Genomic DNA, 57,671 nt, shown 5'->3' with positions numbered 1-57,671 from the left:
TTCTGTGGTGAGTGAAGAAGTTGCCCTCGCCATGGCCCAAAATGTCAGGCAACTCTTAAATGCGGATTTTGGTGTGGCCACTACAGGAAACGCCGGGCCAACAAAAGGAGATTCGGATGCACCCGTTGGAACGGTGTATATTGCTATAGCCGGCCCCAAAAAGGTTTGTGCTCAGAAGTTTATAATGGGAAATCACCGAACAAGAATTGTGCAAAAATCGGTAAATAAGGCTTTTGAAATGCTTCAAAAAGAAATTTTAAATTTCTAGCAAAGAATTTTGCACTTCTCTTAAAATGACATAAATTTGCAGCCTGTTTAAAATCAAGTAAAAAGTAGCGCGATGTCAAAAGTTTGTGAACTTACAGGAAAGAGAGCAATGTTTGGAAATAACGTATCTTTTTCTATCAATAAGACAAGAAGAAGATTTGATGTGAATCTTTCTAAAAAACGTTTTTATATTCCTGAAGAAGACCGTTGGGTAACTTTGAAAGTTTCAACTAGGGCGCTCAAGAGCATTAACAAGAAGGGTATTTCTGCCGTTCTTAAGGAGGCCAGAGCAAAAGGCTTAATAAAATAGTCCGAAATAGATCAGTATAGTACGATGGCAAAAAAAGGAAATAGAGTACAGGTGATATTAGAATGCACAGAGCATAAGGATTCTGGTATGCCAGGTACTTCCAGGTATATTACGACCAAGAATAAAAAGAATACTCCGGATAGGTTAGAGGTGAAAAAATTTAATCCTATTCTGAAGAAAATGACTGTTCATAAAGAGATAAAATAAAACATTATGGCAAAGAAGACGGTAGCAACCCTACAATCCAGTTCTAAAAGGCTTACCAAGGCCATAAAAATGGTAAAATCTCCTAAAAGTGGAGCATATACATTTCAAGAAGCTGTTATGCCACCTGAAGCGGTGAACGAATGGCTTTCTAAAAAGTAACCGACTAACCAGTATATAATTAAAGCCGCTTTCCTGTGAAAGCGGCTTTTTTGTTTCATATATATAGCCGCTTCAGGATCTTTGGTTCTAATAGACAAAGTTGGGAGAATGCTATTTTGTAAACCTCCATTTCCTATCTTTGATAAATGATTTCGTTAAGGTATGAGTTTATTTAAAAAAATATTTTCTTCTCAGAAAAAAGAGACTTTAGACAAGGGTCTGGAGAAGACGAAGACCAGCTTTCTGACAAAACTGGGCAAGGCCGTGGCGGGCAAATCCAAAGTTGATGATGATGTCCTGGATAACCTGGAAGAAGTTCTGGTGACTTCAGATGTCGGGGTAAATACTACCCTGAAGATCATAGAAAGAATAGAGGAGCGGGTAGCTAAGGACAAATATGTTGGTACCGAAGAATTAAATGGTATTCTAAGGGAAGAAATTGCCGGGTTACTATCTGAAACACACCTGGGAGAAGCTGAAGATTTTGAATTGCCAAAGGAAAAGCGGCCATATGTAATTATGGTAGTAGGTGTAAATGGGGTGGGTAAAACTACAACCATTGGTAAACTGGCGCATCAATTTAAAAATAAAGGATTTAAGGTGGTGCTTGGCGCCGCAGATACTTTTAGGGCCGCAGCCATAGACCAGTTAGAGGTATGGGCAGAACGTGTAGACGTTCCATTGGTGAAGCAGAAAATGGGGAGTGATCCTGCTTCTGTGGCTTTTGACACGCTGAGTTCTGCAGTAACCCAACAGGCCGATATAGTACTTATTGATACTGCTGGTCGCCTGCACAATAAAGTAAACCTGATGAATGAATTGGGAAAAGTAAAACGGGTGATGCAAAAGGTAGTACCCGATGCGCCCCATGAAGTATTGTTGGTGCTAGATGGTTCAACAGGGCAAAACGCCTTTGAACAAGCAAAGCAATTTACGAAAGCCACCGAGGTAAACGCTCTGGCGGTTACTAAGTTAGATGGAACTGCTAAAGGTGGGGTGGTAATTGGTATTTCGGATCAATTTCAGATCCCGGTTAAATATATTGGAGTAGGAGAGGGTCTGGAAGACCTTCAGGTATTTAATAAGTACGAGTTTGTAGATTCTTTTTTTAATATTGGCCAGTGAAGTTCTTATTATTATTTGGACTGATTTTTTTAACGTCGTTACTCCCGGCACAAATTACACATCCTAAAGCCAGTCCGTATTCTGAAATTACTCAGCATGTCGGACTGACATCAATTACAATAAAATATTCAAGACCGGGGACCAAAGGACGCAAGGTTTTTGGAAATTTAGTTCCCTATGGACGTATTTGGAGGGTAGGTGCCAATGCCTCTACCAAATTTACAGTGGATACAGACATTATAATTCAAGGTAAAATGTTGCCTACAGGAACCTATGCACTTTATGCCTTTCCTGAAGAAGATAAATGGGAGATTGTCTTTCACAATAATACCACACATTGGGGAGATGGGCGGACCGCTTATAATCCTGAAGAAGACGAGTTGAGGATAAAAGTGGAGCCCGATACCATACCTTACACCCAGGAAAATTTCTTAATCAGTTTTGATTCCCTTGATCATAATTCGGCCTCAATGCAATTGATCTGGGAAAAGACCAGGGTCAGTATCCCTATAAGCGTGCCAACAGACGATCTTATGATGGGGCAAATTAATAAACAGATCAGTGGCTCCCCAACTGCCCAAACCTATTATGAAGCTGCCAGGTATTTGCAAGAACAAGGGAAAGAACACCAGACTGCCTTGAACTATCTGGAAAAGGCAATTTCAATTGGAGGGGACACCTACTATTATTATCGTGTAAAATCTCTGGTACAGGCAAAATTAGGAGATTACAAGGCGGCCATCTTATCGGCACAGCGCTCTTTAGATTTGGCAAAAAAGGAAGGAAAAGACGAATTTGTGCGTATGAATGAAAAGAACATTATTGCCTGGAAACAACTACTGGAAAACAAATAGCTATGAAGAACATATATCTAATTTTAATCTTTTTGCTCATCTGTTGTGTTGGATGTAAAAACAAAGTCAGCCCCGAAATAACCGATGAAATCCCGAATCGGAAAGAGGCATCAGTAAAGGACAAATTATGGGAACCCTATAATGACTCTACCGAAGTTGCCGCAAACAAGGACCATGAGAAGGGGAGAATGAGGTATAAGCTCATTCAGTCTAAAGTATTAGACAAGAATGAAGTGTTTAATCCTTTATATAAGGAGGTTGCCAAAATGTCAGAGGAAAAGTATAATGCCCTGCTACCGCTGATTTTAGAACAAGATATTCCCAGTTTGCAGGAACATATAAATGAAGGAAAATTAAACTATGAAGAGCTGGTCCTTTTTTATTTGTACAGAATTTATAAATATGAACTGAACAATGAAACGACGCTCAATACGGTAATTGCTCTTAATGAAAATGTAGTAGATGAAGCCAGAAAGTTAGATGAGCTTAGGAACGAATCAAAGACGGCATCACATCATCCCATTTATGGAATGCCGGTATTGTTAAAAGACAATATAAACACTGAAGGCATGGCCACTACTGCCGGGTCTATAGCCTTGTTGGGAAACGATGTGGCTGATGCCTTTATCGTTCAGCGCTTAAAAGAGCATGGAGCACTGATTTTGGGGAAGGTTAATTTAAGTGAATGGGCATATTTTATGTGCAGCGGCTGCCCTGTGGGTTATAGCGCTGTTGGGGGTCAAACCCTAAACCCCTATGGAAGGAGAGTCTTTGAAACTGGCGGTAGCAGCTCTGGTAGCGGGACATCTATGGCTGCCAATTTTGCCGTTGCTGCAGTTGGCACTGAAACCTCGGGCTCTATTTTGTCCCCTTCGAGTCAGAATTCAGTAGTGGGGCTAAAGCCTACGGTCGGATTACTGAGCAGATCTGGCATAGTCCCCATATCCAGTACCCTGGATACACCCGGGCCTATGACAAGAAATGTGGTCGACAACGGCATCCTTTTAGATGCCATGAGGGGATTTGACGAAACTGATGATGCCTCTGTCCAGACAGATTGGGAAATGGAGTGGTACAAAGCTGCTGAAGACTACACTGGCCTTAAGGGCAAAAGATTTGGAGTGTTTGAAGATTTATTGGAAAGCGATTCAATTTATAACAGTACAGTAGAAGCGCTTAGGAATGCTGGCGCCACTATTTTTCCATTTACACCTCCCGAAGCTAAAATGGACGGTTTTATCAGCATCCTTAATATTGATATGAAGAATGATCTCCCGAATTATTTGGCGACCTATGCAAAAAACAAGGGGATAGAGATTAAGGATATCCCCAGCCTGGTTGCTTTTAACAACAAGGATTCATTGATAAGAATTCCTTATGGACACGCCCTCTTTGAAGGGATACTGGCAGATACTACCACCGCAGAAGAACTGAACACCATCAAAAAGAACCTGGAGAAAAACGGACGTATATTTTTCAATGAAGCAATGAATAAACATCGCCTTGATGCCATTTTATCTATCAATAATTACCATGCCGGATATGCTGCGGTTGCTAAATATCCCGCATTAACTGTACCTATGGGATATAAGCCAAGCGGAGAACCTATTAGCCTGACATTTATTGGCAAACAGTATCAGGAAGCTAAGCTGCTACATCTGGGGAAGGCGTATGAAGACGCTTTTCCTGTTCGTAAAATCCCAGCTGATTATAAATAGCCAGTGATAGCTGCCGGAGTTTTATGTTATAATTGCTCAGATCGGATGAAAAGCTTTATGGCACCGGAGAACCATTCCCAAGGAAAGTAACTGGCCATTAAAGGTTAGTTTGGTTGTCTTTTATAACAGTAGCTGGCACGTTTGAGCTAATCGTTTATTAAAGCTTAATCACATTGGAATAAAGAATTACAGATAATCAAGATTAGTTGAGATACCAAGTTGTATTTTTGCACCTCATTTGCGAACTATGCGAACAAAATCGATAAAAAAAAACAGAATTAATGTAGTAACCCTGGGTTGCTCTAAGAATATTTACGATTCTGAAATACTCATGGGGCAATTGGAAGCCAATGACAAGGAGGTGGTTCATGAAGAAGAGGGTAATATAGTTGTCATTAATACTTGTGGCTTTATTGCAAATGCCAAAGAGGAGAGTATTAACACAATTCTGGGGTATGTCCAGAAGAAAGAGGCTGGAGAGGTAGATAAGGTTTTTGTAACCGGATGCTTAAGCGAACGATATAAACCGGATTTGGAGGAGGAAATTCCTGATGTAGACGCCTATTTTGGGACCAGTGAATTACCAAATCTTTTAAAAGCACTTGAGGCGGATTACAAGCATGAATTAATTGGGGAACGAATTACAACAACCCCTAAAAACTATGCATATTTAAAGATTGCTGAGGGTTGTGACCGCCCTTGTTCTTTTTGCGCCATCCCAATTATGCGTGGCAAGCACAAAAGTAAGACCATAGAGTCTTTGGTTGCCGAATCTGAAAAACTTGCTGCTAAGGGGGTAAAAGAACTTGTACTGATAGCCCAGGACCTTACCTATTATGGACTAGACCTTTATAAAAAACGCAATCTGGCCCAATTACTCAGAGAACTGGTAAAGGTAGAGGGGATAGAATGGATACGTTTGCATTATGCTTTTCCAACCGGATTTCCAATGGATGTTTTAGAAGTAATGCGTGAAGAGGACAAAATTTGCAATTATATCGATATTCCATTACAGCATATTTCAGATACTGTATTAAAAAGTATGCGTCGGGGAACCACCAAAGCAAAAACTACCAAACTCCTGGAAGATTTCAGGTTGGCGGTACCGGAAATGAGCATACGGACAACTTTAATTGTAGGCTATCCGGGAGAAACCGAAGAAGATTTTAATACCCTTAAGGATTGGGTGGCTGAAATGCGTTTCGAGCGTCTGGGTTGTTTTACCTATAGTCATGAAGAGAATACCCATGCGTATTCCCTGGTCGATGATGTTCCTGAAATTACCAAACAAGAACGCGCCAATGAAATAATGGCATTACAATCTCAGATTTCCTGGGAGCTAAATCAGGAAAAGATTGGTACTACTTATAAATGTATTATCGATAGGAAAGAAGGTAACTATTTCGTGGGCAGAACGGAATATGATTCCCCAGACGTGGATAACGAGGTATTAATTGATGCCAGGGAGCATTATTTAAAACAAGGAGAATTTGTTGATATAACAATTACAGATGCAGCAGATTTTGACCTGTATGGGAAACCTGTAAAATTATAAAACTACGCTAGAGATGAGCCGTTCTACCGTTGGATGCTCGCTACCCCCTAGAGGTTCAATAGTGATATTTATAGAAGCTGCATCATCGATATATTTAAGGGCGACAAGCATATTATTTTTGGGTATAATTCCCATGTTAATCATTTCTCCATCAACATCGGCCCACATCTGGTAATCATGGTCCTGATCTAATGGGGACAATCCCTGGGGATTAAGTATAACTTCTTTCTCTGCATGATTTACAAAAGCAATAGCCTTTGATTGGGGCGAAATTTCATTCCCTTTTAATAATAGTGGTATGACGTTTGGGTTGTTTATTTTACGGAAACTATTTTCTGATTCCTCTACACTGCTCTCAAGAATCACCACCCTCTCCTGAAGTGAAGTAGTTTGTTGCTGAACAAGTTTCAGACTTGCTTCGGCTTGCTGCCATCTGCTATATAACCAGAAAGAGCTTACTGCCAGAAGTGCTGCAAGGCTTGCCGCCACCAGGAAATTCTTTGAGTAGTTCTTGGAGGTAACCATACTCCTGATTTTTGGGTCCCCTTGCTGCTCACCCTTGCTCATCCGATTAATCTGTTCTTTTAAAGATGTTTTGACATCTGAAGGCGGTGGAATGGCGTTGTCCATAGCAAGTTGTTCAAAATCTGATTCCATCTGGGAATACATTTCCTTTAGTGATGAATCATTTTGGAGTAATTGCTCTAATTCGCTACATAGGTTTTCTGGCAACTCACCCAGCAGGTAGCGCTCCAACAGTCCGTCTTCTATGATCTTTTTTCTATCCATACTGCAGCATAAAGATTAGTAGCAATACAACATCTGGCCCATACCCTTCTCTTATCTTCTTTAAGGCCTGTTTAATATAGGATTTGAAGGTTCCTAAGGGAACTGCCATTTCTAGATGGGCTTCTTTATGAGTTAAACCCTGAAAATATACCAGGTCAATAGCCTTTTGATGGTGGGGCTCCAAATTTTTTATCGCCCCGTTTAATTGGGTGTAATCCGGCTTGGGTTCCTCTATGCTTTTATTATCATATACACTTAAATCCTCATTTTGGATGAGGTTACGCGATTTTCTTAGCGCATTTAGGGTAGTATTCTTTGTTATTCGATAAGACCAGGTATAGAATTTGCCTTTGTCAGCATCGTAGGATGCAATTTTTTGCCAAATCTTAATAAAACTTTCCTGCAAGAGGTCCTTTGCCAAAGCTTCATCTCTGCACATCCGAATGATAACCCCATAAAGAGCCCCACTGTATCTGTCATACAGCTGGTAAAGCGCACTTTTATCGCCATTGCGCAGCGCATCTATTAATTGAATGTCGGTAAGAGCTGTGGCCATTTTGAATGTTAAAGATATGATAAAATTCTTTTTAGCTCATCCATAAGAATATTCCCTGTGTATCTCTAATTGTAAAGCGCGCAGCAAATTAAATAGTTTATTAATTAATCTAAAATACAAATCATGAAAAAAGCAATTTTTATTATCAGCTCATTAATCTTATTCGCATTTACTCAGAATGCCAATGCTCAGAACAAAGGAAAAGATATTGTAGATATAGCCGTGTCGGTTGACGATTTTTCTACTCTAGTTACGGCCTTAAAAGCAGCAGACCTGGTGCCTGCTCTTCAGGGTGACGGACCGTTTACTGTATTTGCTCCAGTAAATTCTGGCTTTGCTAAGATCGACGCCAATGCATTAAATTCCTTATTGCAACCAGAAAATAAAGAGAAATTAAGTTCCATTTTAACCTATCATGTTGTATCGGGAAAGATTGGTGCTTCAGATGTAGTAAAGGCGCTTGAAAGTGGAAACGGTATGGCATCATTGACTACACTAAACGGTGCATCTGTAACTGCGGTAAAGAAAAATGGAGGGATTTATCTTAAAGATGGTAATGGCAATTATAGCAAGATTACAAAAACGGACGTTATGGCTTCCAATGGAGTAATTCATATCATTGAAGACGTTGTTATGCCCAAATAAATGAGGGATGATTGATGTGAAAAGAGCGCCGCGAAAGTGGTGCTTTTTTTTGCTCAAATAAGTACAACTACCTCGTACAAGGGTAAATTTAATCACATATTTACAAAGATATGACCCGCGAGGGGTTCTTTGCGAAGGTCAAATTCTGTCTCATTTAGTTGAATACCATGTTCCAGGTAAGCTTTGAGGTTGGCCAACCAAAATGTCCAGCCATTACTGCAACCTGTATAGATGTTTATTTTACTCTCTTCGTCAACCGGGATATCAGACTGGACAAGTGTCACCAGAACAGCCTTTCCCATATCTCTTAAGTTAACGGTCACTTTACAAACGTCGGCAAAACTAAATGAGATAGTAGATTGGCCATTTGCCTCTAAAACGGTTCCTTTTTCCTGACCGTCCCAATTGTGCCATTCCCAGGTGTATACATCGCCAATGGCTACAAAATCATCGGGATTTCGAAGTTCTCCATTTTTAGTCGTATAGTCGGCTTTCCTTAAAAACCAGGAGCAGATACCTGCTGTAGTGGCCCAGCTCCAGTATAATTTTTCTATTGGTGCTTTTATATAGATCTTTTTGGTGAAGCTGTCGAAACTCAATTGGTCCATGTTTATAAATTTATCGGATGATCAATGAATAGTAACCCACATCTTGGGGGCTGGTATATTGGTTTTAAATGTCATTTGTTTTTTCTATTCAATTCAAGTGCATACAGTTGCCTTCCCAGTTCTGCAAGAAAAGGGATGCCTATTTCATTGTATTCATAATTGTCATCATTAAATATCTGGTCGCTGTTTACCAAAATGGTGGCAGTAAGTAAAAATTCTATATCATTTGCACTATCCTCGATATACGCACAATCTGTAAGAGTGCCATAAGCAAAACCCACCTTGTTATAAATTTTTATGGTATCAGGAATGCGTTCCTGGCTATCGCCATACATGAAAAACTTACAATATCCATCGTAATATTCTTCAGTATCATATCCCAATTGCCGGGGTAGTGTATGCATAGCGTTCAATAGGAATTCTCTTTGAGATGGGGCTAATTTAAATCGCTCTTTTTCCTGAAAGAGTTCTGGAAATATAACCCTTTTGAGTACCGCATGTTGGGCAGAAACGGGATAATAATTCTTTAAACTAAAATCAAATGGTTCAAGCATCAGGGAATCATTAGCATAATACCCCCTGCCTTTTTTTATTTTTATTAATTCAAGTGGTCTCGGTTCCCTGTTAATTATGGGTTGGGTCACCGTAGTTGTGCTATCATTGAGATATATCACCAGAGGTTTTGTTGTAACATCATCTGTGTGGTAACCCAGCCTGTGAGAAATTCTGACCGGTTTAATACCCTTTTCCCCGAGCCCGTCATTGATAGCGTCCTGGCCTAAAAACTCGAGCAGGCGATTGTTTGCATGGTTGTCACTTACAGCAAAAATTTTTGAAATATCCTGGGCGAAGGAATTCTCCAAACTGTCTCCTTCAAGATAGAAGATGTTTTCACGGCTAAGTGTGTCTATCCTATTTAATTTTTCAAGGGCAAGTACGGCTATAGGGAATTTTACAGTACTGGCGGGGTAGAAATAATTACTATCGTCAGATTGAAAGTGATAATCCGTTAAAATGATACTGTCATTTCTCCTGTCTATCTGAGTGTATTGTATTTGCACATCAAATAGTTCCACACTGTCTATTACCCTTTTTATATTAGGTTGGTCTGAGGACAACACTATTGCCAAAGGATCCTGAAGATTTTTTTCGACAGCACATCCTAGTAATAGAACGCCAAAACCCAGAATTGCAAAATAATACTTCTTCAAAATTCAATTGGTTTATAATTTATTGCTCACCACTATAAAGTTCTCCCCTATGGGGGCGCAGATCATCCCTAACCTGAATCATTCTACTTTCATCTACCACCATATAGGCAATACTATGATTGCCACTGAATTGCTGATGCCCGGTAATGTTTTTATCCAGGGCTTCCAATGCAACATACTGACTTAAATGTTTGGCGTGGTGCTCTGCAATGGCATTGGCATCAGGACCTCTGAAATCCCATATTAGTTTAATTCTTTTAGTCAATTTAAATAATTTTATAGTTTAAGCTTTGGCAACAGAGATACCTTCTTCCGCAAATGCCTTAAAATCTTGCAGGTATTCCATTGATTGTTTCTTAAAGGCCCCAGGCATTATAAAACCCATAATTTTCATCATAATGCCACTGAATTGAAATTCGGATTCCGAAATCCACTTAGTACTATGTGCGTCTATTGCTTTAAAAGTGTTTTTCTGAATATTATGCACTCCTTTAGCATCATATGTGGCATGAAACTCATATGGGAAGTTATTTTTTATAATGGTTTCTACCAGCACCAGCTGTCTTCTCCCCATCTTGTATTGCAACTCCATCTTGGCACCTTCCGAACCTTGTTTCCCGGAGAGCGATTTGTAACCCACCAGACCTTTTTGCCAATATTTCATGTTTTCCGGATTGTCTAATTTTGTTATAAACTCATCCAGAGGAACATCTACGATAATTTCGGTGGTATATTTCATCTTTGCTAGGTTGGTAATGTCTTACTAATGTAACAATATATAAAATCTGGCGTAATAAAAATGTGTTAATCAATTGTAGTATGCCTTGCCTAACATCTTGTATTTCTTATTTTTGCGCAATGAATTTTTTAAAGAGACAGTTAAAAAGCGCCAGCTGCTGTTTAGCCCTGATAGTCTTATTTTTCTCTTTGTCCTCTTGTGATTCGCTTTTGAAACAAGATACGGGCAAAGCACCCTTGGCCAGGGTTGGCGACACCTATTTATATAAAGAAGATGTCTCTCAACTACTGGGAGATAATATATCTGAGCAGGATAGTGCCTCCTTTGTTACCAATTACATTAACAATTGGGCGACAAAACAATTACTGCTCGAAAAAGCGAAAATAAATTTACCAGAGGAAAAGCTCGCTAATTTTGAACAGCTTGTGGCCGATTACAGAACAGATCTGTATACCAGGGCGTATAAAGAAGCACTTGTGCAGCAAGCCGAGGATACTACTATAAGTTCTGAAGAACTAGAAGGTTTTTATGAGAAGGAGAAAGAGAATTTCAAGTTAAAGGAAAAACTGGTTAAGTTGAGGTTTATCCAATTACCCACTCAGTTCATGAATAAAACTGATGTAATAGACAGATTGAAGCGTTTTAATGAGGAAGACAGGAGCTATTTGGATTCTATTGGGGTTCAGTTTAAGAAGTTAAATTTTAATGATTCACTTTGGGTTCCGGCATCTCGTGTAATAGAAGAAATTCCACCGATGAACTATGATAATGAGGACAGATACTTAAAAAAATCACAATTTTTTGAATTGGAGGATGCAATGGGGGTATATTTGGCAAAGGTGTTAGGCGTATTACAGGTTAATGATATTGCACCACTGAACTATATAGAACCTACCATAAGACAGGTTTTACTAAACAGAAGGAAGTTAGACTATATACGGAAACTGGAAACTGAAATAATTGATGAAGCGACAAAAGAAAATGAATTTGAGGTGTATGAAAATCAGAACTAGAATTTTAATTTGCTTATCTTTTTTATTAATTTCTTCAGGCATTTTAGCCCAGGAAAGGGACTCTATACCGGATACCCAGATAGAACCACCCCAGGAATTGGTTGAGGCAGATACTTCAATTTCAAAAGATACTACCAATACAACAAGAATTAAGTTGGACGGCATCTCGGCGGTAGTTGGAGATTATGTAATATTGGATTCGGATGTTGAAAAAACACTCATCGATCTAAAAAGTCAGGGTGCAGCCACAGAAGATATTACGCATTGCAGCCTTTTAGGGAAGCTTATGGAAGACAGACTTTATGCTCACCAGGCCGTTCAGGATAGTATTTTGGTCTCGGACGATGAAGTCAACGCCACCAGTGACAGGCAAATCCAACAGTTGATACAGCAGGTAGGTTCCATGGAGAAGGTCTTGCAATTTTACAAGAAAGAGAATGCTGAAGACTTTAGAGAAGAACTTTACAATATCAATAAGTTGCGCATGTTGTCAGAAAAGATGCAGCAAAGTATAGTGAGTGAAATTGAAGTTACCCCCGAGGAAGTACGACAGTTCTTTTTTAAAATTCCTGAGGACGAACGCCCAGTATTCGGGGCAGAATTAGAAATATCACAAATTGTTAAGGAACCCGAAGTACCTGAGGAAGAGAAGCAAAAGATCATTGATAAATTAAATGAAATAAAAGCTGATGTTGAAGACAATGACGCTAGTTTTAGTGTAAAGGCCATATTGTATTCTAAAGACCCGGGATCAAAATCCCAGGGAGGCAAAATAGGTAGTGTAACCAGGCAGTCTGGTTACGTAAAGGAGTTTAAGGACGCGGCTTTTAGCTTGCAGGAAGGCGAAATCTCTGAACCTTTTGAAACCATCTTTGGCTATCATATTCTGTATGTAGAGAAAATAAGGGGACAGGAAAGGGATGTACGCCATATTGTTCTTATACCTGAAATTCCGGAATCGGCTATGCAAGCTGCCAAACAAGAGTTAGATACCATCCGCAAACACATTGAAGAAGGTAAATATACTTTTGCTGAAGCTGCTTTAAACTTCTCAGATGAGAAGGAAACGAAGTTCGATGGAGGTCTTTTGAGAAACCCAATCAATTTTGATTCCAGATTTGAGCTTACAAAGATGGACCCAACCCTTTATAATCAGGTGAGGAACCTAAAAGACAATGAAATTTCTTACCCAATTTTGGAGAACGACCAAAGAGGCGGACCACCAAAATATAAGATTCTAAATGTGACCAATCGCTATGATGAACACGTAGCAGATTTTGCTCAGGATTATCTGAAAATCCAGGAACTTGCATTAACAGAAAAACGGTTCAATGCAATTAGGAAATGGATGAATGAGCACATTGAAGATACCTATATCAGTGTCAATGGTGAGAGTAGAGAATGCGATTTTGCAAACAATTGGGTAAAAGAGTAATTGGATGTCAGACGTTGCTGCGATCAAGAAGTTAGTAGAAAAACATGCTGCACTAAAACAGGAAATCGCAAAAGTGATTGTTGGGCAGGACGAGGTAATTGAACAAATATTACTTTCTATTTATACCGGCGGACATTCATTGCTAATAGGAGTGCCTGGTCTTGCAAAAACTTTGATGGTTAATACTATCGCCCAGACATTGGGATTGAATTTTAAGCGTATCCAGTTTACTCCAGACCTTATGCCCAGCGATATTCTCGGGAGCGAAGTATTAGATCAAAACAGGAATTTTAAATTCATTAAAGGTCCTGTATTTGCCAATATTATTCTTGCTGATGAAATTAATAGAACCCCGCCAAAAACTCAGGCAGCACTGCTTGAAGCGATGCAAGAGCGTGCTGTGACCATAACGGGGAAACAATATAAATTAGAACTACCTTATTTTGTGCTCGCAACACAGAATCCAATAGAACAGGAAGGTACCTACCCCTTACCAGAAGCTCAGCTAGATCGTTTTATGTTTGCGATAGAATTGAAATACCCTTCGATAGAAGAGGAAGTGCAGGTTGTAAAAACTACAACTAATGATGAAAGCCCGGAAATAAATAGTCTGTTCAATGCAGAGGAGATCCTTACTGTTCAGCATTTAGTCAGAAGGATTCCGGTTCCTGATAATGTGGTGGAATATGCAGTTAAACTTGTAAATAGTACCCGGCCTACTCTGGAGGCTTCACCAGATTTTGTTAAGCAATATCTGGATTGGGGTGCAGGGCCAAGGGCATCGCAAAACCTAATAATGGGAGCCAAGGCACATGCGGCTATCAATTCCAAATATTCACCGGATATTGAAGATGTAAAGGCCGTGGCAATGGGGATACTCAGACATAGGATCATAAAGAACTACAAAGCCGAAGCCGAAGGTATTTCTGAAGAAGACATCATTACCAAATTGCTGTAGTTTGATAAGCTTAGCTTATGAAAAAGGCTTTAGATATATTCTCCAAACAAGCAAATACTTATAAAAAGTTCAGGCCTACTTACCCCAAAGAGCTCTACGATGAAATCCTTCAATTTGTAACAGACAAATCAACTTGCTGGGACTGTGCTACGGGAAACGGACAAGTAGCAGCAGTGCTTTCAAAATATTTTAATGAAGTTTATGCAACAGACATAAGTAAGGAGCAACTTTCAGAAGCCACAAAAGCAGAGAACATTTATTACAAGGTTGAGCGCGCTGAAAAAACGAGTTTTACCGAGAGCAAGTTTGATCTTATTACCGTCGCCCAGGCCATGCACTGGTTTGATATGGAAGCTTTTAATAATGAGGTAAAGAGGGTGGCCAAGAATGGTGCAATTATTGCCATATGGGGATATGGGTTACTGCGCATAAATAAGGAAATTGACACGTATTTGGATGCCTTTTGTAACACTACATTAGGACCGTACTGGAATCCTGAAAGAAAACATGTAGACAAGGCCTATAGTAGTGTGATCTTTAACTACAAACAGATTAATGAAGAGAAGCCCATGCACATTACCGCCAAATGGTCTTTAGAAGAATTAGAAGGTTACCTTAATTCATGGTCCAGTGTTCAACACTTTATTTCTCAACATCCCAGTATGCATCCTGTTCCCAACTTAATAAGCAGTATTAAATCTGCCTGGGGAAAGGGGAAGAACAGAGAGGTCAACTTTCCTTTATACCTAAAAGTAGGCAGAGTTATCAAATAGCCATTCCAGTATCATTTCTATTATTTAATCCTGAGACAAAAAATTTCGTTTGCCCCCCGGATTTTCTTAATTTTGACGAATTGCAACAATCCAAAATAAATTCACTAATGGCATTTGACATAGATATGATTAAAGGCGTTTACGCCAATATTGCAAAACGGGTAGATTTAGCACGAGAAATCGTAGGAAGACCCCTTACACTTTCGGAGAAGATTTTATATTCCCATCTCTGGGAAGGAAATCCAACTAAGGCATTTAACAGAGGCAAAGATTATGTTGATTTTGCCCCAGACCGTATAGCATTACAGGATGCTACTGCTCAAATGGCATTGTTGCAATTTATGCAGGCCGGAAAAGCTAAAGTTGCAGTTCCTACAACAACGCATTGCGATCATTTAATACAGGCCAAGAGCGGTGCTGCAACAGATTTACCAAGAGCCAATACCACAAGTGCAGAAGTATTTGATTTCTTAGAATCCGTATCTAACAAATATGGCCTTGGTTTCTGGAAGCCGGGAGCCGGGATTATTCATCAGGTAGTTTTGGAAAATTATGCTTTCCCTGGAGGAATGATGATTGGAACGGATAGCCATACAGTAAATGCCGGAGGTTTAGGAATGCTTGCGATTGGAGTAGGAGGGGCAGATGCTGTTGATGTAATGGCCGGGATGGCCTGGGAACTTAAATTTCCCAAATTGATCGGGGTTAAACTTACGGGAAAAATCTCTGGGTGGACTTCAGCCAAAGACGTTATTCTAAAAGTTGCTGGTATTCTTACTGTAAAAGGAGGTACAGGTGCAATAGTAGAATATTTTGGAGATGGGGCAAAAAATCTGTCGTGCACAGGGAAAGGTACCATCTGCAATATGGGGGCGGAGATAGGAGCGACAACCTCTACCTTTGGTTATGACGATTCAATGGAACGTTATCTTAGGGCGACAGATAGGAATGGTGTTGCGGACGCAGCTAATGAAGTTGCTCCCCATCTTACAGCTGATCCTGAGGTATACGCCAATCCCGAAAAATATTTTGATCAGCTTATTGAAATAGATCTCGACACTTTGAGACCACATTTAAATGGCCCCTTTACCCCAGACCTTGCTACCCCTGTTGGTGAGTTAGGACCTAAGGCAAAATCCAATGATTGGCCCATCAATGTGGACTGGGGATTAATAGGTTCCTGTACCAATTCTTCATACGAAGATTTAACCAGAGCCGCTTCCATAGCCCAACAGGCAGTGGACAAAAAAATTAAGCCAAAATCAGATTTTGGTATCAATCCCGGATCAGAACAAATAAGGTTTACTGCAGAGCGTGACGGACTTCTAAAAACATTTGAGGATTTGGGAGCCACTATTTTCACCAATGCATGCGGACCTTGTATTGGCCAGTGGGACAGGAGTGATCTCAAAGGAGACGAGAAGAACACTATAGTTCATTCATTTAACAGGAATTTTTCGAAAAGAGCCGACGGTAATCCAAATACACATGCATTTGTGGGATCTCCTGAAATGGTAGCCGCAATTGCCCTCTCGGGAAGATTAGATTTCGACCCTATGAACGATGTACTAATTAATGAAGACGGGCAGGAAGTAAAACTAGATGAACCTATGGGAATAGAACTACCCCCTAAAGGTTTTGAAGTTGAGGATGCCGGTTTTCTGGCGCCTACCGAAGATGGAAGAAGTGTTGAAGTAAAAGTTGCTCCGGATTCTGAAAGACTTCAATTGCTAGAGCCATTTGTGCCAATACATCCGGAAAGTTTACAAGGCATGAAATTATTAATAAAGGCTTTTGGAAAATGTACAACAGATCATATTTCCATGGCCGGGCCCTGGCTGAGATATCGCGGGCATTTAGATAATATAGCTAACAACACTTTAATTGGGGCAGTCAATGCCTATAATAAAAAGACCAATTTTGTTAAAAACCAATTGACCGGTGAATACGGGGGAGTTCCAGATACGCAAAGAGCCTATAAAGCTGAAGGCGTAAAAACTTTAGTAGTAGGGGATCACAATTATGGGGAAGGATCTTCCAGGGAACATGCAGCCATGCAGCCCAGACATTTAGGGGTTGCAGCTGTTCTGGTTAAATCATTTGCTCGTATTCATGAAACCAACCTCAAGAAACAAGGCATGTTGGGCCTCACCTTTGCCAATGAATCGGATTATGATTTAATCCAGGAAGATGACACCTTCAACTTTACAGATATTAATGATTTTGCTCCGGCTAAGCCTTTAACCATAGAAGCGGTTCATGCGGATGGATCCAAAGACATTATAATGGCCAATCATACTTATAATCAATCTCAGATAGAATGGTTTCAAAAAGGTTCAGCTCTCAATGTCATTAAAGAAGAAAACGTTATCTGATAGCTGTGAACAATTTAAGATATAAAACTCTCGAAAATCATCGGGAGTTTTATAGTTTTGAAGAAATACCTCTAAATGAAAGTCAGTAGAAAGACTGTTCTCAATGTACTCCTGATTATTTTTGTCCTTTCCTTTTTTGTAACCCCTATAGGGGAATACAGTAAGGAGATGTTAAATGAAGTCTTCGCTACTACCCCTACAGTAATTAGTCCCGAGAATAGGGGTAAAATATCAGATTACAATTGGAGACTCAAGAATGCAGAATGGGATTTTTTTAGTTTTGAGGAAGCCAGTGGAGAGGTAGTTTTTATCAACTTTTGGGCTTCATGGCACCTGCCATCAAGGGCTCAATTGAAAGGGATTCAAAAGCTCTATGACCGGTATAAGGGCAAAGTCAGGTTTTATATAATTACGGATCAGGAAAGAGAACTCCCAGAGGAATTAATGTCCAGGAAAGGCTATACATTTCCTTTGACCTATTTGGTTGTGGGAGATCCCAGTCCAATAGAAATCTTAGAGCCTCCGGGAACTTATATCCTTGATAAAAACGGTTTTATTGCTGTTCACCAAACTGCTATTTCCGATTGGAATAATGATACGGTTTATTCCCTTTTAGACCAACTGATTGCCGGGGATTAGAATTATCTTTTGAAGTACTTGAAAGGGACAAACAGCATTCCAAAACATTCACCATCCCTTTTTCCCAGATGCTTATGATGAATTTTATGCGCCCTGCGGACACCTTTGGCATACCAATTATTAGCATTTCTGAATAGTTTGAAACGCTGATGAATAAAGATGTCATGAACCATAAAATAAGCTATTCCATAGGCTAGTATTCCAAGTCCTAGTGGCCATCCATACCAAAAGCTGGTATTGGCGCCGAGGTAAAAGCAACATATGCTTACCACTGCATAGAAAATAAAAAAAGCATCGTTGCGCTCAAACCAGGAATCGTGATCTTTTTTATGATGATCCCTGTGCAGGCTCCATAAAAATCCGTGCATAATATATTTATGGGTAAACCATGCCATAAATTCCATAAAGCAAAATGTAGCCAAGAAGATCAATATTCCAATTGCTAACTGCATCTTATACCAATTTGAGTTTATAATTTACATATGATTTTGCCAATAATCCAAATTTTTGATAGTTAGAAACTCTTATCCTGGCATTTTTAATTTCCTGAGAGGGGGTCTTCTGTAGTTTCTGCAGTAATTTATAATAGTACTTGTACGCTGTGTATACGCCAAATTTAGCCTCATTTGGTAAAAGTACTATACCCTCATAGCCCTTACTGAAATCGCTTTTGATCTCCTCAACTATCCTGTTTTTAGCGGCTTCATCCAGCTCCAGGAGATTTGTATTCGGGAAATATGAGCGGTTTAACCCTTCGTAATCGGCTTTAAGGTCTCTTAGAAAATTTACCTTCTGAAAAGCAGAGCCCAGTGCCATCGCAGATGATTTTAATTCTTCATATTGATGTTGATCGCCATTTACAAATACTTTAAGACACATAAGGCCTACAACATCGGCAGATCCGTAAATGTACTCTCTGAATTCCTGTTCTGAACCATAAACTTTTTTATTGAGGTCCATTCGCATACTCTTCATAAAAGCACTTACAAGGTCATGAGGTATGTTGTAATTATGGTAGGTATGTTGAAAGGAATTTAAAATAGGATTAAGGCTAATTTTCTGATCTAAAGCAGTTTCCAAATCGTTTTCAAACCTATTTAAAAGGTCCTCTTTAGCATAATCATGAAAAGAATCTACTATCTCATCAGCAAAACGCACAAATCCGTAAATGTTATATATGTCCTTTCTTATACGGGTCGATAACATTTTAGTGGCCAGGCTAAAGGACGTACTGTAAGACTCCGTCACCAGCTTACTGCAATCATATGAAACATTATCGAATATCGATTTCATATTAGAATTGGGGTTTAGTATGCTTTACAATCAAATCCGAAACAATTTTACCTGATATCAAAGCCGGAGGCACTCCCGGACCAGGGACGGTTAATTGTCCTGTAAAATATAAATTTTTAACTTTTTTGCTCTTTAATCGCGGCCTTAAAAATGCAGTTTGGGACAAGGTATTTGCCATTCCATACGCATTGCCCTTATATGAATTGTACTGTTCCTTAAAATCGTTCACACAGAAAGATTCTTTAAAAACGATATTTTCAATAACATTTTGTTTGGTCAGCAACTGAAATCTCTCCAGCACGATATCCAGATATTGTTTCCTGAGTTCCGGGGTATCTTCCAATCCCGGCGCGATTGGCACAAGGAAAAAACCGGTTTCTCCTCCTTCAGGGGCCATACTTTTATCCGTAATTGATGGGAAATTTGCATAGAATAATGGTTTGGATGGCCATTCTGGATGGTCATAAATCTGTGAAGCATGTAATTCAAAATCAGTATCAAAAAACAAATTGTGATGCTCTACATTTTTTAAACGCTTATTAAAACCAAGGTAAAAAAGCAAAGAGGAAGGAGCGAAGGTTTTCTTTTGCCAATAACTTTGGGAGTATTGTCTTTGGGAAGCTTCCAACAGGCTTTCGGAATGATGATAGTCTGCCCCGCTAAGCACAAGATCAGCATGGATATTTTCGCCATTTACGACAACTCCTTTGGCACTTCCTTCTTCAACAACAATTTTGTCAACATTAGCATTTGTTCTGATGTTCACCCCCAGTTCTTCAGCAAGGCTTTTCATTGCCCTAACAATTTGATACATTCCGCCCCTGGGATGCCAGGTACCCAGACCAAAATCTGCATAGTTCATAAAACTGTAAAATGCAGGGGTGTCTCCAGGTTTAGCCCCAAGAAAGAGTACCGGAAATTCTAGGGTAGCGATAAGTTTAGGATTTTTAAATTGTTTCCGCACTTCTTTTTTAATTGTGCTAAAAAACTGGTCGAGGCTCTTTATTGTATCTTTTGTCACCAGCTCTAATGGGGATACTCCGGGCCGATACACTATCTCCTCCATGGCCACTTGGTAGTTTCTTTGTGCCTTGGTGATAAACTTTTGTAATGCCGAGGCGCTGCCTTTTTCAATGCGTTCAAATTCCACACTGATTTTTTCCATGCAATCGCCGATAGTCATTTCCTCATCAGAGAAGAAAATTTTATAGGCGGGATTCAATTTATCCAGAACATAATAGTCTGATGTTTTTTTGCCGAAATCATTAAAAAAACGATCAAAGATATCTGGCATCCAATACCAGCTGGGACCAATGTCAAAGGTATAGCCAGATTTAATTAACTGCCTGGCCCTGCCACCAACGGTGTTGTTTTTCTCCAGCATCACTACTTCATATCCCTGTTTTGCCAGATAGCAGGAAGCTGATAATGCCGAAAATCCGGAACCTATAATCGCTATTTTATTAATTCCATTCATGGTCTTTAATATGCTATAATTCCTTAGACAGGGCTTCTATTGATTCAAAAGTCTTAATATTTGAAGGTAAATTGTCTGGATTAAGGTGTTTAATCTGCTGTCCCAGTATCCATAGCTTGGCGCCGGTACCATTTGCTATTTTCTCATTAAAAATGCTTATATATTTTGCCAGGCGATCTTTGGTGGGAACCACCGTAAAATAGGATAAGAAATGGATATTCTTGAAATTATTTTTAAGATCGATTAAATTTTCCATGGGCATAGATTGTCCCAGATAAATTGTTTTGTAACCCTTGAGAAGAATTTCATAGTTCACAAATAATAACCCTATTTCATGAATTTCATTATCGGGAAGAAAAAGCACAAAAACTTTATCTTTTTTAACGGGTTCTATAGCTTGAAGTTTTTCCGAACTACTGTATATCTTTTGCTTGATCTGGTTGGTAATAAAATGTTCGTGAGACGGACTAATAGTGTCTGTTTGCCATAATAAGCCGATCTCATTGAGAAAGGGCATAAAAACATCCCAAAAAATAGATCGGAAAGGGCGCTTTTTTAAAAGTTGGTTGTAGGTTTTCTGAAATAAGGACTGATCAAAATTGATCATTGCCATCTTCAAGGCGTTCAGAGCGTGGTTCTCATTGTCATTTTTGGATATCACCCCTTTGACAACCACCGGAATTTCGTCCTTGGGAATTGCTGCTATTTTAGAAATTTTATAACCATTATTGTATAACAGCGTAATATTCAGCAATTTTTGCAGACTTGCCAGGCTATAGGTCCTGATATTTGTTGAAGTACGTTCGGGAGAAAGCAGGTTATATCGCTTTTCCCAGATTCGTATGGTATGTGCCTTAATACCAGAGAGGTTTTCCAGATCCCTAATGCTAAAAGATTTCTTAATATTGTTCATTTTTAGAGATAAAAAGTTAAACAAATCTACAAAATATTTCGAGCTCTCCCCGATTCTACCGAAAAATTAAGATTTTATTGGCGATTATAAGCCTCTTTGAGCAAATAGGGTATCTAGAACCTACGTTCAGGGTTAAATCCGTCCAGGGCCATTGAAGTGGGTCTTTGAGAGATGATTTCCGCAATTAATTTGCCGGTGGCTGGCCCAAGGCTCCAACCCATCATTGCATGTCCGGTTGCAATGCTGAGGTTATTCCATTTTGAAGTTCTGCCAATATAAGGTAATCCGTCTGGAGAGACTGGTCTTAAACCACAACGTGCCTGAGATATTTCCTCATTGTTAATGGTAAGACCATTGTAATAATTAGCAGCGGCCTTTGCAATGGCCCTTACTCTTTCCTGTCGTATTTTATGATTTATCCCAGATAGTTCCATAGTGCCTGCAAAACGGGTAAATCCCCTCATTGGAGTAACAGCTACTTTTGCCTCCATCAAAACTGCGGGTAGGGTAACAGGGGTAGGCCTGTGTACATTTATACGATATCCTTTGCCGGGTTGAACACTTATATTTAAACCTAATTTTTTAGAAAGATTTTGTGTCCAGGAACCAGAGGCAAGGACCACTTCATCGGCGGTAAAGGTGTTGTCCGATGTAATTACGCCTTGTAACACATCTCCTTCAAAGTTGAAATTCATGACTTCGGTACCAGATTTTATAGTTACTCCCTTTTCTTTAAGATATTCTATTAGTCTTTCCATTATCTCCCCGGGTGAAGTATGGGCATCGCACTGATAATGAATGGCTCCCTGTATTTCTCTGTTCAAATTGGGTTGCAGATGAGACAATTCTTCCAGGCTGAGTTGCCTTGCTTCCAGGCCTTCGTCTATTGCCCTTATCATGACCTCGCGCTCATGTTGGCCCTCTTTTGGATTTTTATACAACATCAGCAGCCCTTTCTTTTCTAATTGAAAATCCCCAAGTTCACCAGACTGATGCCATTGGGTGTAAAGATCTTTACTAAGAAGATTGATGTCTTTAATTAGCGGTATAGCTCTCTCCACATTTTTTTTAGTCGATGAGGTATTGAAATGCCATGCCCATTTAATAAAATCCATGTCCATTCTGGGTTTCATATAGAACGGACTACTGCTATTGAACATCCATTTAATTCCTTTGGCCATCATTCCAGGAGAAGCAAGGGGAATAATATGGCTCGGGGTGAGGTAACCGGCATTTACATATGAAGCACCTGCCTTCATATCCGATTTATCAATTACCGTTACCTGGTGACCATCTTTTTGAAGATAGTATGCACAGCTCAGTCCTACAATACCACCTCCGATGACGACTACTTTTTTACCCATAATAGCATCTTGAATGTAAAAATAAATATAAGACAAATTAAAAGCCCCTTATTTTAAAAAATAAGAGGCTTTTGTACCCGGGATGGGAATCGAACCCACACGCCCTAAAGGACACATGGCCCTCAACCATGCCTGTCTACCAGTTCCAGCACCCGGGTATTTCTCAATATGGATGGCAAATATAACAAAGTCTTTTCATTGGGGTTCAGTATAATTCAATACAATTTAAGGAAGTACTAATAAAAACTGAAAAATTAACGTAAGGGGCATTATAACTGCCTTAAAACCTGCAATTATCAATGGCTATGGCGGTGGTAAGTCTTTAGCGATTTATCTTAAAAGTGTCTATTTTTATGTCATCAATATCATCATCAAAGGGGTACTCTAGCTGATCCTGAATATTGAAAAGGGAAATGAGAATGAACTCTGTTAATATGACCACGAAATATGTAATGGAAGGATTTACTTCGGGGCCAATTGTACTGATAATTGAAGGGGCATAGATAACGGGAAAAATATAAATAAAAATCTTGCAGTAGGCTTTAAGACTAATAGGTGTTCTATGGGTATTTATTGCATGCAGGTTTTCTACAGATTCGTGCAGATCCTTCATAAACCTGAACACCTTGTCTCTTACTCCCCGTGAGAGGGTTTCTCCCTGCGCCAGAATAAACTGATGCACCTTATTGATTATTTCATCCAGATCTTTGGTGTTGTCATGCTTGGCGCGTAAATGCACCATCATCTCTTCACTGATTTCTACCAGGATATTACCCATTTCAGTTTTACTTTCCTCTGTAACATTTAAGTTGCTAATTATCAAATAATTCACCGTTTTTAGGGCGCTCCTGAATTTACTCAGATGTTGCAGGGCCTTTTCCCTTCTTCGGAAAGAACCCCTGATAGAAAAAACCAGAGGAAAGACCATCGCAATACTTAGTAAGGTAAGGTCTAATTGATAATTTATGTCATAGGTATATGCCAGATAAGTAGCGAGCACAGATACAATTAGCACAATCGCAGTACGGTGATTTAGTATGGATAAATATCGTTTAATAGCTGAAAATTTGTTAAATTATGGTAGTTAAATCTAAACACAATATTGTGATTAAGCAAGTTATAATAGTTTTCCTTGCACCACTGCTATTATTAGCCACTACAATTTATGGGCAGCAAACAGACGAAGTTGCCACTAATAATGTGGTAACCAGGCTATTCAGTTCCGAGGAAGTGTTGCCGATAAAACTGGTATATTCCAACAAAGAAATGAGGAATGAGACCAATGACAGTACCTATCTTAAATCTGAATTGGTATACCAGATGACAGATGGCTCCTGGGACACCCTGGCTGTAAAACTGAGGGCCCGGGGCAATAACAGGAGGGAAAATTGTTATTTCCCACCTGTTAAAATAAGAATCAAGAAATCTGCAAGAGCAGGTACCCTTTTCGAAGGCAATAAGAAATTAAAATTAGTCTTGCCTTGTTTGATACAATCCGATAATAACGACAATGTTTTAAAGGAGTTTATGGCCTATAAGCTTTATGAAATCATTTCGCCTTATCATTACAAAACCAGGAGGGTGGCTATAGATTTTACCGAATTACGCCGCAATAAATCCAAAAATCACAAATTAAAGGGGATACTAATTGAAGATATAGACCTGGTTGCTGAGCGGCATAATGGGAAAGAACTTAAAAGAGCGGTACATCCGCTGGAACAGGACAATATCTGTTCGCTTCAAAACGATTTTTTCCAGTACATGATTGGAAATACAGATTTTTCCGTGGCCTACCAGCACAATGAAAAATTAATATTTACAGAAGATAAGAAAACCATGCCAGTGCCATACGATTTTGATATGTCCGGATTGGTGAATGCGAGCTATTCTGTAGTTTCTCAGGTACAAAATGAAACACTGTCGATTACCAGCGTTACACAAAGACTATACAGGGGGTTTAGACGAAATCCAAGTCTTTACCAAGAAGTTAGAAAGCAATTTTTAAGTAAAAAACCTCAATTCTTTGAAATCATAGACGGCCTGGAGACAAGTTTCGATAATCCTAAGGAATTTAAAGCTGCCCGGGATTTTATCGAGGAATTTTTCGCAGTTCTGGCCGATGATTCAAAATACAAGGCCAGAATACTAAATAAGGCACGGACAAAATAATTTTTGAACCCTAATAAATATCAGGAATTCTGCCACCTTTTCAATAGCTGTTTTAACTGCACTCCTGAACCGTTTGTTATACGGCATTTCTAAATATTACCTGAAGAGTTCTTCTAGTGGTACGCCACTGCATCCGCTGGGTAACTGAACATTGAGGAACATAGCCAGGCTGGGGGCAATATCTATAACAGATACCTTGCGGACAGATGACCCGTTTGGAATGTTTTTACCATACCAGAGTAGGGGTACATGGCTGTCATAAGCGTAGCCAGAGCCGTGAGTTGTTCCTTTTATCTCGGATACCGCAATATCCGGATCAGCATTCATAATAATACCTGGTTCAAAACTCAAGAGAATATCTCCCGATCTTTTTGGGTGAAAGCCATTCTGAAGTTTTTTATGGAGTCCGTCGTAATAAATTTTAGTTTGTAGATCGTTTGCAGACAGTGCAACCCTGATCCATTTTAGGCCAGACAGAAAGCTGGCAACATCTTGTTGCACTTCGGCTAAATTTAATTTTCGATCCCTGATAATGTCCCTGTTCAGATACACATGTTCATAGTCGAAATGCTGAATCCAGTTTTGCCGGCCATGTTTCTTAATTAAATAATTGGCCAATGTATCTCTGTACTTGGGAATAGGAGCTATTCCTGTAGGGATTTTATTGGCATTCAGGTAAGATGCTGTTGGGATGGCCCCGTGATCTGAGGTCAGAAAAAGGAGATATTTATCACCTAATTTTTCATCTAGTTTATTTAATAAACTTTCAATATCCCGGTCTAACCGTAGGTAAATATCTTGAATTTCAACAGATTGTGGTCCTAAAGCATGCCCTACAGCATCGGGAACAGAATAACTTATGTTGAGCATGTCTGTATGTTCATCTACTCCCAGGGCTTCATTCTCAAGAGCTGCCAGCGCAAATTCTGTCAGTAAAGTATTGCCGAAGGGCGATGCCCAGATGAGTTGGTACTCCGCATTCAGGGAACGGTATCTTTCCCTCATCTTCTTAAATTCATAGGGGAAAGTAGGCGCAGTCTTGCCTCCAAGCGTGCGCTCAAAACTATTATCATCTGCCGCACTTTCCACGTAGCTTTCTATTGGTAAAAGCGTATTCCAGGTAGTATCCAGATAGGCATTGGATTTCTCCTGTTTATTAAACTGCTTTACCCAATCCGGAACATCATTCATATAGTATGAGCTGCTGACAAAATACCCCGGACTTTTCTTCCAGTCGTGCCAATACGCCGCATTTGCAAGATGCCCGCCCGGTAAAATGGCACCCCGGTCTTTGAGTGATACACTGATTACCTTAGACCGAAAATTAGTGGCTAGTCTTAGCTGATCAGAAATGGTGGTAGATAGCAGGTTTTTGGGTGATAAACCCGTATTATTCTCCTGTGCAGCGCCAATAATATGTTCATTGGGATCGTCTACATTTCCCATCCCATTATTTTCTTCACGCTGAAACCAGCTATTGCCAATTATACCATGGGTGGCTGGAGTAGTACCCGTATAAATAGAAGAATGGCCTGCGGCTGTAACCGTAGGGATGTAATTATATTGTGTGTTTTTATAATTAAAGCCATCACGCATCAACCGAACAAATCCGCCATTGGAAAGTTTGTCTTTGTACTTATAGAGTTGTTCATAGCTCATTTGATCCACTACAATGCCCACTACCAGTTTTGGCGGGGTTTGGTTAACTGACTGGCCATGACTTAGGGGTACATGTCCTGCGAATAACAAAAAACATAATAATAGATAGACTTTCTTTATAAAATTATTTTTCATGCCAGAAGTATTAGAGCCTTTAATTTAATATTATAAATTGATTTTAATGTTATAGAAATCAGAATATTCTAACTATCTTGAAGGGATGTAACAGCTAAAACCAAGCTGTAGAATATTCAACAAAGACCAAGCCATAAACCAATGACAGAAGAACAGTATATTACCGAACGCGTTGAAGACCAAATAAAATGGTATGAAAGAAAAAGTGCAATAAACAAGAAATACTATCTATGGTCCAATGCCTCAATTATTGTATTTGCGGCCCTTATTCCATTTTTAGCCGGTCTGAGCGATGATGATTTCAACTGGCCAAAGTATATTATTGCCGTTTTAGGAGTTTTCACTGCCACTTTAACCGGCATTTCTGCCCTCTACAAATTTCAGGAAAAATGGGCCACCTACCGGATGACCGGGGAGTCTTTAAAACGTGAAAAATTACTATTTCAAACCAAAACCCAGCCCTATGATGGTTCAGCTGCCTCTTTTAATCAGTTTGTCAGTAATGTTGAAAGCCTGATGAGTTCTGAGAATGCAGGCTGGACGCAGATCATCAATAAAAATGATGATTTAGGGGCTAATGGGGATGTTGAATAGCCAGGAATTAATTTATTTCGATCACTTCTAGAATTACATTAACACTATTGGTATGGCCCATTTAAAAATCGAAGAAATTTATATAGCCGGTAGTATGCTATTTGTTTTGGAGGAAAAAAAATCGATTACAGATATCTCTGATAAATTACTTGAATTCCTTGGGAATTTATTGATTCCTCTGGCTATCATTTTAGCTATTGTTTTGTTCTTGCTATTGAATAGGTGGCTTTTTAATAGATCACAATTTCTGCCACAGACCAAGAAAACTTTTAAGATTTTGGTTGCAATTGCAATCATCTTCATAGGGATGTTCGCATTTATTTTTAGCCTTGAGATAGCAGATGAAAAGCAAATGGAAATTGTAAAATTTCTCGCAGTTTTACTTAGTGCAGCCATAGCTTTGAGTTCTACAACAGTACTCGGCAACCTCATTGCCGGGGTTATGAATAACTCTATTAAACGATTCAGGAATGGTGATTTAATTAAAATAGGGGACTTACATGGAAGGGTTACCAATAAGCGTTTTTTTCATACTGAGATACAATTAGAAGACAGTAATTTTGTCACTGTACCCAACCTGTTTGTGGCAACACATCCTGTTATTCTTAACAAAAAAAGCAATACAATAATCAGTACCAGTGTTTCTTTGGGTTATGATGTTTCCAGAACTAGCATTGAAGATTGCCTGTTGAAGGCAGCTAAAGCAACAGGCCTTAATAATCCCTATGTCTATATCACTCATCTGGGTGATTATTCCGTGGTGTATAAGGTACACGGATTTTTGGAAGATAGTAGTAAATATCTCAGTACTACTTCCCTGTTGAATGCTAATGTGCTGGATGAACTGCATGGAGCTAAGATTGAAATAGTATCCCCTTCCTTTATGTATCAGAAAAGGGTAGATCAGCAAAAGTTTATTCCTAAAGCTCAGGTTGAAAAAACTATTGAGAAAGTAAAGTCTCCTGAAGAGCTCATATTTGCAGAAGCCATTAAGTCTGAAGAAATTGAAAAAAAGAAAGATCACCTGGTCCAGATTAATAAAAAGATTGAAGCGTTTAAAGAGAAAATAAAAAGACTGGAGGATGAGGAGGAGATTGAAAAAGCAAAATTAAATATTAAGCGTTTGGAGGAATACAAAGTAAAAATGGATCAAAGCATACAGGAGCAGATCAAAAAGAATGAAGGTTAAGCATAAACTTTTTGCTCCAAATCCTTGAGCAGTCCAAACAATTTGCAATGCGATGACATTTACGCACTCCTTTTGTCAATGCACACTATTATTTTTCTGTGCCACGTAGTTTAATTTAGAAGCAACCAACTATTTTGGCTTAGATGTAATCATTTTATATTGCCGTCCTAACTCAATTTGGGTTCCATCTTTGAAATTGTATTTCCCACATAATTCTCTATACCAAAAAAGCTATCGAGATCCAAAGATCCGTCTCGGCCCAGGGTATACAGAATATGATCTACGCCTGGATTAGAATAACATACAATTAAATCGGCAAGAACATTATATGCTGCTTTGGTATACTTCCCATCTCCAAGTTGGCCATTTCCATAACCGGCAAAACCCTTGCAGTCTATTTTTTTTCCCTTATGATTGATATAACTCTGACCGGAAATTACCTGGCAGCCCGCTGAAAAGTTGGTCTTACCTATCCCCGACCAATGAATATTGATGGTACCATTTGGTGCCGGATCCAAACCTTTATTAAGATCTTCCTGGGTCAAGGCATTATCGTTGTCCTCATCTCTAAAGACCAATACTCCATTTCTTCTGGGGTCTCCAACAGGATATTTTGTACTATACGGCTTTAAGGCACGATAGTCACTGTTATGCCATCCAAATCGGTATTTGTGCTGCCCTTCCACCAAAAAAGCTTCATCAAAGCGCCCCTTTTTTTTCTTTTTGTTATACGCCATGGCCTGACTGGGATCGGTAGATCCCCAGAATTTAAATACCATCCCTTTGATCAGTAAGATAAAGAGATCATTATTCTCGCGGGCTTCATACGATCCTTCCTCATCTACTCTGATCCCCAAAAGATGTACCTCGTTAGGGGTATATTCCCATTCACTGACTTTGCGTGTATCTGTAGCTCTGTTGAATTGTTCCACCTGTTTTAAAATAGGATGTGGAGTATTGCTATAATCGGTTTTTGCTTTATTTAAAAGTGCAAGCCAGGCAGTATATTCTGCTGTAGGTTTCTTTTCAGACCAATTGGCCCAATCAGACATTTTAGTCTTATCCTTCTTCCATCTTTCAAGGTGTGGTATTGTATATTCATCCATAATTCCATTGGGAATAATGGCAGTATCACCTTCACTATCATATTTTCGGACATATTCCTGAAAAAGCCTTACAGCGGCCTGGGTGACATAATCATAAACACCATCTATTACCCCCCTGGGCATAAACCCCCTGTCTCTCAGGAATTGCTGCAATTCTGACACCTGGTTGCCATCAATTTCTTTAAATTCCCTGGAGGTTCTAAAATCATCATCCCTGAATTTCATCACCTTGGTTAAAGAAGCAATGTCTTCCTGATGATAAGGGCTTAGGTAATTAAATCGTTCAGATTCTGATGTTAGTTTGCCAGTATCGATATTCCCGAGTATAAGTGCGCTCATAATGTCTTTTTTTAGATTAATTAGTGGATGATAATCACTGACCTTTTTTATAAAAGATGCTCTGAATGTATATCCTATAAGGTAAAATGAAATTACTGAATTAAAAAATCATCCCAAATACGGGGAGTCTAAATTATTTTGGAGGAAATTTCTTGTTCGATAAAAGGTAGGAATAGTTTGAATAAAAAGCAAGGTAATTCTGTAATATTATCAATAATTAATTGCTGCTGCCTAAGGCTTTCTTGGCTTTTACATAAACCGGGATACAATGTTGGCGGAATTTAAGACGTGTATTATACTTATGTTTTTGGGGATTATTCATCTGTATATGAAATTTCTTACTACCTTGATATGATCTTGCTAGCTTCATGCAGTCATTTCGGAAGCTTCCAGGATTGACATTTAAATTCAAAAACGGGCTAATTCTAAATTCAACCAAAAACCAATTCCATGCAATCCATAAATAAGTTATTTGTCCACGCATCCATACAGGAATCTACTGAGGATGGTAGTACTATATACGAGATTGAGTCGAGCCAAAGAGACGCCTCCAACCGACACGAGATTCCCTTAGAAAAAGATACTTTGATTCAGTTTGAGTTTGAAGACAAAACCAAATGGATGTGCGACCCCACTACGCTGCATGAACTTTTTCCGGAGGCAGATGCCGCTGTTTCGCCGAAGACACGATCTCAGCGACAAGAAGGTTTTGAATTACCTGGTGCAATCAGGCCTCCCGGGTCCGAACGAGGTATTGCAGGGACAATTGCCTTAAAATTACTAAAAGTGCTTGCCAAAAAGAGCATTTCAGAGGGTGTTGAAACACTAGCCCGAAAGCTGGAAAATGCCAATTTAAAAAATGGGATCCCGGATACCAACAAGCTCTGGAAGAATGGTTTTGAACAGCAATATTTTAATGAAGGGGCGCAGATATTTGCGATAAACCGCCAGTTCGATTTTGGGCGGTTTAATGAGGTACAGAAAGACAAGCCTTTTTTTCTGTTCATTCATGGTACAAACTCTGATACACTTGGAGCCTTTAGTGGCCTCAAGAAATCGCAGGTATGGCGATCAATTCACGATATATACGGCAGTAATGTTATTGCATTTCAGCACAGGACCCTGACAGAAAGCCCTTTGGAAAATGCAGTAAAGCTGGCCAAACAATTACCAAACAATATTGAACTACATATAATCAGCCATTCTAGAGGAGGGATCATTGGAGATATCCTGAGTAAGTACAGCAGCGATGGCAAAAAACCACCAAAAGGATTTACCAATGCCCACCTTGCATTATTGAAGAAAGAACCCAACAGGCAAAGTGATATTGATAATATCAGGCAGCTCAACAAAATATATAAAACCAAGAAAATTGCCGTTACCAAGTTTATCAGAGTGGGATGCCCTGCCGCCGGTACCACATTAGCTTCTAAAAGGCTGGATATTGTACTGAATGTTTTCTTTAATGTCCTGGGAAATATTACAGGACCTGTAGGTGATGTTTTTACAAAATTACTCTCTGCTGCCATTGAAAATAAAAATAATGCCGGGGTATTACCGGGTATAGAAGCCCAGAGTCCGGCCTCTCCTTTTATGAAAATATTAAATGATCAGTCGGAAGAAAATGCCATTTCCGGGAACGCCCTGGCTGTTATTGCCGGCAACGGCGCAATAGATTTTTCAGGACATGGGTTACTTGTTATCCTGGGAAAGCTCTTTTTCTGGAAGCGAAATGATCTGGTTGTTGATACAGATTCTATGTATTTAGGGATCAAAAGGGCCAATGAGATTCAATATTATTTTGATGAGCATACCGAAGTTAACCACGTTAAATACTTCGAAAATAAAAGTACCCTGGACGCTATTAACACCGCCATTGAAAATGAAACAGGTACCCTTATACCCGGTTTTAAATCGTTCAGTCAAAATAAAATACCCAGTAGCGACAGAGATGACCGTGGGTTACAATACGGAGCACTAAAGCCCGAGAGCAAACCGCCTTCTGGCCAGCGCCCAATTGTTGTACTACTGCCTGGTATTATGGGGTCTAATTTGTCTGATGGGGAACGTAAGTTATGGTTAAATTATTTTAATATTCTTGGGGGTGGACTAATGGACCTTGACAATGCCCAGGATGGGAAAATAGTGGCGGATTCTGTTGTGAAAACCTCCTATGATGGACTTTATGAAGAATTATCTCAGAAATATGATGTGGTCATATATCCTTTCGACTGGCGGATGCAGCTAGGGGAATGCGCCAGTAGATTTGAAGTGAAAATAAAGGAATTAATGGGGTTAGGACAGCCCATTAAAATTATTGGCCATTCCATGGGTGGGGTTTTGGTACGCGATTTTATAATAAACCACCCAGCTACCTGGGATAAGCTAAACAAATCTAAAGATTTCAGACTTATTTTTCTGGGATCTCCTCTGGAAGGCTCTTATAGAATTCTTACCGTCTTGTTTGGGGAGGATGCCATAATAAATAAGTTGAGTATGCTAGACCTAAAACATACGAAAAAGGAGTTGCTCACAATGTTTAGCAAGTTTGAAGGCATATTGAGTCTCTTGCCTATAAATAAGGAAAAGGACCCAGCCAATGATTTTGCAAATATCAGCACCTGGAAGAATATGAGTGAGGTGTTTAATAAAAAAGACTGGCCGCTTCCCGGAAAAGATGAATTAAAGAGATTTAGAGCCTATAGAAACAAAATAATTAAAAAGAGAGATGATATAGATTATTCTAACATGGTTTATATCGCCGGTAAAGATAAAATGACCCCAAGTGGTTATTTTAAGGAAGAAATCCTCCCTGATAAGGAGTTACATTTTTTATATACCAGCCGCGGAGACCAAAGTGTAACCTGGGATTCTATCCCGGAGCAACTAAAGGACAACAAAGCTGTGTATTATACCAGAACCTCACATGGGATGCTTGCCAATGATCCCGATATCTTCTCGGGGATAGAAGAAATCCTTAGTACGGGGAGTACCAGTATTTTAAGTAAGAAGGAGTTTACGTTGAGAGCCGGAGAACAAGAGCAGTTCAGAGCAGCACCTGAGAACGATTTTGATATGTCTGAAGAGGCATTTAGAAATGCAATTCTGGGAATAAGTACTGAAAAGCAATCACAAGAAGAGCAACTATCAGTTACTGTGAGCAACGGTGATCTGCATTATAGCAGTTATCCGGTATTGGCCGGTCATTTTTTGAATGATGGTATATTATATGCCGAAAGGGCAATCGACTTTTATCTCGATGGCGCCCTTTCTGCCAAACATAAATTGGGACTTTATCCCGGAGACATTGGCACCAATAGCATTTTTGAAGGAAATGAGAAGCGCGAGTTTGAAGGAGGAATAATTGTAGGACTCGGAGAACCAGGTAACCTCACATCATTTCAGCTTGCAACCACTGTGGAACAGGGGGTCTCTAATTATTTACTGCGAATAAAGGGAAAGAAAGATACCACTGAAAAAGTAGGGATAACGGCCCTTACCATAGGACGTGGTTACGGAGGGCTCTCTGTAGAAAATTCACTTAAGGCAATTATTGAAGGAGTAGTCCATGCTAATCAGAAATTAGCAGCTTTAGGTGATGATAGCATCAGGACCATAGAACATATAGAGTTCGTTGAACTATACTCTAATAAAGCCCTGAGCTGCATGTATGCCCTGAACAAGATAGTTACCAAGGAACTTTTGGTTCATAATATTGTTATTGGTAATAAAAGAATAAAACAATTGTTGGGGATAAGAAAAATTACACCATTAGACAGTTCAGAAGATTGGTGGAACCGGATTACCATAAAATATAAACCAGGGAATGAGAAAGAGGACGAACCCGCCAGTATGGTCTTTGGGGCATCAACAGGAGATTCACGGGAAGAAGAAAACCAACTCTATTGCAGTACGCCTTTAATAGATCTTTTTGTTTCAGAAATTTCCACAGCGAACAGGTGGTCTCCAAGAACGGCAAAAACCCTGTTCGAGTTGCTCATCCCTAACGAGCTTAAGGAAAAATTAAAAAGGAAGGGGAATATTTCATGGATCCTGGATGCCAATACGGCTTCCTATCCCTGGGAATTGCTTCAGGATAATACCATACATGCTAAACCATTATGTATTAATGCGGGTATGATACGGCAGTTGTCTACTTCAGAATATCGTACCAATATAAAAAGAGCCTCAAAGGAAGGGGCATTGGTAATTGCGGATCCAATTCTGAATGGATTTATAAACCAATTACCCGGAGCAGCAAAAGAAGGTGAAACAGTCACCAATGTTCTTAAAAAGAACAATTACCAGACAACGTCTATAATACATCAAAATGCAGATAAAATAGTGCTCGATTTTTTCAGTAATGAGTACAACATAATTCATTTAGCTGGCCATGGCATCTACAACCCTAAATCGCCTAAAAAATCCGGGATGGTTATCGGCGAAGGCCTATTTCTGACCGTCTTTGAAATTCAGCAGATGGCGGTTGTCCCTGATCTGGTATTTGTGAATTGTTGCCATTTGGGCAGTACCCGACCAGAGGATGAAAACTATTACAAAAACCGCTATAAACTTGCGGCCAATATTGGTACGGAACTCATCAAAATAGGTGTCAGAGCAGTAATAGCTGCAGGATGGGCGGTTGATGATCAGGCGGCGCTAGATTTTGCTGACAGTTTTTACAGCAATATGTTTTCCGGGGAGAATTTTGGAGATGCAGTTAAAAATGCCAGGAAGATGATTTACGACAGGTACAATATTAAGAATAATACCTGGGGAGCCTATCAATGCTACGGAGACCCTTTCTTTAAATTCGCTAAAAGAGGGGACGGAAAGAGTACATGGTCTCCGAGTTATATAGTACCTCAGGAAGCAGAAATACATCTGGATAACCTTCTGAATCAATTAGAACTTGGCAGCAAATCCAGGAAGGAGAATCTGGAAGAATTGGAAATCATTACTAAAGCTATTGATAAAGCTGAATTTGTAACCGCCGAAATAATTGAAAGGCAGGGAAAGATATATTATGAATTGGGATTATATGAGAAGGCCATATCCAAATTTAATGAACTGCTCTTGATGGAAAAGGCTAATTTTTCTTTTGCCTGTATCTCCATGTCGCTCAATGCGGGAACAAAACTTATCATTGAAAACTTATATGATAAAGACAGAAAGAGTAAGCTGAAAATTGAAGAAATAGCGGAGGCAAACAAATTAATGGACCAATTGATCATAGAAATTATGTTTGTGCACCAAATGGGAGAAACAGCTGAACGGGCAAGTATGATTGGCAGTGCCTATAAAAGATGTGCTATGACGGCAAATTCTTCTGAAGATTTGATAGACGCTTACGGTAATGCTACCAAATATTATGTAAAGGCTTGTAAGTTATCCGAGCAAAAGCACATTATTTACCCTCTGATCAATGCGATAGAAATATACTGTCTGATGTTATTAAGTGGATCTTTTCCCAAGACATTACTCGAAATCACATATAAGGACATAACATATCAACTTAATGACACGAATGATATGTATAACCTGGTACAAGTATTGGAAGAGGAGTTTTCCACTGAGAAAAAGGAAAACCAGACCTATTGGGAAATGGTTTATAATATAAATATTAAGGTGTGTTCGCTATTGCTGAGCTATGATAAAAAAGTAGAGAACGAAAAATGGGATCAAATTAAAAAAGCCTATAAAGATCTTTGGCTGGTAGCAGGTTCTGACGGCAAAAAAGAAGCAGAATTGCAACATATTCATTTTCTTACTTATGCCTTTACAATGGCCAGACATGTAGAAGGAAATGTGGATAAACTGCCATTGGAAGGATATGTAAACTGTGCGGAAGATTTGGATGCGCAAATCAATGATCTGACCAAGGCATACTCCAAATTATTCTCTGCAAAAGAGCGAGCCAAAAGGATTGAACAAGGAAAAAATAAGACATCAGATAAAGCAACAAAAATTAAAAAAGATGCCTCACTGGCTGCAAAGAAGAAAGAACTAAATCCATCGAAACTAAATTGAAGAAATAGAATTATGAAAAAATATGCATTACACCTCGGACTTAATGTAGTAGATCCTGAGCATTACGACGGCTGGGATGGGAAATTGGATTGCTGCGTTAAGGATAGCGAGTTTTACAAAGGTTTAAGTGAAAAGGCCGAATTTGATAAAATTATTGTTTTGCAGAATCGCGCTGCCACCAGTGATGCTGTGATTAAAAATCTAACATCCTACGCAGAGGATTTGGAAAAAGGGGATCTCTTCTTTTTTACTTATTCCGGGCACGGGTCACAGGTAAGGGATATCAATAATGATGAAGCTGAAGATGAATTTGACGAGACCTGGTGCCTTTTTAATCGGCAGTTAATAGACGATGAATTGTTTGAAGCCTTTAAAGCGTTTAATACCGGGGTAAAAATCTTTATGGTATCGGATAGTTGCCATTCCGGTTCTGTTTCACGGGCGCAACCTGCGTTTAAAATTAGAAAAGCCCCTGCAGATATCAGTCAAAGAACCATTCTGAAAAATACATCTGTTTATATGCCAATTTTAAACAGATCGGCGGTTACACGTGATGCGATGGGGGCAAGGGTACTACAGTTTTCCGGCTGCCAGGACGAACAACTATCTTATGAATTCGGAGAAAATGGCCTCTTTACCACTATATTCAAAAAAACGCTGGAGGGAGGGGAAAATTTAAGCTATGCTTCATTTTTTAATGTTGTGGCGGCAGAAGTTCCTAAAGTCCTGGAGGAGGCCACCCAACCGGATGTTCTGGTCCAAAATCCCAATATGTTCGGCTATGGCAATTCAGAATTTGAATTTAGCGGGGAGGAAACTTTCTTTTAAGAGGGTTAAGAGCTTGCTATTTTGGTTAACAAATGTCATAGGTCTTTTGAAAGATGTCCTGATCAATAGGATACATTTCCCCATTAACCCCAACCATTAACCAATCTCCGGCCTTACCATTTAATTTGCCCTCCATGGTTTCTACCATAAAGGGTTCATGAATCTGAACGCATCTGACAGCAATTGGTTTTTTAATCGCAGCCTTAAATTTCAGATCGGGAATTTTATTTTTTTTAAACTCGAGCATAGGATAAGGCTTTTAAACTAAGACAAAAAGTTCTCCTTTAGAAATAGTATAAAATCGTCTTCCGGATTGTTGGTTTGCATCAGAGCTGTATAGCCAGCATAGGCATTGAGGTGCATGGATATTTTCTCTCTTATCCCGGAATTTTCAGAAGCCTTTAGATAATATTCTTTGGCTTTCTCAAAATTTTGCAAATAGAGGTTGGCCTCTGCTATTGTCGCATTTTTCCAGGGATCATCTTTGCATTTTTCTGCGGCATCTAAAGCCATCCTGGCATAGGCCAGCATTTTCTCCTGGTCATTAAGCACCACAATACTTAGAAATGCCAGATTAATGGCATGATAATATATTTGCCCGTAATTTTCTTTGGCTCTAGACTGTTCCAGTGCCAGTTCATAATACACAAAAGCTGCATCACCGTCACTTTCAGAAGGGAATTTGAGATATGCACGTTTGTACCTGCCACCAATAATACCCATCAAGTCTGTATCTTCCTGAGCCTTTGGATGCTCATTAAGGATTTGAAGGGCCTCTTCTCTTCTGTCTAAGCCTTCCAGGCTAAAAATAAGGCGTTTTAATCCTGCGGCGTCCAGTTCATCCTTTCTTGGCAGTAGTTGCTTCACCACCACATCATACTTACCCAGAGCAATATTTATTTCTTCACTATTGGTATACTGATTATGAAATTCAGAATTGGTAAGGGTGCTCAAGATTAGTTGATAGCAATCATCGTTCTCATCTGTTGGTTTCACCATGGAAAGGTGCCTTCCGTCTATGGTTACATGATGATCATTGTTAAAAGGAGCATAGCAAGAATCTATAGAGACAAACTCATCTTCGGTGGAGGCTACCACCTTTAAATTGAACGGATAATCATCTTTGTATTGCCTCTCCCAATCTTTTCTGAGGCTGGTTATGAATTCACCTTCACTGCTCATCTCATTGTACTTATTATTCCAAACTTTTGAAAGTTTGGCAGGGGCAATACCATTACTTGGGGTCCCCAGCAAAACCAGATGAGACAATTTATTGCGGTATTCTTCCTTAAAATCCAGGATAGCCCTTTGAGCTATTAATCCACCCAAACTGTGAGCAACAATGGCAATCCGGTCGTACTTGTCGAATTTGTATTTTACCGAGGTGCATAGATAGTTTGAAATTCTATCAATATCTTCTATACCGGCCCAGATGTCTTTTCCCATTTCCGGGCTGATGTAACTAGAGTAACCAAAGGGTTTCATATCCCAACCATCCATACTGGAATCGTTCATCAACATCTCCGGAATATTTCCGAAGGTATCTCCTGCCTCTCCCGAAAAACCATGAATAAACAAAAGCAGATTATTGGCCCCTGGTGATTCTCTGAAAATGGTTTTCACCTCTTTATGACCTTTGGCGCTATCAATAACCCCTTCATCTGGTGCTTTAAGGGCTAATTTTTTACGCAGTTCTTCAGGTACATAACTGAGAATGAAATTATCGTACATCTCCAGGTTTACGTAGGGCTCCTGTTTAATATCTAGCGGAGGATCACAGCTGGCTGCTGCGGCTTCAATAACCGGAGGAATAGCTCTTAAAAGATACCCCGCCACCTCTAAAATACGCACATAGGGTTCTACAAAATGTGTCTGATGATTACCTTTTAAGGCCTGAATTAAATGTTTGGTGAATAAACTGTTCCTGTCATCGCCAAGTTGATAGGATTGCTGTTCTTCTTTACAGGAGGCTACAATAGAGATACCTCTTTCATTGTCTATTTTTTGAGCCAGCCCTTCAGCTTTGTCAAATTTTTCGGCGTCTCCTCCTTCTGAATCATGGTCTGCGGTTGTTGTACCCTGAGCCGTACTAAAATCGCTTTTTGCAATTCCAGTGGCATGGCAGCAATCCAGAAAGAAAATCAGACGTCTGGTAGATAGTGAATTGATTTTTTGTTTTATTTCATCCGCAGTCACCCAAGCTGCTTTGTACTCTTCTTCGGTCATACCGTCTTTCATACCGTAAGGCACAAAATGAAAGGTATCTCCGAGCACACCACCATGACCAGAATAAAAAATAAAAACAGAAGAATTTTCATCAGTCTGTTCTTTAAGATGTTCAAAGCCATTGAGAATTCCTTCCCTATCTGCCTGATCTGCTTTTAATAGGATTACATTTTCAGAAGGGTAGCCACATAGATGTTCATCGGTTAATATGGCCGCGATATCTTCTGCATCACCAATGGTATTAAGGCCATCTTCGTATTCAATGCCTATGAGCAAGGCATATGCGTTATTTAATTTACTCATTGTCTTTGTATTAAAGAGTAGCTATTAATTTAGTGGCAATAATTTAAAATTGGTTCAAATTCTTCCTTTTGAAAATATGATCTAAACATATAATCGTTCTGGAACGATGAGGTCTCATACCAATGACCCGCGGCGATAGCCTTATAAAGATATTCAAATGTATTAGAATCGTCCTCTATGGCAGCATAATATTGAGCAATGGCATAATCTACCTTACCATAGAGGTAATCTGTTGATATATCTGTTAAACTTTTAATAATCGCCTCGGCCTGGGTGGTATTTTTATTTTTAGTATGAATAATGGCCAATAAAGCTTTTTGTGAATAAAGTGAGGGATTCTCCTTAACTATTTCTTCAAGTTCTCTTTGTGCAAGGGAGTACTGTTCTGTCAGATACAAAGATTCAGCAAGTATCTTTTTTTGTTCCGTATCCAGGATTGTTGATGTATTACCCAGGGAGGAAATTATATCTTTTAAATACTGATCGGCCATTTCCTTTTCCCCCATCATAACAAATTCTTTGGCAGCAAATAAATAGATGTCCATCCACTCTTCTACATTGAGGAGTTGTATAGTAGATAGCAGTTTTTGGGCGGCATCATATCTGGCAGATCTAATGTACGCTCTTAGCAGTACTTTTTTAAGAATAGTGTACTTTCTTAGGTTGGCATGGTCTTCCAGCAAGGCTATAGCCTCATCATATTTTTGGAGTTCTATGTTGGCCAGGGCCTTTATTTTGTAACGTTCTACACAATTTTCACACTCCTGAAGTTTTATCCCCTTTATGTCTATTACCCCATATATAGAATCAACAGCCTGGGGTTTATTTACCAGTTGCAAAGACAAGGTCATCATACTGGTATTGGTCTCCATATGAAAGGGCGTATAATTGTATTCTTTTTGCTGGTATTCATAGGCAGATTTATTATCTCCTTCTAATAGTCCCTTATATAGATTAATCAATATTTGTTGCCGGTCATAAACATCAGCCTTTGTGGTAAGCTTTTGCAACAGCGAATCTGCTATACCATATTCCTGTACATTATAGTAGTACATAAATTTGTACACTTTAGGCTCAAAATAGTTACTGTCTGATGCGATTGCGGCATTAAGTAAATCAAGATAATCATCGTAAATTCCAAGTTTACTTTGGTTCTTTGCCCTGTTCAAATATTTATAAGCCTCAAAACTGGGCGGGGTATCCTGGAGGCTTAGAAACCTGTTTTCTTCGGTTACCAAAAATCCAAGTATACGTTCTTTAAGTACTTCTATGCATTCTAAAGGCGATTCCGGATTACATTCTACAGTCTCAAAAGAAATTAGTGTTTTGTCTTCTATTACATCTCTGATAGAACATAGAAATAACAATTTGTTCTTGTCTAAAAAGAATTCTCCTTCTACGATTTTTGATGGCTTAAGATAATCGGTGACCAAATCATTTTCACTAGATGGCCCAAGTGATGCGCTATAAAGGGTAGAATAATCTGCTATTACCTCCGGTGAAATTACCTGTCCCACTTTATTCTGGGTAATACCGTGTATGATCCAATCTACTGCCATTTTCCCGGCGATATCGTATTTCTCATCCCCCGTATTATTATCGAACTTCAGTACGGCTATTTTATCCTCCGCCTGGACTTCTCTTAAATCAATTTGGGTAACAAAATTCTTTCTGACAATAATAACCGATATACCTACAGCAATTATGCTGATTATGCTTAAAAAGGAGAAGTAGGTTTTTTGAAACGCGCTCTTAGTGAATTTTCCAGGGATAGGATTCCCTGCTTTATCTAAAAGTGGTTTTTTCTTAATGGTAGCGGCCAGTTGATACTCCCACACCCAATAAATATAGAGGGGGAAACCTAACATCAAAAGCAGCAGGAGATATGCAACAATTGAACTTGAAAAACCTAACGGTTCTGCTATAAGCGCCACTACTTGTAAAAGAACCCAACTGGAAACTATGTAAATAGAAAGGTTCTTTAATACGTCTTTTTCACGGCACTGATTGATGAATTTTTTAAATTTCATTTTAGGGAATGAAAAGCCTTTAATTCATTAATTAGATGGCTCGATTCTTGGTTTCGGTTGTATTTTTTACTAATATAGTAATAAACTAAACTTAAAACCACAATCATGTCCAAACAAGCTGGAAAGGGGTCCGGCCTTAAATCTAAATCGGGTCCTGTCATCAAATCCAAATCCGGGCCAGTCATTAAGTCGAAGACTGGGCCCGTCATTAAATCTAAATCAGGACCTGTAATTAAGTCCAAATCCGGACCGGTTATTAAGTCTAAAGATGGCCCTGTGATCAAGTCCAAATCCGGACCGGTTATTAAGTCTAAAGATGGCCCTGTGATCAAGTCCAAATCCGGACCGGTGATCAAGTCTAAGGATGGCCCTGTGATCAAGTCCAAATCAGGACCGGTGATCAAATCTAAGGATGGCCCTGTGATCAAGTCCAAATCAGGACCGGTGATCAAATCTAAGGATGGCCCTGTGATCAAGTCCAAATCCGGACCGGTGATCAAATCCAAGGATGGCCCTGTGATCAAGTCCAAATCAGGACCGGTTATTAAGTCTAAAGATGGCCCTGTGATCAAGTCCAAATCCGGACCAGTGATCAAGTCTAAGGATGGCCCCGTAATCAAGTCTAAATCCGGACCGGTTATTAAGTCTAAGGACGGCCCTGTGATTAAGTCCAAATCCGGACCGGTGATCAAGTCTAAGGACGGCCCTGTAATCAAGTCCAAATCCGGACCGGTGATCAAGTCTAAGGACGGCCCTGTAATCAAGTCCAAATCCGGACCGGTGATCAAATCTAAGGATGGCCCCGTAATCAAGTCCAAATCCGGACCGGTGATCAAGTCTAAAGATGGCCCTGTGATTAAGTCCAAATCCGGACCGGTGATCAAATCCAAAGATGGCCCTGTAATCAAGTCCAAATCAGGACCTGTGATCAAATCCAAGGACGGCCCTGTTATCAAATCGAAGGATGGCCCGAAACCGCCGTTACCATGCAGATAATCAAGTCCAGTTCAGGACCTGAGAAAAATAATAAGTGATCGTCATTTTACCCCAGGGTAATTTCACTACCATTGGTATTCCCAATTTCAGAATTATCTTCACAATCAGAGATGTAATGAGGTCTTAAATTGCTGTAATAAATACTCTTTTGTCCTTATTGGAGGTATATGGGTTTATCTGAAAAATAATCTTTGTTTTAAGTGCAATTAGTTTAAATTTGTCGCTAACTAGCAATCTAAAGAATAAAATAAATGGAGTTCAATCTGGCTGAAAAATTGGCGATTATCAAAGCTATTGATGAGGTAATTCTTGTAGACGGACATGTAGACAAAAAAGAGATCAGTTTCCTGAATAAAATACTGGAAATTCTAAAGTTCGACAGAACCCTTGTAGAAGAAGCCAGGGAGATTAATGCCAAAGAGGCTATTTCCATACTGGCGTCTATGCCAAACAGTAAAAAACACGCTTTAAAGGTTATTTTAAACGAAACGGCTTTTGCTGATGGAATAATTAATGAAGAAGAAGTTAGCCTTATAACAAGGATATTGACTGCCTCAGGTATTGAGTAATTTATAGAATACCTCTAATTAAGTATTTAGTTTGTGTGTTAGGCAAGTATCTTCTTTCTACTACCACAAGGTTACATTGCATTTTAAAAAGTAATTTTCAAGGATTTACTTCAAGAGAAACAGCCCATAGCCATTCTAATATGCTCCCATTCTGCTTCCCGCAAGATGACTACCTTCAATCTTATTATAATCTATTGAATCAGCCAACAAATTGGTCTTAAAGATAATTGAAGAACAATTCTACAGCGCTACCCAATACAAAACTAAGAAAGGCGCCAACCCAGGAGATACGTCCTAATTTAAACGTATTTGTAAATGCCAGGAATAGTGCTACTAATGCACAACAGATAAAAATAATCATAGCATAGTTGGGTACAATGCTGGTAAAAAGTCCGAATAAACTAAATATAGGATCTAAAATGGCAGTAAATGCAAATAAAGCCAAGGTGAAATTAGTTTTGCTATTTCCAGTAATTAGATAATAGCCCGCAATCAGCAGTTCAACACATATGGCCAGGGGTCCGAACTGATTGTAATATTCAGAATCAAAATAATGCTCAAGGCCCGCAGGAAAGGAGAGTCGGGAATAAAAAACTACCCCAAGGACTACAGCTATCAATATAAATACAGAGGCAATTATTTTTCGACCGTTCATAGGCTTGGATTTAATTCACAGGTTTCAGGGGTTTAAAAATATCAATTATTTCCAAAACCGGCACCAAAGATGCCATGAATCTTAGGCGCTTTCCTGTCACTGAACGGGCATTGTTGCACAATGCATTTTCTGGTATATGAATTATACCTCGCTATCAGATGGTGATTGTGCCACTGATATTCTAAGAACATCCACCTCCAACTAAGGCGGGTTATAGATTATCTATTTTGCTGCATCAGTTGCATAGTCTATTGCTTTTAAACTTAACAGGGCACAGTATAAAAAGAAGGTAAATAATAAAAACCGTTGTACTATTCCATAATATTCAAGGGAATAAAGATCAGGTGCAAAAGCTGGAGTTAAATTTAGGAAAATGGCTAGCGCAACTAATAAGAATGCTGTGATAGAAATCATTTTAAAAGTTTTACCCATTCTATTTCTAAAGAACAAAGCAAACATGAGTGGGGAGAGATAACCCAGGGTCATTGAAAGTCCAAACACGTTATGGAGTGGGTGAGGTGAAGGAAACCAACCAATTCCAAATTGCGAAAGTCCATAGAATGCAAGAAAGATCCCCGGGATAATAGAAAGTTTATGTTTTCTTGCAAACCCAATCATTGCCATCGAAAATAAGAAAAACAGCAAACCAATTCCAATACTGAATATTTGCCAGGGCACATATAGCGGAGAACCTTTTTCTCCAATTTCGCTTACAGTCTGAGAAATCATGCTATAATCATCTAACTGACTGCCCAATAAAATACTGCCAAGGATAAAGGCAACTGCAGTAATCCAACCTAAAGAAAGTAATTTTTTCATATGTCCGTTTTGCTGTTTCCTTTAAGACGAACTGGTGACTGACTTGTTACATTTTTAAACTAATGCAGACCTGACTGTTTTTGAACAGTAACTTTATTTTTCACCTTTACTTTTATTTCAGGGAAATCAGTACTATCGAACTCAATGTTAAATATGCTACGATATTGGTTTTAACTCCAAGTCGGTCTTCAATGCTGCTTTCAACAGGAGATGTGGCAAGACACCTACTGATAATAGCAAAAATTATATATAGATTTCAAATTGGTGGATACACCATTTTAATTGGCGGACCAAAAAGGAATAATATTTTCCAAATTACTGAGAGCTCACTTTTACAGATCCGAAATTTCTTTGATTTGCTATTTTTTGGAGAGTGCGTTATACCGATTATGATAAAAATAAACAGCAAGAACTGCAATAACAATGGCATAATTACCTTCTTTTATTTCCGCTATGCTTCCAGAAACTTCTTCGGAATAATAAGCCATCGTTTTTATGTAAAATTTAGATAGCACTAGGTTTAAAATCATCAAAACTCCGAACCAAATTGGAGGAACAGGAATATTGATTTTTTTTACTAGTTTATGGATACTGCTAAAAGAGTTACTTAAAAGTGGTAATAAGACCAGGAAACTAAACCAGAAGTAGAAGAAGAGCCTTCCCGGAGTTATTATTAATAGAGTTGACCAGAAGCCATCTCCTACTTCGTCTTTAAATGTGAAAATGTCAAGATTGTGAATATTAGTTTCGTTTTGAAAATTTGCTGCCGCTAGAGCTTCCGGAGTAGACCAACCAAATATTCTCTGGCCCCAGCTAATTTCTTCCCCAAATGCGACGAAGAATAATAATGCCAAAAAAAAATAAATATAATTTCTATTGGTTGTAATTGAAAAGATTTTATTGCCTCTTCCTTTGGACTGCCAAAAACAGATATAAAACAAAATGGCAGCAATAAGAAAAGCCAATGCCGTTATATTTTCAATCCAACTATCCTCTGCTGTAAAATACTCGTCATATTTAACGTCCGGAATGGCCAAAAAATATGAAACTGCAAATAATACGAAAAGAAATATAGGAATTTTAAATTTTGATAGCATCGATTAAATTGAAATTAACTCAAATAAGTCTAACACATAGAAACTAATTTAATATCAATACTTTACCTTGGTAAGTTTCTTAGAATTTGCTCTTTTAAATGTAAGTATTATTTGTTCAAATGTCAATTCATTCAAGTAATGGTTAACATCTTATCTAATTACCGACTAAACACTGCATATTTCCCTTTTATTCTTGGAAAACATAAATAGCCATTAACCTTTTGCCTCTTCCAGGTAGGAAATAATATTGTCCTTGTAAGACCTCCCAGAAAGTAAGGTGGTGCCATTTTTTAAAACCACCTTATATTCCGAATTTTTCAAATAGAAACAGGAACCTATATAGACCTTATTGACAATTAATGATCTGTGTATCCGGACAAATAATTGGTCTGATAGTTCTGCTTCAATGGCATTCATTGTGCTCCTATATAGAAATTTATTTTTCTCGGTAAACAGTTCCAAATAATTCCCTTCAGATTGAATATATATTATATCCTCTGTTCTAATTTTAAGTATTCTGCCATTTTTCTTTATTTCAAAGAAAGTCCTTGTTTCACTGCCATTTTCATCTTGCAGCGATATTAACAAGCCGGCCAGTTTCTCTTTTAGTCCGGCTGTTTTTTCATGCTCTTTTAGTGCTTTCATCCTTTTTATAGAGGCGTCTATGCGTTCATCATCAAAAGGCTTTAAGAGATAATCAACTGCATTGATCTCAAATGCTTTAATAGCGAAAGATTCGTAGGCAGTGGTGAATATAACGTAGGGTAGATTATCCAGTTTTTCAATTACTGAAAAACCATCTAGATCAGGCATTTGAATATCCAAAAAGATAAAGTCGGGTTCTTTTAACTTAATTTTCTCAATAGCTTCCCTTCCATTTTTGCATTCCGCGACTACCATTATATCCTGATGGTCTTCCAACAACTTAAGAATGCGCTGTCTGGCCAGATATTCGTCATCAACAATGATACATCTCAATTTCATTAATATGGATTTAAAGGCAAGGAAATTTCTGCTACATACCACTTCGGGTTGCTAAAACAAGATTCGAAAATGAATTTGTTTCCGTAGATCCCTTCCAGTCGTTTTTTTATGTTTTGTAGCCCTATGCCAGTTCCTTTATCAAACCTGATATTCCCATTTCCCTCAGAAGAGTTGGATACCTTTAGATTCACATATTCTTTAGGGGACTTTACGTCCATACTTTTTTTGATCTCTATATGTATTTCACCTTGATCCAACGCGGGGATTATTCCATATTTAATGGCATTCTCTACCAGGGGTTGTAAAATCATATTCGGAATTTTAATTTGCTCCATATCTTTTGTCACCTGGTAATGAATCCTCATCTTATCGGCATATCTGATTTGTTCAAGGTCCAGGTAATCACGAATAAAATCCAATTCCTTTTCAATAGTAACCATTTGTTCCAGATCATTTTCTAACATTGTTCGCATTAATGTACCCATTTTGGTCAACATCTTCTGCGCTTTTTTGGGGTCTATATCTATCATAGAGGAGATAGAATGTAATGTATTAAATAAGAAATGCGGGTGTAATTGCATTTGCAGGCTATTGAGTTGGGCGGCAATTAAATCTTTTTGGTTTTTTAAGTAGCGCTTCTGATAGTCGATCCCAAAAAACAAGGCCATCAGTACCAGCAGTTCAATTAAACTGGAAAAGCTTCCTACCACCAGGGCTACCATTCCGTTGGCACCAAAAAAGTCTCTCATATAACCGATGCTCAGAAAGTATACAATGTCGTATGCCTTTGTAGCCAAAGCCCTGTGGGCAATTACTAATAGCACAGCCGCTATAACAATGGGGACGATGTTAAGAATCGAATTAGGTAGGGATTGTACTTTTCTTGTTAGCCTATAAACCAAAGGCGCTATGAGGATCCATAAGAGATAATTGAGTACAATTCTTGTACTGATAAAGAACCAACTGAAGGGGAAATTATAATCATTGATAATATGATTGGTAAACTCCTTAGCTATAAAAAAGAGGCATATAAAGACACCTATGATTCCAATCCTGCCAATTGGAATAGGTAATTTTTTATAACTTTGAACTATGCCTTTGAACATATGCTGTAATATCTTTCTAAGGTAAATATTTGAGAAAGAACAATATAATTTTTATTTAGATTCCCAATTTATGAACAAGAAATTAATTATCTGTTTTCTGGTTATTTTTACAGCAGTTGGTGCATGCAAAGAAAAAAGTAATCAGGTTGATGAGGCAAGTAAAATAGTTGAAGAGCCTCTTAAAGATATTAGTGAGCTTACTTATCCGGAAATCTTTTATCTGCTTCACAATGAAGAAGAATACGGAATGGATTTTCATGGCGATTTATTTGGACAAGAGGCCGCATCCTTTGTTACTTTTATTACCAGTGCTAATCCTGATTGCGGAGAGGCAGTTACAATAAAAAGTTCAAATACTGATTCAACTATACAAGTGGCTGTCAAAACCACATTTAGTTTTCCCAATAACCCCGTAAATGAGTTGGTTAGAATTTATAAAGTAAAACCGGAAGCAACCATTCCCGTTGGGCATAACAAGTTATGTTATAAGGGTGATGAGTATGCCATAAACAGGGAGATAGTTTCCGCCGGTTTTTCTTCTGAACAATAGACGAATTAGCTACCAACCTCCTGAAGGCCCCGGTACTACATCTTTAAGTCGGGTATAAATTGTGCTTTTGCCCTGTTCTCTTTGCAGGTGTGAGGTCATAATCAGAATCGACTGCAATCTGGACATCTTGCTGCCAAAAAATTCTATCTCTTCTGAAAGATCTTCTTGCTGAAGTTTTTCCATTCCTTCCCTGATAAATGCAAAGGAACCTTCCAATTGTGCTATAACTTCCTGCTTATTTTTGGTATCTGTTACCGGACTTGGATCTGGGCGGTCTAGTTTTACAACTGAGGCAAATAGATAATTGGCTCCGGAGGTATGTGCAATTTGATCACTAAATCCTCGAAGGTCCTCAGTGGGTTTAAACATATAGTGTTCTTCTGGCATTGCTTTGGCCGTCTCAATTACCATTTTGGCCATACTGTCCCAGGCAGTGACAAGGTTTTCTGTTTTCATCTGGGCGTTTGAAACACTTAGCGCTGCCATAAAAAGCAGGGTTACTGCCCAATTTAATTTTGTTGTTTTCATTGTATTTCGATTTTTATTTGGATCAAAACTACATATTCCCGTTTGCCAACTTTAACAGATTGTGCTGAACGGTGAAAAAAGGGATTAGTCGTTTTTTTTCAAACAATTGAGGTCGGTTATAGTGGCCTTTACAGCAAAATAAATTTCACTTCATCACTTTAATATCGGTTGGTCACAACACATTTCTTAGCACAGGTATGTCGTTCTAATTTTACCAAAAACAGTTAAACAATTCGACTCAAATGGATATAGTAAAAGAAAGAATCTTATTTCTATTAGTTTTATTTTTCTCTTCCGGGTTTGGCGCCAGTGTCTGGGCGCAACGCGCTGATCATTTGGACTTTGGTCCGCGTTTATCCCCGGACTTCAGTAAAGTAGTTTATTATTCCTATCGCAATGATAGTCTACCAGACCTGTACCTGATGGATCTGAAATTTTGCAAAGAAATACAACTTACTTATGATTATAAGGCATGGGATTTAAATCCTAAATGGTCTGTAGATGGCAAACATATCTATTTTTCCTCAGACCGAAACGGTGATATGGCGATCTATCGGATGGAGTTAAAAACCTCCAAAATTAAACAGGTCACCTATCCACGTAAAGGGTATCGCCATTCTGAAATAAGCTTTACTGCTGATGGCAAGAAAATGGCGTACTGCGAATTTCAACCCAATAATCGCACAGCAATTTATTTGAGGACTCTTGAAAATTATAAGGATACGTTGCTTCTTAGATCATCTGATATCAATGATGAGTTTTTTAAACCGGTAATTCATCCTGATGGTAATGAATTGGTCTTTTTAAAAAATGTGGCGGAAGAGTCAAAGCCCTTATTTGATATTTTCTTACTGGATATATTAAAAGGAAGTATTAAAAACATTACTCGAACTCCTGAGATTAATGAGAGAATGCCAAGTTGGTCTAATGATGGGGATTACCTGATATACAGTGCGGACCAAAACCAGATGTCTTTTGACTTGTTCAAAAGGGAATGGCATTCAAAAAGTGTAGTTCAAATATCCTTTAATGATGACAGACAGGAGCTAAATTCTCATCTATCTGCAAAAATATTGCTTTATGATTCTGGTTTTTATGGGATGGAGAAGGAAGGGAACACTTATATCTATTTGGCAGATGCTGAAGGAAAGAATGTCAGGCAACTGACAAATTAACTTAATCAAAACAAATAAAAGCAGCTAATAAATTGGTCATAAGATATGACTGTAGATATAGTTTACGAAAGGGCAATAAAATCTAAATATTAAACATATGAAACATCGAATTTTAATTCAATCACTGATTATTTCAATTTTAATCTTTTCATGCAAGCAAAAGAATGATAATGCCTCTGATGTACCTATAGAGCAAATTGAAGAATATTCTTCAAATGATAAGTCCACAGCTGAAGATTCAGAAGTAAAAAAGAACGATTTCCCGGAATTGGGACCAGATTTTTCTCCAGAGGGATCAAGGATTGCTTACTATTCCTATATAGATAGTGAATGGAGTACATCTAGAATTTATCTCATCAACACCGATGGTACCAATAAAAAGGAACTTACCACTAACGATACCATCGGCTTTCATACAGAACCTGTATGGTCTCCTGACGGTGGCCGAATTGGATATACCAGTTTTCTTGAAGAAGGTGCCAGAATGATGAGTATAGATAGTGACGGAACTAACTTGAAACAATTGACTACTGTTACCGAAAACGGGTTCCATATGTTTTCTGCGTGGGACCTGACTGGAGAAGGGTATTACTTTTTTCATTGGCCGTTTGGTGAGGATTTTAAGCCCGATGCCTACTATACCAATGGCGATAACATAACAAGACTAACTACTGATGGGATAACCAACCGCCCGCAGTTAGCAGCAGATGGAACTTTGTTTATAAGCAAAATCGTTGATTTGGAGAACAATGTATATTCTAAGCATATCCTGGACAAAAAGACAAAAAAAGTAACCGATGTTCCTGAACTGGAAGGATGGTTTATAAGTCGGGATCAGGTGCTAAAACAGAAAGACCATGATCAGGGCACTACTTTTATCCTTGAGGATCTCAACGGAACCGATTTGAAAGAAGTTGGGACGGTTTCCCACAAATCCCTGATGTTTGCCAAAATAGATCCAAATAGGCAGTTTGTGGCATATAATACCTCATTCGATGATGGGGCTGAAATCTATCTTTTAGATATCAATTCTGGTAAAAACATTAAACTGACTAAAAATGATTAAAAAAACATACGGATCAATTTTAAGTATAGCCTGCCTTCTAGTATTGTTTTTTGCAGGACATATGCCCGTTTTGGCACAAGATGGTGTAATAGAACTGACTATATCTAAAGGGAATAATTTATTGGCAAGGATAACAGTACCTGAGGGGTTTTCCAAAGACAAAGCTTATCCGGTGGTATTGGGACCCGGACTGGATGGGGGAGATCTGAAAGCGGGTTGCCGTTATTTTGGTTCTAACAAAAAAAGGCACGGCTGGATATTGGTTGAAAGTTTGGTGCATATGGAAAAGCGCAGTGCGGTAAAGGTGCTGTTAGATTATTTGGAAGAAAACTACGCTACCAGCGGAATATATATTTTAGGGTTTTCTGCCAATAGTATCGATGCCTTTCAAATTGCCGAACAATACAAGGATCGTTTTGCAGGTGTTATAGGAATGCCAGGAAATCCAGGCGCAATAGAACAGAAACTTAATAAATATTCGAACACCAAAATTTTAATGATTGCAGGAGAACGGGATACTTACTGGAAGAACAGGGCAGTAAAAGCAAAGAAAAAACTGGATGCATCCAGGGTTTGGAATAATTTGATCATTGTCCCCAATGGGGGACATATCCTGGACGAATATGCCGGTGCTCCATTGTTTAAAGCTATGAATGCCCTTTTGGATAAATAATCTATGAGCTTTTTCCTCTTTTATTACATATCTGAAAGGGAAATAGCCGTAGCCCATATATAAAAATAACGCTTTGTCACTATTATAACCTTTCATCACTATTGATTTTAATAGGGTTTTAGGAAGAGATAATATTGAAGTCTAAAAATAACAAACATGAAAAAAATTATATTTCTACTTGCACTGGGATTAATCAGTGCAGTTTCCCTGACCAGCTTTGATGCTGTACATAATGAAAGCGTATATCAATTTAAGGCTTTCAATGGTATCCGATTTGAATATGGACTATTGCTCCCGAAAGACTATGATAGTGCCAAGGAATATGAAATTGTGGCTGTGCTGTGCGAAGTACATAATGGAGATAATGCCTGGGAGAGTACCATGAAACAACTAGGTTCAATAGATCTTAACAGAACCATTTTAATTGTACCCAAGGTGCCCATTGGTGAGGAAAGCTGGGGGACGCATCCTATTCATCATGCTTTCAATGACCTTCTAAAATCGGTAAGAAAATCTCATGGGCAAGCAAATCAAAAATTTCACCTTCTTGGTTTTGAAGCTGGCCATGAAGTAGCCTTTTGGTGGACATATGGTTCTTCGGAGCTTATTAGCTCTACCTCTATCATTAATGGACATCTTTGGAAAGAAAAGAGATGGGATAAAAAGTGGTATGATAACCTGATGAAATCTAAAGTACCGATATACGCATATGAGGATCATAAACCGTCAAAATTTGATATGTCTAAGATACATTTCAATACCTCAGCTTCTTTAGTCAAAGTCATTAAGGAAATCGAGGTTAGGAGCAAACAATAGGAGCGATAATAACTAAATTGTTGCTGCCCGAATAAAAGCCTTTCAGCTTTCGTTAGTCTCAATGTATTTGCAAGACTTTTGCTCCTCTGATATGCTGATCTTTCAATGCTACAAGGACCTTATTTGCTTCTTCCAAGGGATATATTTTTATTTCCGGTTTTATTGAGGCTGCTGCAGCAAGTTCCAAAAATTCGGCTACGTCTTTGCGGGTTACATTGGCAACCGACTTAATTTCCTTTTCCATCCAAAGGTGGTTTTTGTAAGATAAGTTGCCGAGATAGTCTTTATCAGCGTTTTCTTTCCTGATGGCATTGATGACCAACCTGCCTCCTTTTTCTAAGTTGGCAAGTGCTTCCACAATGGGTTTCCAGGCAGGAGTGGTATCAATTATTGCTCTCAGTTTTTCCGGGGAAGCGGCAGAGGTGTCTCCTGCCCAGAACGCACCCAGTTCTAATGCAAATTGCCGTTCCTCCGCTTTTCTTGCGAAGACAAAGACCCTGGTATTGGGATAGCGATGTCTGACCATTTTTAACACCAGGTGTGCAGAGGCCCCAAAACCGGTCAGTCCGAGAGCATCTCCATCAGCTATTTGTGCAATTTGTATTGAACGGTAACCGATGGCTCCTGCGCATAGTAAGGGAGCTGCTTCGAAATCGCTAAAAAAATCCGGAATCTTAATGGCATATTTTTCCGGGGCCGTCATATATTCAGCATAACCGCCGTTTACGTCTTTTCCTGTGGCCTTGAAATCTTCACAGAGGTTTTCATTTCCTTCCAGGCAAAATTTACAGCTGCCACAGGCCTGGAATATCCAGGAAACACCCACCCGATCGCCTGGCCTGAATTTTGAAGCCTCAGGACCTGCTTTCGCGACGGTACCAACAACCTGATGCCCTGGAACCACTGGAAGTGTTATTGGATCAATTCTTCCCTCAATTTCATCCAGTTCGGTATGGCAAACACCGCAAACCGAAATTTTTATCAATATTTCGTCATTTTTAGGTACAGGTATAGGGATATCACTCAATACCAGGGGCGTATCATTTTCCTTTAACAGGGAAACTTCATTAAGGAGCATGGCTTTCATTATAGGGCATTTTAAAGAATAGTGGCCATAAATGTAATTGAACGGGATAGGATGGTAAATGATGTTGGTCATTATTTGCCTAAGCCAAAATTTAATTTTATTTAATTGTAATAGAGATCAAAAACATAAAGTGGCCGGAAAAGCAAATTTGTGCATATCAATGTCTTATAAATCAATTAATTCTGTAAATTAACAGGAGCAACAACCGACTAATGCTCAAATTCTTTAGACAAATACGTAAACAAAACTTAACTAAGAATCGAATCAGTAAGTACCTGTTTTATGCGGTTGGGGAGATTGTGCTGGTGGTAGTGGGCATACTAATTGCATTGCAAATCAATAACTGGAACCAGCAAAGGGAAGAGAAGCAAGCTGTTAGAAGATATCTGTCTGGCTTAATTGAGGATCTTACCGATGACTTAGCACAGTATAACAGAAGAGGTGATCATGCTGCTTTTAAATTTCACTCAGCTCAGCATCTCTTGCTGTTGGCGGGGGAAACTCCTGTTAAATTGCACGCGGGTGAATTTGTGAAACCCCTGACAAATAACAACATACTCTGGAATAAATCGCTGCCTGATCAGGTAGATCGTAATTTTATGGCTACTGCTTTTTTATGGACAGTAAGAGACGTTTATCCTGTTATAAGCAGATCAACCATCAATGAAATGACCGCTGCAGGTTCTTTTTCATATTTGAGCAACAAACCCTTAAAAGACGCTATAACCGATTATTATAATGAATTGGAATGGCGTTTCAGTCAAATAGGTAAAGCCAAAACAGCTGAAACCATTCAAGAATGGCAATGGTCTCTGGCTAAAAGTGGGGTGCTGGTCCAGGATATATCCGGCATTGAGAACCCCTTAAGCCTCATATCTAATAATAGCGAACGCATTGGTCATTTACGTATACTTATCCGGGGAGCCTGGTTTCGGGCAGAAAGTTTGGATCTGATGCGAAAAAATGCTCAGGATCTTATTCAGATGATTGAAGTTGAACTTAAGGAATAGCATGTTTCTAATTAGATTAGATTAAACCAATTAACTTTTTAGGAGAAAATCCCTTCAAAATTGTTTAATACTCACTACCCACAGATTAATGTTTACTTAATTGCTAATTGCTAATTGCTAATTGCTAATTGCTAATTGCTAATTGCTAATTGTTCATTGTTTCAGCTGGGGTTGGCTCGCTGGCACTCGCCTGACCCGGGCCGAGTGAATAGGAAATGTCCGGTGGACATTTACCGCGAGGAGCCAGCCGGCGAGCAGCCTAGTTTCAGGTAACTGAATTTCGTCGGCACTATTGGTAAACGCCTTATATTACTATATTGCCAGTAGTTGGCCTATTAACATTGACCTGTCTACATCATCCAGAGTGCTATCTTTGTGCTAAATTTTATTCCTAAATAGGTGTATATTCTATAAAAACAATCCGATCAACTTTCAGACATTCTTCAACAGCTATAAAAAGATCGGGTTTAATAATTCTATAAAAATGCCATAAGATTAAGCTTTTAAATGGAGGTATTCACTATAGATGCATCTTTTTGATTGTATTAATAAAATTATTAAATTTAAGAGTATGAGCTCTGAGATTATTCCTTTAAACGTCTTGTGTTAAGTTTGAAGAGATTCTATAAACCCTGAATATAAGAGTGATAGCTTAACCTACAATATTGAAGACCAACTGAATCATGAATTGGAAGCAATATTGGGAAGAACTAAAACGTCGCCATGTTGTTAAAACTGGTATTGCATATCTAGTTGTAGCCTGGCTGCTTATCCAGGTGCTATCCATCCTTTTACCTGTTTTTAAAGCTCCTGAATGGATCATGCAATTGGCGGTGATTGCAATGGCTGTTGGTTTTCCAATCTGGCTTATAGTGGCCTGGGTTTATGATTTTTCCTGGAAGGGCATTCAGAAAACTGAAGATGTGCCATTTGACCCAGTTATTTCCCGTAAAAAGAGCACCGGCCTAAACAGAGTGATCATAGGAGGCTTGTCCATCGCCATTGTAATATTGTTAGTGAATACTGTACGTCTGAGTAGCAAGGTAGATAACATGGAAGACGAGTTCCTTGGGATGGAGTTTGCAAACTCGCTCGCGATACTTCCCTTTCAGGACCTAAGTCCCAAAAAAAACCAGCGATACTTTACGGATGGGTTGGTACGAAGTATCTATGATCGATTGGCTCAAGCCAAAGACTTAAAACTCATTAGCCCCACTTCTTCTTTTCAGTATCGTAATAAAAATTTAAGCATCGTAGACATTGCCAAAGAATTAGGCGTCCGTTATATCCTTGAGGGTAGTGTACAATTGTTTGATGAGCACTATCGTGCGAGTATTAATCTGGTAGATACACAAGATGAGTCCACTATCTGGTCCAAGATATTTGAAGACAGGCTGGAAAATGTATTGAGAACTTATGATGAGGTATCGGAAAGGATTGGGGACTATCTTAATATTACTTTAGTAAATAAGGCCGTTCGCCAAAGAAAGGTAGACCCTGAGGCCTACTTGTTATACCTCCGGGCTAATGATACCCTTCTTTATTTTAACAAAGAAGTTGCCATTGTAGCAGATTCGCTTATTAGAGCCTCCATACGGATTGACCCCACTTATTCTCTTTCGCAGGCAACCCTTAGCATGACCACTTTACACAAAGGACTATATCACATGGAATATGAATTTGAAGAGGCAGTGGGCATTGGACTAAGAGCAGCTCGCAAGGCAATAGAGCTAGATCCTGAACATTACTATGGATATACTTGGTTGTCTAACTGGCAGTGGCACACCAAAGACGGTATGGGTTCGTTAAAAACATTAGATAAGGCTTTAGAATTATCTCCTAATAATGCAGATGTATTTATTTATGCTGCATTTAATGCCGCTCGTCAGAATCGTATTCAGGATTGTTTGGAGTACAGTGAAAAATCAGTTGCACTTGATCCAAAGAATTGGGATCCTTATGTATGGATTTTGTTCTCAAATTTTATGTTGGGAGATCTCGATAGGGCGGAATGGGCTTTGAATATGGCATATGATGTTGACGATATTTTTTTTCACGGTGATGCCGGACGTTTGTATTATTTGAGAGGTGAGTTTGAGAAGGCTTTAAAGTTATCGGCTAAAACGCCTGTCGATCATTTTCGGTTATTTAATCAATCCCTTATATATACTGCCCAAGCAGATTTCGTTAAATCCGATAGTACCATAGCTTTATTAAAAGAATTACCCAATGATGAAAATTTGGGCCTAAGCACACCGTTTTATCTGGCAATTTTATATGCACAACGTAAGGAGAACGATCTTGCATTTGAGTATCTGAATCAGGCCTATGGGCATATCAAAATCTATCTTGAGTATTTTTTTACAAATCCTGAATTTAGAAATCTATATGATGATCCCCGCTGGGATGATTTTATTGATAAATTAAGTGAAGAGTTTAATTTCGATTTTTTGCACCAAAGTCAATAAATCATATATAAAATGAATCCCTTCTTCAAAAATTGAAAAGGTCTTATGACCTTATATCCAAATGATTGTATATCACTTTTAAGCCCATGAAAGTTCACTTAGTCGGCAGGTAGTGGTAGGGCAAACAGGAATACCCGGAGTAATATTTACCCTTATTACCTTGAAATATAATTGCTGTTTTCAGTTATCAAGAAATCTTGAAGCCATTCTAACCAGAGCGAAGTTACTTTTAGTACCCAGTTTTTTATGAATGTTCTTTCTATGAGTATCAATGGTAAACTTACTTAAGTTTAGGGCATTCGCCATTTGCTGACTTGTTTTACCAAGAACCAGCAATTCCAGAATTTGTCGTTCCCTTCGGGTTAGTTTTATTTGTGAATTGGAAGGGGAGTTCGATGACCAACTTTGGTATATATTTTTAAACTTGTCGCTGAAATAAAAATTACCCTTGGCTACTTCGTGAATAGCCCGGACCAGTTCT

54 protein-coding genes and 1 tRNA gene (2 of these 55 cut by a window edge) are annotated in these 57,671 nt (G+C 38.8%); 29 read left to right on the top strand and 26 right to left on the bottom strand.

Annotated features, from left to right (window positions below; all coding sequences use genetic code 11):
* From J1G40_RS14055 to rimO, 8 genes are all read left to right on the top strand, one after another.
* Positions 1-268 carry the final stretch of a competence/damage-inducible protein A gene (locus J1G40_RS14055; RefSeq protein ID WP_265243285.1) on the top strand. Its footprint begins 980 nt before the window's first position, so 268 of the gene's 1,248 nt are visible here — the last part of the coding sequence; its start codon lies beyond the left edge, outside the window; its stop codon occupies positions 266-268.
* A gap of 72 nt (positions 269-340) precedes the next feature.
* On the top strand, positions 341-577 hold the full coding sequence (gene rpmB / locus J1G40_RS14050) for a 50S ribosomal protein L28 (RefSeq protein WP_265243284.1): 237 nt from the start codon (positions 341-343) through the stop codon (positions 575-577).
* A 24-nt stretch (positions 578-601) separates the two neighbouring features.
* Entirely contained in the window at positions 602-784 is a 183-nt protein-coding gene (gene rpmG, locus J1G40_RS14045; RefSeq protein WP_265243283.1) for a 50S ribosomal protein L33, read from the top strand.
* Positions 785-790: 6 nt separating this feature from the next.
* Positions 791-943 (top strand): DUF4295 domain-containing protein, encoded by a 153-nt coding sequence (locus tag J1G40_RS14040; protein ID WP_265243282.1) that lies wholly within the window; start codon positions 791-793, stop codon positions 941-943.
* Positions 944-1,105: 162 nt separating this feature from the next.
* Entirely contained in the window at positions 1,106-2,068 is a 963-nt protein-coding gene (gene ftsY, locus J1G40_RS14035) for a signal recognition particle-docking protein FtsY (RefSeq protein ID WP_265243281.1), read from the top strand.
* On the top strand, positions 2,065-2,922 hold the full coding sequence (locus J1G40_RS14030) for a DUF2911 domain-containing protein (RefSeq protein WP_265243280.1): 858 nt from the start codon (positions 2,065-2,067) through the stop codon (positions 2,920-2,922). Before ftsY ends, J1G40_RS14030 begins: the two co-directional genes overlap by 4 nt.
* A gap of 2 nt (positions 2,923-2,924) precedes the next feature.
* Positions 2,925-4,640, top strand: a complete 1,716-nt coding sequence (locus tag J1G40_RS14025; RefSeq protein WP_265243279.1) for an amidase family protein — start codon at positions 2,925-2,927, stop codon at positions 4,638-4,640.
* A gap of 247 nt (positions 4,641-4,887) precedes the next feature.
* Entirely contained in the window at positions 4,888-6,195 is a 1,308-nt protein-coding gene (gene rimO, locus J1G40_RS14020; protein WP_265243278.1) for a 30S ribosomal protein S12 methylthiotransferase RimO, read from the top strand.
* Here the strand turns inward: rimO and J1G40_RS14015 are convergent.
* The gene (locus J1G40_RS14015; RefSeq protein WP_265243277.1) at positions 6,190-6,984 is read right to left on the bottom strand and encodes an anti-sigma factor; all 795 of its coding nucleotides are present in this window, start codon (positions 6,982-6,984) and stop codon (positions 6,190-6,192) included. The two genes, rimO and J1G40_RS14015, sit on opposite strands and share 6 nt — an antisense overlap.
* On the bottom strand, positions 6,977-7,540 hold the full coding sequence (locus J1G40_RS14010; RefSeq protein ID WP_265243276.1) for an RNA polymerase sigma factor: 564 nt from the start codon (positions 7,538-7,540) through the stop codon (positions 6,977-6,979). The genes J1G40_RS14015 and J1G40_RS14010 overlap by 8 nt, the downstream gene beginning before the upstream one ends.
* 123 nt (positions 7,541-7,663) lie before the next feature.
* On the opposite strand from J1G40_RS14010, the gene J1G40_RS14005 reads away from it, so the two are divergent.
* A complete protein-coding gene (locus tag J1G40_RS14005; protein ID WP_265243275.1) occupies positions 7,664-8,185 on the top strand; it encodes a fasciclin domain-containing protein in 522 nt (173 codons plus the stop codon).
* Between the two features lie 92 nt (positions 8,186-8,277).
* Here J1G40_RS14005 and J1G40_RS14000 read toward each other — a convergent pair whose 3' ends face one another.
* The 4 genes from J1G40_RS14000 to J1G40_RS13985 form a co-directional block, all read right to left on the bottom strand.
* Positions 8,278-8,793, bottom strand: coding sequence for an SRPBCC family protein (locus J1G40_RS14000; protein WP_265243274.1), 516 nt, complete (start codon positions 8,791-8,793; stop codon positions 8,278-8,280).
* Positions 8,794-8,864: 71 nt separating this feature from the next.
* Positions 8,865-10,004 (bottom strand): class A beta-lactamase-related serine hydrolase, encoded by a 1,140-nt coding sequence (locus tag J1G40_RS13995; protein ID WP_265243273.1) that lies wholly within the window; start codon positions 10,002-10,004, stop codon positions 8,865-8,867.
* Positions 10,005-10,023: 19 nt separating this feature from the next.
* Positions 10,024-10,269, bottom strand: a complete 246-nt coding sequence (locus tag J1G40_RS13990) for a hypothetical protein (protein WP_265243272.1) — start codon at positions 10,267-10,269, stop codon at positions 10,024-10,026.
* 18 nt (positions 10,270-10,287) lie between these two features.
* Entirely contained in the window at positions 10,288-10,743 is a 456-nt protein-coding gene (locus tag J1G40_RS13985; protein ID WP_265243271.1) for an SRPBCC family protein, read from the bottom strand.
* A gap of 119 nt (positions 10,744-10,862) precedes the next feature.
* On the opposite strand from J1G40_RS13985, the gene J1G40_RS13980 reads away from it, so the two are divergent.
* The 6 genes from J1G40_RS13980 (at position 10,863) to J1G40_RS13955 (ending at position 17,936) form a co-directional block, all read left to right on the top strand.
* Positions 10,863-11,756, top strand: a complete 894-nt coding sequence (locus J1G40_RS13980) for a peptidyl-prolyl cis-trans isomerase (protein WP_265243270.1) — start codon at positions 10,863-10,865, stop codon at positions 11,754-11,756.
* On the top strand, positions 11,740-13,191 hold the full coding sequence (locus J1G40_RS13975; protein ID WP_265243269.1) for a peptidylprolyl isomerase: 1,452 nt from the start codon (positions 11,740-11,742) through the stop codon (positions 13,189-13,191). Before J1G40_RS13980 ends, J1G40_RS13975 begins: the two co-directional genes overlap by 17 nt.
* Positions 13,192-13,195: 4 nt before the next feature.
* On the top strand, positions 13,196-14,149 hold the full coding sequence (locus J1G40_RS13970) for an AAA family ATPase (protein WP_265243268.1): 954 nt from the start codon (positions 13,196-13,198) through the stop codon (positions 14,147-14,149).
* Between the two features lie 17 nt (positions 14,150-14,166).
* Positions 14,167-14,922 (top strand): class I SAM-dependent methyltransferase, encoded by a 756-nt coding sequence (locus J1G40_RS13965; RefSeq protein WP_265243267.1) that lies wholly within the window; start codon positions 14,167-14,169, stop codon positions 14,920-14,922.
* A gap of 107 nt (positions 14,923-15,029) precedes the next feature.
* Positions 15,030-17,297 (top strand): aconitate hydratase, encoded by a 2,268-nt coding sequence (locus J1G40_RS13960; protein ID WP_265243266.1) that lies wholly within the window; start codon positions 15,030-15,032, stop codon positions 17,295-17,297.
* A gap of 75 nt (positions 17,298-17,372) precedes the next feature.
* Positions 17,373-17,936, top strand: coding sequence for a TlpA family protein disulfide reductase (locus tag J1G40_RS13955; RefSeq protein WP_265243265.1), 564 nt, complete (start codon positions 17,373-17,375; stop codon positions 17,934-17,936).
* Between the two features lie 2 nt (positions 17,937-17,938).
* Here the strand turns inward: J1G40_RS13955 and J1G40_RS13950 are convergent, their stop codons facing one another.
* The 7 genes from J1G40_RS13950 to J1G40_RS13920 all read right to left on the bottom strand — a co-directional run bounded on the left by J1G40_RS13950 (position 17,939) and on the right by J1G40_RS13920 (position 23,998).
* Positions 17,939-18,388 carry a sterol desaturase family protein gene (locus J1G40_RS13950; RefSeq protein WP_265243264.1) on the bottom strand — a complete coding sequence of 150 codons (450 nt, stop codon included), beginning with the start codon at positions 18,386-18,388 and terminating at the stop codon, positions 17,939-17,941.
* 1 nt (position 18,389) lies between these two features.
* The gene (locus tag J1G40_RS13945; protein WP_265243263.1) at positions 18,390-19,229 is read right to left on the bottom strand and encodes a phytoene/squalene synthase family protein; all 840 of its coding nucleotides are present in this window, start codon (positions 19,227-19,229) and stop codon (positions 18,390-18,392) included.
* 1 nt (position 19,230) lies between these two features.
* Entirely contained in the window at positions 19,231-20,706 is a 1,476-nt protein-coding gene (locus J1G40_RS13940; RefSeq protein WP_265243262.1) for a phytoene desaturase family protein, read from the bottom strand.
* Between the two features lie 13 nt (positions 20,707-20,719).
* Positions 20,720-21,619 (bottom strand): MerR family transcriptional regulator, encoded by a 900-nt coding sequence (locus J1G40_RS13935; protein WP_265243261.1) that lies wholly within the window; start codon positions 21,617-21,619, stop codon positions 20,720-20,722.
* 113 nt (positions 21,620-21,732) lie between these two features.
* Complete coding sequence (locus tag J1G40_RS13930) at positions 21,733-22,983, bottom strand: NAD(P)/FAD-dependent oxidoreductase (RefSeq protein WP_265243260.1); 1,251 nt, start codon at positions 22,981-22,983, stop codon at positions 21,733-21,735.
* Positions 22,984-23,057: 74 nt separating this feature from the next.
* Positions 23,058-23,141, bottom strand: a tRNA-Leu gene (locus J1G40_RS13925).
* A gap of 164 nt (positions 23,142-23,305) precedes the next feature.
* The gene (locus J1G40_RS13920) at positions 23,306-23,998 is read right to left on the bottom strand and encodes a bestrophin family ion channel (RefSeq protein ID WP_265243259.1); all 693 of its coding nucleotides are present in this window, start codon (positions 23,996-23,998) and stop codon (positions 23,306-23,308) included.
* Positions 23,999-24,087: 89 nt separating this feature from the next.
* Between J1G40_RS13920 and J1G40_RS13915 the strand changes: the two genes are divergently transcribed.
* Entirely contained in the window at positions 24,088-25,152 is a 1,065-nt protein-coding gene (locus J1G40_RS13915; protein WP_265243258.1) for a hypothetical protein, read from the top strand.
* 96 nt (positions 25,153-25,248) lie between these two features.
* Here the strand turns inward: J1G40_RS13915 and pafA are convergent, their stop codons facing one another.
* Positions 25,249-26,946, bottom strand: coding sequence for an alkaline phosphatase PafA (gene pafA, locus J1G40_RS13910; protein ID WP_265243257.1), 1,698 nt, complete (start codon positions 26,944-26,946; stop codon positions 25,249-25,251).
* 141 nt (positions 26,947-27,087) lie between these two features.
* Between pafA and J1G40_RS13905 the strand changes: the two genes are divergently transcribed.
* Together J1G40_RS13905 and J1G40_RS13900 are read left to right on the top strand one after the other, a co-directional pair.
* Complete coding sequence (locus J1G40_RS13905) at positions 27,088-27,540, top strand: DUF4231 domain-containing protein (RefSeq protein ID WP_265243256.1); 453 nt, start codon at positions 27,088-27,090, stop codon at positions 27,538-27,540.
* Between the two features lie 52 nt (positions 27,541-27,592).
* The gene (locus tag J1G40_RS13900) at positions 27,593-28,729 is read left to right on the top strand and encodes a mechanosensitive ion channel family protein (protein ID WP_265243255.1); all 1,137 of its coding nucleotides are present in this window, start codon (positions 27,593-27,595) and stop codon (positions 28,727-28,729) included.
* 167 nt (positions 28,730-28,896) lie between these two features.
* Here J1G40_RS13900 and J1G40_RS13895 read toward each other — a convergent pair whose 3' ends face one another.
* Positions 28,897-30,174 carry a peptidoglycan-binding domain-containing protein gene (locus tag J1G40_RS13895; protein ID WP_265243254.1) on the bottom strand — a complete coding sequence of 426 codons (1,278 nt, stop codon included), beginning with the start codon at positions 30,172-30,174 and terminating at the stop codon, positions 28,897-28,899.
* A gap of 450 nt (positions 30,175-30,624) precedes the next feature.
* Here J1G40_RS13895 and J1G40_RS13890 point away from each other — a divergent pair, with 450 nt between their 5' ends.
* Positions 30,625-36,204, top strand: coding sequence for a CHAT domain-containing protein (locus J1G40_RS13890; protein ID WP_265243253.1), 5,580 nt, complete (start codon positions 30,625-30,627; stop codon positions 36,202-36,204).
* Between the two features lie 12 nt (positions 36,205-36,216).
* The gene (locus J1G40_RS13885; protein WP_265243252.1) at positions 36,217-37,032 is read left to right on the top strand and encodes a caspase family protein; all 816 of its coding nucleotides are present in this window, start codon (positions 36,217-36,219) and stop codon (positions 37,030-37,032) included.
* A 25-nt stretch (positions 37,033-37,057) separates the two neighbouring features.
* Here J1G40_RS13885 and J1G40_RS13880 read toward each other — a convergent pair whose 3' ends face one another.
* From J1G40_RS13880 to J1G40_RS13870, 3 genes are read right to left on the bottom strand one after another with little or no spacing between them, the layout of a single operon-like run.
* Entirely contained in the window at positions 37,058-37,279 is a 222-nt protein-coding gene (locus J1G40_RS13880; protein WP_265243251.1) for a PGDYG domain-containing protein, read from the bottom strand.
* Between the two features lie 17 nt (positions 37,280-37,296).
* On the bottom strand, positions 37,297-39,561 hold the full coding sequence (locus tag J1G40_RS13875; RefSeq protein WP_265243250.1) for a caspase family protein: 2,265 nt from the start codon (positions 39,559-39,561) through the stop codon (positions 37,297-37,299).
* A 29-nt stretch (positions 39,562-39,590) separates the two neighbouring features.
* Positions 39,591-41,591 carry a hypothetical protein gene (locus tag J1G40_RS13870; protein WP_265243249.1) on the bottom strand — a complete coding sequence of 667 codons (2,001 nt, stop codon included), beginning with the start codon at positions 41,589-41,591 and terminating at the stop codon, positions 39,591-39,593.
* 105 nt (positions 41,592-41,696) lie between these two features.
* Between J1G40_RS13870 and J1G40_RS13865 the strand changes: the two genes are divergently transcribed.
* Positions 41,697-42,587, top strand: a complete 891-nt coding sequence (locus J1G40_RS13865) for a hypothetical protein (protein WP_265243248.1) — start codon at positions 41,697-41,699, stop codon at positions 42,585-42,587.
* A 251-nt stretch (positions 42,588-42,838) separates the two neighbouring features.
* Positions 42,839-43,156: a TerB family tellurite resistance protein gene (locus J1G40_RS13860; protein WP_265243247.1), complete on the top strand. Its 318-nt coding sequence runs from the start codon at positions 42,839-42,841 to the stop codon at positions 43,154-43,156.
* Between the two features lie 217 nt (positions 43,157-43,373).
* On the opposite strand, the gene J1G40_RS13855 is transcribed toward J1G40_RS13860, so the two are convergent.
* The 5 genes from J1G40_RS13855 to J1G40_RS13835 all read right to left on the bottom strand — a co-directional run bounded on the left by J1G40_RS13855 (position 43,374) and on the right by J1G40_RS13835 (position 47,817).
* Entirely contained in the window at positions 43,374-43,811 is a 438-nt protein-coding gene (locus J1G40_RS13855; RefSeq protein WP_265243246.1) for a hypothetical protein, read from the bottom strand.
* A 222-nt stretch (positions 43,812-44,033) separates the two neighbouring features.
* A complete protein-coding gene (locus tag J1G40_RS13850; protein WP_265243245.1) occupies positions 44,034-44,630 on the bottom strand; it encodes a DUF998 domain-containing protein in 597 nt (198 codons plus the stop codon).
* A 359-nt stretch (positions 44,631-44,989) separates the two neighbouring features.
* Entirely contained in the window at positions 44,990-45,727 is a 738-nt protein-coding gene (locus J1G40_RS13845) for a hypothetical protein (RefSeq protein ID WP_265243244.1), read from the bottom strand.
* Between the two features lie 213 nt (positions 45,728-45,940).
* Entirely contained in the window at positions 45,941-46,711 is a 771-nt protein-coding gene (locus J1G40_RS13840) for a LytR/AlgR family response regulator transcription factor (RefSeq protein WP_265243243.1), read from the bottom strand.
* The gene (locus tag J1G40_RS13835) at positions 46,711-47,817 is read right to left on the bottom strand and encodes a sensor histidine kinase (RefSeq protein WP_265243242.1); all 1,107 of its coding nucleotides are present in this window, start codon (positions 47,815-47,817) and stop codon (positions 46,711-46,713) included. Before J1G40_RS13835 ends, J1G40_RS13840 begins: the two co-directional genes overlap by 1 nt.
* A 70-nt stretch (positions 47,818-47,887) precedes the next feature.
* Here J1G40_RS13835 and J1G40_RS13830 point away from each other — a divergent pair, with 70 nt between their 5' ends.
* On the top strand, positions 47,888-48,367 hold the full coding sequence (locus J1G40_RS13830) for a hypothetical protein (RefSeq protein ID WP_265243241.1): 480 nt from the start codon (positions 47,888-47,890) through the stop codon (positions 48,365-48,367).
* A gap of 9 nt (positions 48,368-48,376) precedes the next feature.
* Here J1G40_RS13830 and J1G40_RS13825 read toward each other — a convergent pair whose 3' ends face one another.
* Complete coding sequence (locus J1G40_RS13825; protein WP_265243240.1) at positions 48,377-48,895, bottom strand: DinB family protein; 519 nt, start codon at positions 48,893-48,895, stop codon at positions 48,377-48,379.
* Positions 48,896-49,137: 242 nt separating this feature from the next.
* Between J1G40_RS13825 and J1G40_RS13820 the strand changes: the two genes are divergently transcribed.
* The 4 genes from J1G40_RS13820 to J1G40_RS13805 all read left to right on the top strand — a co-directional run bounded on the left by J1G40_RS13820 (position 49,138) and on the right by J1G40_RS13805 (position 52,625).
* A complete protein-coding gene (locus J1G40_RS13820) occupies positions 49,138-50,070 on the top strand; it encodes a TolB family protein (protein WP_265243239.1) in 933 nt (310 codons plus the stop codon).
* 97 nt (positions 50,071-50,167) lie between these two features.
* The gene (locus J1G40_RS13815; protein ID WP_265243238.1) at positions 50,168-51,136 is read left to right on the top strand and encodes a TolB family protein; all 969 of its coding nucleotides are present in this window, start codon (positions 50,168-50,170) and stop codon (positions 51,134-51,136) included.
* Positions 51,129-51,809 carry a hypothetical protein gene (locus tag J1G40_RS13810; protein WP_265243237.1) on the top strand — a complete coding sequence of 227 codons (681 nt, stop codon included), beginning with the start codon at positions 51,129-51,131 and terminating at the stop codon, positions 51,807-51,809. Before J1G40_RS13815 ends, J1G40_RS13810 begins: the two co-directional genes overlap by 8 nt.
* 156 nt (positions 51,810-51,965) lie before the next feature.
* Positions 51,966-52,625, top strand: coding sequence for a hypothetical protein (locus tag J1G40_RS13805; RefSeq protein ID WP_265243236.1), 660 nt, complete (start codon positions 51,966-51,968; stop codon positions 52,623-52,625).
* 58 nt (positions 52,626-52,683) lie between these two features.
* Here the strand turns inward: J1G40_RS13805 and J1G40_RS13800 are convergent, their stop codons facing one another.
* Positions 52,684-53,712 carry a zinc-dependent alcohol dehydrogenase family protein gene (locus J1G40_RS13800; RefSeq protein WP_265243235.1) on the bottom strand — a complete coding sequence of 343 codons (1,029 nt, stop codon included), beginning with the start codon at positions 53,710-53,712 and terminating at the stop codon, positions 52,684-52,686.
* A 212-nt stretch (positions 53,713-53,924) separates the two neighbouring features.
* Here J1G40_RS13800 and J1G40_RS13795 point away from each other — a divergent pair, with 212 nt between their 5' ends.
* Together J1G40_RS13795 and J1G40_RS13790 are read left to right on the top strand one after the other, a co-directional pair.
* A complete protein-coding gene (locus J1G40_RS13795) occupies positions 53,925-54,722 on the top strand; it encodes a DUF6090 family protein (RefSeq protein ID WP_265243234.1) in 798 nt (265 codons plus the stop codon).
* A 683-nt stretch (positions 54,723-55,405) separates the two neighbouring features.
* Complete coding sequence (locus J1G40_RS13790; protein ID WP_265243233.1) at positions 55,406-57,190, top strand: tetratricopeptide repeat protein; 1,785 nt, start codon at positions 55,406-55,408, stop codon at positions 57,188-57,190.
* Positions 57,191-57,370: 180 nt separating this feature from the next.
* Here the strand turns inward: J1G40_RS13790 and J1G40_RS13785 are convergent, their stop codons facing one another.
* A protein-coding gene (locus J1G40_RS13785) for a response regulator transcription factor (protein WP_265243232.1) crosses the window boundary here: on the bottom strand, positions 57,371-57,671 show its final stretch. 326 nt of this gene lie beyond the right edge of the window; only the last 301 of its 627 coding nucleotides appear in the window; its start codon lies beyond the right edge, outside the window — the gene reads right to left on this strand; the stop codon is at positions 57,371-57,373.

Source organism: Muriicola sp. Z0-33 (assembly GCF_026126425.1).
Classification (GTDB): Bacteria; Bacteroidota; Bacteroidia; order Flavobacteriales; family Flavobacteriaceae; genus JAFMPW01.
The sequence above is the reverse complement of the archived record's forward strand: the minus strand, read 5'-3'. Positions and strand labels throughout refer to the sequence as shown.

Coding starts and splice junctions, on each gene's coding strand:
- rpmB (WP_265243284.1), top strand. CDS start 341: ATGTCAAAAGTTTGTGAACTTACAGGAAAGAGAGCAATGTTTGGAAAT.
- rpmG (WP_265243283.1), top strand. CDS start 602: ATGGCAAAAAAAGGAAATAGAGTACAGGTGATATTAGAATGCACAGAG.
- J1G40_RS14040 (WP_265243282.1), top strand. CDS start 791: ATGGCAAAGAAGACGGTAGCAACCCTACAATCCAGTTCTAAAAGGCTT.
- ftsY (WP_265243281.1), top strand. CDS start 1,106: ATGAGTTTATTTAAAAAAATATTTTCTTCTCAGAAAAAAGAGACTTTA.
- J1G40_RS14025 (WP_265243279.1), top strand. CDS start 2,925: ATGAAGAACATATATCTAATTTTAATCTTTTTGCTCATCTGTTGTGTT.
- rimO (WP_265243278.1), top strand. CDS start 4,888: ATGCGAACAAAATCGATAAAAAAAAACAGAATTAATGTAGTAACCCTG.
- J1G40_RS14015 (WP_265243277.1), bottom strand. CDS start 6,984: ATGGATAGAAAAAAGATCATAGAAGACGGACTGTTGGAGCGCTACCTG.
- J1G40_RS14010 (WP_265243276.1), bottom strand. CDS start 7,540: ATGGCCACAGCTCTTACCGACATTCAATTAATAGATGCGCTGCGCAAT.
- J1G40_RS14005 (WP_265243275.1), top strand. CDS start 7,664: ATGAAAAAAGCAATTTTTATTATCAGCTCATTAATCTTATTCGCATTT.
- J1G40_RS14000 (WP_265243274.1), bottom strand. CDS start 8,793: ATGGACCAATTGAGTTTCGACAGCTTCACCAAAAAGATCTATATAAAA.
- J1G40_RS13985 (WP_265243271.1), bottom strand. CDS start 10,743: ATGAAATATACCACCGAAATTATCGTAGATGTTCCTCTGGATGAGTTT.
- J1G40_RS13980 (WP_265243270.1), top strand. CDS start 10,863: ATGAATTTTTTAAAGAGACAGTTAAAAAGCGCCAGCTGCTGTTTAGCC.
- J1G40_RS13975 (WP_265243269.1), top strand. CDS start 11,740: ATGAAAATCAGAACTAGAATTTTAATTTGCTTATCTTTTTTATTAATT.
- J1G40_RS13970 (WP_265243268.1), top strand. CDS start 13,196: ATGTCAGACGTTGCTGCGATCAAGAAGTTAGTAGAAAAACATGCTGCA.
- J1G40_RS13965 (WP_265243267.1), top strand. CDS start 14,167: ATGAAAAAGGCTTTAGATATATTCTCCAAACAAGCAAATACTTATAAA.
- J1G40_RS13960 (WP_265243266.1), top strand. CDS start 15,030: ATGGCATTTGACATAGATATGATTAAAGGCGTTTACGCCAATATTGCA.
- J1G40_RS13955 (WP_265243265.1), top strand. CDS start 17,373: ATGAAAGTCAGTAGAAAGACTGTTCTCAATGTACTCCTGATTATTTTT.
- J1G40_RS13950 (WP_265243264.1), bottom strand. CDS start 18,388: ATGCAGTTAGCAATTGGAATATTGATCTTCTTGGCTACATTTTGCTTT.
- J1G40_RS13945 (WP_265243263.1), bottom strand. CDS start 19,229: ATGAAATCGATATTCGATAATGTTTCATATGATTGCAGTAAGCTGGTG.
- J1G40_RS13940 (WP_265243262.1), bottom strand. CDS start 20,706: ATGAATGGAATTAATAAAATAGCGATTATAGGTTCCGGATTTTCGGCA.
- J1G40_RS13935 (WP_265243261.1), bottom strand. CDS start 21,619: ATGAACAATATTAAGAAATCTTTTAGCATTAGGGATCTGGAAAACCTC.
- J1G40_RS13930 (WP_265243260.1), bottom strand. CDS start 22,983: ATGGGTAAAAAAGTAGTCGTCATCGGAGGTGGTATTGTAGGACTGAGC.
- pafA (WP_265243257.1), bottom strand. CDS start 26,946: ATGAAAAATAATTTTATAAAGAAAGTCTATCTATTATTATGTTTTTTG.
- J1G40_RS13905 (WP_265243256.1), top strand. CDS start 27,088: ATGACAGAAGAACAGTATATTACCGAACGCGTTGAAGACCAAATAAAA.
- J1G40_RS13900 (WP_265243255.1), top strand. CDS start 27,593: ATGGCCCATTTAAAAATCGAAGAAATTTATATAGCCGGTAGTATGCTA.
- J1G40_RS13895 (WP_265243254.1), bottom strand. CDS start 30,174: ATGAGCGCACTTATACTCGGGAATATCGATACTGGCAAACTAACATCA.
- J1G40_RS13890 (WP_265243253.1), top strand. CDS start 30,625: ATGCAATCCATAAATAAGTTATTTGTCCACGCATCCATACAGGAATCT.
- J1G40_RS13885 (WP_265243252.1), top strand. CDS start 36,217: ATGAAAAAATATGCATTACACCTCGGACTTAATGTAGTAGATCCTGAG.
- J1G40_RS13880 (WP_265243251.1), bottom strand. CDS start 37,279: ATGCTCGAGTTTAAAAAAAATAAAATTCCCGATCTGAAATTTAAGGCT.
- J1G40_RS13875 (WP_265243250.1), bottom strand. CDS start 39,561: ATGAGTAAATTAAATAACGCATATGCCTTGCTCATAGGCATTGAATAC.
- J1G40_RS13870 (WP_265243249.1), bottom strand. CDS start 41,591: ATGAAATTTAAAAAATTCATCAATCAGTGCCGTGAAAAAGACGTATTA.
- J1G40_RS13865 (WP_265243248.1), top strand. CDS start 41,697: ATGTCCAAACAAGCTGGAAAGGGGTCCGGCCTTAAATCTAAATCGGGT.
- J1G40_RS13860 (WP_265243247.1), top strand. CDS start 42,839: ATGGAGTTCAATCTGGCTGAAAAATTGGCGATTATCAAAGCTATTGAT.
- J1G40_RS13855 (WP_265243246.1), bottom strand. CDS start 43,811: ATGAACGGTCGAAAAATAATTGCCTCTGTATTTATATTGATAGCTGTA.
- J1G40_RS13850 (WP_265243245.1), bottom strand. CDS start 44,630: ATGAAAAAATTACTTTCTTTAGGTTGGATTACTGCAGTTGCCTTTATC.
- J1G40_RS13845 (WP_265243244.1), bottom strand. CDS start 45,727: ATGCTATCAAAATTTAAAATTCCTATATTTCTTTTCGTATTATTTGCA.
- J1G40_RS13840 (WP_265243243.1), bottom strand. CDS start 46,711: ATGAAATTGAGATGTATCATTGTTGATGACGAATATCTGGCCAGACAG.
- J1G40_RS13835 (WP_265243242.1), bottom strand. CDS start 47,817: ATGTTCAAAGGCATAGTTCAAAGTTATAAAAAATTACCTATTCCAATT.
- J1G40_RS13830 (WP_265243241.1), top strand. CDS start 47,888: ATGAACAAGAAATTAATTATCTGTTTTCTGGTTATTTTTACAGCAGTT.
- J1G40_RS13825 (WP_265243240.1), bottom strand. CDS start 48,895: ATGAAAACAACAAAATTAAATTGGGCAGTAACCCTGCTTTTTATGGCA.
- J1G40_RS13820 (WP_265243239.1), top strand. CDS start 49,138: ATGGATATAGTAAAAGAAAGAATCTTATTTCTATTAGTTTTATTTTTC.
- J1G40_RS13815 (WP_265243238.1), top strand. CDS start 50,168: ATGAAACATCGAATTTTAATTCAATCACTGATTATTTCAATTTTAATC.
- J1G40_RS13810 (WP_265243237.1), top strand. CDS start 51,129: ATGATTAAAAAAACATACGGATCAATTTTAAGTATAGCCTGCCTTCTA.
- J1G40_RS13805 (WP_265243236.1), top strand. CDS start 51,966: ATGAAAAAAATTATATTTCTACTTGCACTGGGATTAATCAGTGCAGTT.
- J1G40_RS13800 (WP_265243235.1), bottom strand. CDS start 53,712: ATGAAAGCCATGCTCCTTAATGAAGTTTCCCTGTTAAAGGAAAATGAT.
- J1G40_RS13795 (WP_265243234.1), top strand. CDS start 53,925: ATGCTCAAATTCTTTAGACAAATACGTAAACAAAACTTAACTAAGAAT.
- J1G40_RS13790 (WP_265243233.1), top strand. CDS start 55,406: ATGAATTGGAAGCAATATTGGGAAGAACTAAAACGTCGCCATGTTGTT.